This is a genomic window from Salinimicrobium sediminis, from assembly GCF_900215295.1.
Lineage (GTDB): Bacteria > Bacteroidota > Bacteroidia > Flavobacteriales > Flavobacteriaceae > Salinimicrobium > Salinimicrobium sediminis.
The window spans coordinates 57,176-114,846 of record NZ_OCMF01000002.1; the positions used below are offsets into that span (position 1 = coordinate 57,176).

Annotated in this window: 57 protein-coding genes (2 of these 57 running past the window's edge); 38 read left to right on the forward strand and 19 right to left on the reverse strand. The window is 40.9% G+C overall.

Translation table 11 applies throughout. The annotated features are described in order from the left end of the window. From hisD to hisIE, 8 genes are all read left to right on the forward strand, one after another. On the forward strand, positions 1 to 304 hold the 3' portion of the coding sequence (hisD, locus tag CRO16_RS08035) for a histidinol dehydrogenase (protein WP_097055876.1). The gene continues 995 nt to the left of window position 1, outside the view; 304 of the gene's 1,299 nt are visible here — the last part of the coding sequence; its start codon lies beyond the left edge, outside the window; it ends in the stop codon at positions 302 to 304. After that, positions 297 to 1,349: a histidinol-phosphate transaminase gene (hisC, locus tag CRO16_RS08040; protein ID WP_097055877.1), complete on the forward strand. Its 1,053-nt coding sequence runs from the start codon at positions 297 to 299 to the stop codon at positions 1,347 to 1,349. The genes hisD and hisC overlap by 8 nt, the downstream gene beginning before the upstream one ends. Beyond that, positions 1,346 to 2,482, forward strand: coding sequence for a bifunctional histidinol-phosphatase/imidazoleglycerol-phosphate dehydratase HisB (hisB, locus tag CRO16_RS08045; protein WP_097055878.1), 1,137 nt, complete (start codon positions 1,346 to 1,348; stop codon positions 2,480 to 2,482). The genes hisC and hisB overlap by 4 nt, the downstream gene beginning before the upstream one ends. Positions 2,483 to 2,515: 33 nt before the next feature. After that, positions 2,516 to 3,136, forward strand: a complete 621-nt coding sequence (gene hisH / locus CRO16_RS08050; protein ID WP_245858949.1) for an imidazole glycerol phosphate synthase subunit HisH — start codon at positions 2,516 to 2,518, stop codon at positions 3,134 to 3,136. Positions 3,137 to 3,220: 84 nt separating this feature from the next. Continuing rightward, positions 3,221 to 3,424 (forward strand): four helix bundle protein, encoded by a 204-nt coding sequence (locus CRO16_RS16320; protein WP_245858952.1) that lies wholly within the window; start codon positions 3,221 to 3,223, stop codon positions 3,422 to 3,424. 193 nt (positions 3,425 to 3,617) lie between these two features. Further along, the gene (gene hisA, locus CRO16_RS08060) at positions 3,618 to 4,337 is read left to right on the forward strand and encodes a 1-(5-phosphoribosyl)-5-[(5-phosphoribosylamino)methylideneamino]imidazole-4-carboxamide isomerase (RefSeq protein WP_097055879.1); all 720 of its coding nucleotides are present in this window, start codon (positions 3,618 to 3,620) and stop codon (positions 4,335 to 4,337) included. A 124-nt stretch (positions 4,338 to 4,461) separates the two neighbouring features. Continuing rightward, positions 4,462 to 5,217, forward strand: coding sequence for an imidazole glycerol phosphate synthase subunit HisF (gene hisF, locus CRO16_RS08065; RefSeq protein ID WP_097055880.1), 756 nt, complete (start codon positions 4,462 to 4,464; stop codon positions 5,215 to 5,217). A 167-nt stretch (positions 5,218 to 5,384) separates the two neighbouring features. After that, the gene (hisIE, locus tag CRO16_RS08070) at positions 5,385 to 5,990 is read left to right on the forward strand and encodes a bifunctional phosphoribosyl-AMP cyclohydrolase/phosphoribosyl-ATP diphosphatase HisIE (RefSeq protein WP_097055881.1); all 606 of its coding nucleotides are present in this window, start codon (positions 5,385 to 5,387) and stop codon (positions 5,988 to 5,990) included. A gap of 50 nt (positions 5,991 to 6,040) precedes the next feature. Here the strand turns inward: hisIE and CRO16_RS08075 are convergent, their stop codons facing one another. Next, the gene (locus CRO16_RS08075; RefSeq protein ID WP_097055882.1) at positions 6,041 to 8,602 is read right to left on the reverse strand and encodes an ATP-dependent Clp protease ATP-binding subunit; all 2,562 of its coding nucleotides are present in this window, start codon (positions 8,600 to 8,602) and stop codon (positions 6,041 to 6,043) included. Positions 8,603 to 8,860: 258 nt separating this feature from the next. Between CRO16_RS08075 and gyrA the strand changes: the two genes are divergently transcribed. Beyond that, positions 8,861 to 11,416 carry a DNA gyrase subunit A gene (gyrA, locus tag CRO16_RS08080; RefSeq protein WP_097055883.1) on the forward strand — a complete coding sequence of 852 codons (2,556 nt, stop codon included), beginning with the start codon at positions 8,861 to 8,863 and terminating at the stop codon, positions 11,414 to 11,416. A gap of 21 nt (positions 11,417 to 11,437) precedes the next feature. Beyond that, positions 11,438 to 12,715, forward strand: a complete 1,278-nt coding sequence (locus CRO16_RS08085) for a tetratricopeptide repeat protein (protein WP_097055884.1) — start codon at positions 11,438 to 11,440, stop codon at positions 12,713 to 12,715. A 53-nt stretch (positions 12,716 to 12,768) separates the two neighbouring features. Here CRO16_RS08085 and CRO16_RS08090 read toward each other — a convergent pair whose 3' ends face one another. Next, complete coding sequence (locus CRO16_RS08090; RefSeq protein ID WP_097055885.1) at positions 12,769 to 13,515, reverse strand: C40 family peptidase; 747 nt, start codon at positions 13,513 to 13,515, stop codon at positions 12,769 to 12,771. 24 nt (positions 13,516 to 13,539) lie between these two features. Beyond that, complete coding sequence (locus tag CRO16_RS08095) at positions 13,540 to 14,718, reverse strand: acetyl-CoA C-acyltransferase (RefSeq protein WP_097055886.1); 1,179 nt, start codon at positions 14,716 to 14,718, stop codon at positions 13,540 to 13,542. Between the two features lie 111 nt (positions 14,719 to 14,829). On the opposite strand from CRO16_RS08095, the gene CRO16_RS08100 reads away from it, so the two are divergent. Beyond that, positions 14,830 to 16,875, forward strand: a complete 2,046-nt coding sequence (locus tag CRO16_RS08100) for an HD family phosphohydrolase (RefSeq protein WP_097055887.1) — start codon at positions 14,830 to 14,832, stop codon at positions 16,873 to 16,875. Between the two features lie 5 nt (positions 16,876 to 16,880). On the opposite strand, the gene CRO16_RS08105 is transcribed toward CRO16_RS08100, so the two are convergent. Beyond that, a complete protein-coding gene (locus CRO16_RS08105; protein ID WP_097055888.1) occupies positions 16,881 to 17,333 on the reverse strand; it encodes a transcription elongation factor in 453 nt (150 codons plus the stop codon). Positions 17,334 to 17,411: 78 nt separating this feature from the next. Continuing rightward, positions 17,412 to 17,819, reverse strand: coding sequence for a glyoxalase (locus CRO16_RS08110; RefSeq protein WP_097055889.1), 408 nt, complete (start codon positions 17,817 to 17,819; stop codon positions 17,412 to 17,414). 158 nt (positions 17,820 to 17,977) lie between these two features. Between CRO16_RS08110 and CRO16_RS08115 the strand changes: the two genes are divergently transcribed. From CRO16_RS08115 to CRO16_RS08125, 3 genes are read left to right on the forward strand one after another with little or no spacing between them, the layout of a single operon-like run. Further along, positions 17,978 to 19,330 carry an NAD-dependent succinate-semialdehyde dehydrogenase gene (locus tag CRO16_RS08115; protein ID WP_097055890.1) on the forward strand — a complete coding sequence of 451 codons (1,353 nt, stop codon included), beginning with the start codon at positions 17,978 to 17,980 and terminating at the stop codon, positions 19,328 to 19,330. Between the two features lie 6 nt (positions 19,331 to 19,336). After that, on the forward strand, positions 19,337 to 19,765 hold the full coding sequence (locus CRO16_RS08120; protein WP_097055891.1) for an NUDIX domain-containing protein: 429 nt from the start codon (positions 19,337 to 19,339) through the stop codon (positions 19,763 to 19,765). Positions 19,766 to 19,786: 21 nt separating this feature from the next. Then, entirely contained in the window at positions 19,787 to 20,176 is a 390-nt protein-coding gene (locus CRO16_RS08125; protein ID WP_097055892.1) for an acyl-CoA thioesterase, read from the forward strand. On the opposite strand, the gene CRO16_RS08130 is transcribed toward CRO16_RS08125, so the two are convergent. The 3 genes from CRO16_RS08130 to CRO16_RS08140 form a co-directional block, all read right to left on the reverse strand. Continuing rightward, entirely contained in the window at positions 20,177 to 21,274 is a 1,098-nt protein-coding gene (locus CRO16_RS08130; RefSeq protein ID WP_097055893.1) for an endonuclease/exonuclease/phosphatase family protein, read from the reverse strand. It abuts the gene before it with no gap. 87 nt (positions 21,275 to 21,361) lie between these two features. Then, positions 21,362 to 22,648 carry a mechanosensitive ion channel family protein gene (locus CRO16_RS08135; protein ID WP_097055894.1) on the reverse strand — a complete coding sequence of 429 codons (1,287 nt, stop codon included), beginning with the start codon at positions 22,646 to 22,648 and terminating at the stop codon, positions 21,362 to 21,364. 3 nt (positions 22,649 to 22,651) lie between these two features. Then, complete coding sequence (locus CRO16_RS08140; RefSeq protein WP_097055895.1) at positions 22,652 to 22,936, reverse strand: DUF3817 domain-containing protein; 285 nt, start codon at positions 22,934 to 22,936, stop codon at positions 22,652 to 22,654. A gap of 216 nt (positions 22,937 to 23,152) precedes the next feature. On the opposite strand from CRO16_RS08140, the gene galE reads away from it, so the two are divergent. After that, complete coding sequence (gene galE / locus CRO16_RS08145; protein WP_097055896.1) at positions 23,153 to 24,193, forward strand: UDP-glucose 4-epimerase GalE; 1,041 nt, start codon at positions 23,153 to 23,155, stop codon at positions 24,191 to 24,193. 130 nt (positions 24,194 to 24,323) lie between these two features. Here galE and CRO16_RS08150 read toward each other — a convergent pair whose 3' ends face one another. Further along, the gene (locus tag CRO16_RS08150; RefSeq protein WP_093112854.1) at positions 24,324 to 24,467 is read right to left on the reverse strand and encodes a YqaE/Pmp3 family membrane protein; all 144 of its coding nucleotides are present in this window, start codon (positions 24,465 to 24,467) and stop codon (positions 24,324 to 24,326) included. Positions 24,468 to 24,670: 203 nt separating this feature from the next. Here CRO16_RS08150 and CRO16_RS08155 point away from each other — a divergent pair, with 203 nt between their 5' ends. Further along, complete coding sequence (locus tag CRO16_RS08155; RefSeq protein ID WP_097055897.1) at positions 24,671 to 25,783, forward strand: DEAD/DEAH box helicase; 1,113 nt, start codon at positions 24,671 to 24,673, stop codon at positions 25,781 to 25,783. Here the strand turns inward: CRO16_RS08155 and CRO16_RS08160 are convergent, their stop codons facing one another. From CRO16_RS08160 to CRO16_RS08170, 3 genes are all read right to left on the reverse strand, one after another. Continuing rightward, entirely contained in the window at positions 25,784 to 26,665 is an 882-nt protein-coding gene (locus CRO16_RS08160) for a cation diffusion facilitator family transporter (protein WP_097055898.1), read from the reverse strand. 78 nt (positions 26,666 to 26,743) lie between these two features. After that, positions 26,744 to 27,370, reverse strand: coding sequence for a YqaA family protein (locus tag CRO16_RS08165; RefSeq protein ID WP_097055899.1), 627 nt, complete (start codon positions 27,368 to 27,370; stop codon positions 26,744 to 26,746). A 73-nt stretch (positions 27,371 to 27,443) separates the two neighbouring features. After that, positions 27,444 to 27,821: a hypothetical protein gene (locus tag CRO16_RS08170; RefSeq protein ID WP_097055900.1), complete on the reverse strand. Its 378-nt coding sequence runs from the start codon at positions 27,819 to 27,821 to the stop codon at positions 27,444 to 27,446. A 242-nt stretch (positions 27,822 to 28,063) separates the two neighbouring features. Here CRO16_RS08170 and CRO16_RS08175 point away from each other — a divergent pair, with 242 nt between their 5' ends. Continuing rightward, a complete protein-coding gene (locus CRO16_RS08175) occupies positions 28,064 to 28,783 on the forward strand; it encodes an SDR family oxidoreductase (protein WP_097055901.1) in 720 nt (239 codons plus the stop codon). A 28-nt stretch (positions 28,784 to 28,811) separates the two neighbouring features. Here the strand turns inward: CRO16_RS08175 and CRO16_RS08180 are convergent, their stop codons facing one another. Beyond that, on the reverse strand, positions 28,812 to 29,720 hold the full coding sequence (locus CRO16_RS08180) for an alpha/beta fold hydrolase (protein WP_097055902.1): 909 nt from the start codon (positions 29,718 to 29,720) through the stop codon (positions 28,812 to 28,814). An 8-nt stretch (positions 29,721 to 29,728) separates the two neighbouring features. After that, complete coding sequence (locus tag CRO16_RS08185; protein WP_097055903.1) at positions 29,729 to 30,406, reverse strand: type 1 glutamine amidotransferase domain-containing protein; 678 nt, start codon at positions 30,404 to 30,406, stop codon at positions 29,729 to 29,731. Between the two features lie 195 nt (positions 30,407 to 30,601). On the opposite strand from CRO16_RS08185, the gene CRO16_RS08190 reads away from it, so the two are divergent. The 3 genes from CRO16_RS08190 to cysM all read left to right on the forward strand — a co-directional run bounded on the left by CRO16_RS08190 (position 30,602) and on the right by cysM (position 34,826). Continuing rightward, positions 30,602 to 32,821, forward strand: a complete 2,220-nt coding sequence (locus CRO16_RS08190; RefSeq protein ID WP_143544480.1) for an FUSC family membrane protein — start codon at positions 30,602 to 30,604, stop codon at positions 32,819 to 32,821. 330 nt (positions 32,822 to 33,151) lie between these two features. Continuing rightward, entirely contained in the window at positions 33,152 to 33,946 is a 795-nt protein-coding gene (gene epsC, locus CRO16_RS08195) for a serine O-acetyltransferase EpsC (protein ID WP_097055905.1), read from the forward strand. After that, positions 33,939 to 34,826, forward strand: coding sequence for a cysteine synthase CysM (gene cysM, locus CRO16_RS08200; protein WP_097055906.1), 888 nt, complete (start codon positions 33,939 to 33,941; stop codon positions 34,824 to 34,826). The genes epsC and cysM overlap by 8 nt, the downstream gene beginning before the upstream one ends. Before the next feature lie 122 nt (positions 34,827 to 34,948). On the opposite strand, the gene CRO16_RS08205 is transcribed toward cysM, so the two are convergent. Together CRO16_RS08205 and CRO16_RS08210 are read right to left on the reverse strand one after the other, a co-directional pair. Then, entirely contained in the window at positions 34,949 to 35,494 is a 546-nt protein-coding gene (locus CRO16_RS08205) for a hypothetical protein (protein ID WP_097055907.1), read from the reverse strand. Between the two features lie 89 nt (positions 35,495 to 35,583). Further along, complete coding sequence (locus tag CRO16_RS08210) at positions 35,584 to 36,291, reverse strand: Crp/Fnr family transcriptional regulator (RefSeq protein WP_097055908.1); 708 nt, start codon at positions 36,289 to 36,291, stop codon at positions 35,584 to 35,586. Positions 36,292 to 36,476: 185 nt separating this feature from the next. On the opposite strand from CRO16_RS08210, the gene CRO16_RS08215 reads away from it, so the two are divergent. Beyond that, positions 36,477 to 37,994, forward strand: a complete 1,518-nt coding sequence (locus CRO16_RS08215) for a DEAD/DEAH box helicase (protein WP_179670513.1) — start codon at positions 36,477 to 36,479, stop codon at positions 37,992 to 37,994. A gap of 263 nt (positions 37,995 to 38,257) precedes the next feature. On the opposite strand, the gene CRO16_RS08220 is transcribed toward CRO16_RS08215, so the two are convergent. Further along, complete coding sequence (locus CRO16_RS08220) at positions 38,258 to 40,528, reverse strand: transglycosylase domain-containing protein (RefSeq protein WP_317042519.1); 2,271 nt, start codon at positions 40,526 to 40,528, stop codon at positions 38,258 to 38,260. Between the two features lie 186 nt (positions 40,529 to 40,714). Here CRO16_RS08220 and CRO16_RS08225 point away from each other — a divergent pair, with 186 nt between their 5' ends. The 3 genes from CRO16_RS08225 to CRO16_RS08240 all read left to right on the forward strand — a co-directional run bounded on the left by CRO16_RS08225 (position 40,715) and on the right by CRO16_RS08240 (position 42,919). Continuing rightward, complete coding sequence (locus CRO16_RS08225) at positions 40,715 to 41,569, forward strand: SdiA-regulated domain-containing protein (RefSeq protein WP_179670514.1); 855 nt, start codon at positions 40,715 to 40,717, stop codon at positions 41,567 to 41,569. A 4-nt stretch (positions 41,570 to 41,573) separates the two neighbouring features. Beyond that, entirely contained in the window at positions 41,574 to 42,281 is a 708-nt protein-coding gene (locus CRO16_RS08230; RefSeq protein ID WP_097055911.1) for a TVP38/TMEM64 family protein, read from the forward strand. Between the two features lie 224 nt (positions 42,282 to 42,505). Then, a complete protein-coding gene (locus CRO16_RS08240) occupies positions 42,506 to 42,919 on the forward strand; it encodes a hypothetical protein (RefSeq protein ID WP_143544482.1) in 414 nt (137 codons plus the stop codon). A gap of 57 nt (positions 42,920 to 42,976) precedes the next feature. Here CRO16_RS08240 and CRO16_RS08245 read toward each other — a convergent pair whose 3' ends face one another. Then, positions 42,977 to 44,260, reverse strand: a complete 1,284-nt coding sequence (locus tag CRO16_RS08245) for a dipeptidase (protein ID WP_097055914.1) — start codon at positions 44,258 to 44,260, stop codon at positions 42,977 to 42,979. Positions 44,261 to 44,380: 120 nt separating this feature from the next. Between CRO16_RS08245 and CRO16_RS08250 the strand changes: the two genes are divergently transcribed. The 14 genes from CRO16_RS08250 to CRO16_RS08315 all read left to right on the forward strand — a co-directional run bounded on the left by CRO16_RS08250 (position 44,381) and on the right by CRO16_RS08315 (position 56,582). Further along, on the forward strand, positions 44,381 to 44,854 hold the full coding sequence (locus CRO16_RS08250) for a hypothetical protein (RefSeq protein ID WP_097055915.1): 474 nt from the start codon (positions 44,381 to 44,383) through the stop codon (positions 44,852 to 44,854). Positions 44,855 to 44,876: 22 nt separating this feature from the next. Further along, positions 44,877 to 45,140 (forward strand): PLD nuclease N-terminal domain-containing protein, encoded by a 264-nt coding sequence (locus CRO16_RS08255; protein WP_097055916.1) that lies wholly within the window; start codon positions 44,877 to 44,879, stop codon positions 45,138 to 45,140. A gap of 185 nt (positions 45,141 to 45,325) precedes the next feature. Beyond that, positions 45,326 to 45,835 (forward strand): DUF1648 domain-containing protein, encoded by a 510-nt coding sequence (locus CRO16_RS08260; RefSeq protein ID WP_097055917.1) that lies wholly within the window; start codon positions 45,326 to 45,328, stop codon positions 45,833 to 45,835. A gap of 123 nt (positions 45,836 to 45,958) precedes the next feature. Then, the gene (locus CRO16_RS08265; RefSeq protein WP_097055918.1) at positions 45,959 to 47,842 is read left to right on the forward strand and encodes a S9 family peptidase; all 1,884 of its coding nucleotides are present in this window, start codon (positions 45,959 to 45,961) and stop codon (positions 47,840 to 47,842) included. 17 nt (positions 47,843 to 47,859) lie between these two features. Further along, on the forward strand, positions 47,860 to 48,195 hold the full coding sequence (locus CRO16_RS08270) for a hypothetical protein (RefSeq protein ID WP_097055919.1): 336 nt from the start codon (positions 47,860 to 47,862) through the stop codon (positions 48,193 to 48,195). Positions 48,196 to 48,256: 61 nt separating this feature from the next. Beyond that, a complete protein-coding gene (locus CRO16_RS08275) occupies positions 48,257 to 48,733 on the forward strand; it encodes a hypothetical protein (protein WP_097055920.1) in 477 nt (158 codons plus the stop codon). Positions 48,734 to 48,762: 29 nt separating this feature from the next. Further along, a complete protein-coding gene (locus CRO16_RS08280) occupies positions 48,763 to 49,242 on the forward strand; it encodes a CD225/dispanin family protein (protein WP_097055921.1) in 480 nt (159 codons plus the stop codon). Beyond that, complete coding sequence (locus tag CRO16_RS08285) at positions 49,229 to 49,609, forward strand: DUF2752 domain-containing protein (RefSeq protein ID WP_218839729.1); 381 nt, start codon at positions 49,229 to 49,231, stop codon at positions 49,607 to 49,609. Before CRO16_RS08280 ends, CRO16_RS08285 begins: the two co-directional genes overlap by 14 nt. A gap of 2 nt (positions 49,610 to 49,611) precedes the next feature. Then, complete coding sequence (locus CRO16_RS08290; RefSeq protein WP_097055923.1) at positions 49,612 to 50,436, forward strand: alpha/beta hydrolase; 825 nt, start codon at positions 49,612 to 49,614, stop codon at positions 50,434 to 50,436. Between the two features lie 65 nt (positions 50,437 to 50,501). Then, the gene (locus CRO16_RS08295) at positions 50,502 to 52,334 is read left to right on the forward strand and encodes an ABC transporter ATP-binding protein (RefSeq protein WP_097055924.1); all 1,833 of its coding nucleotides are present in this window, start codon (positions 50,502 to 50,504) and stop codon (positions 52,332 to 52,334) included. Positions 52,335 to 52,339: 5 nt separating this feature from the next. After that, positions 52,340 to 53,281, forward strand: coding sequence for an alpha/beta hydrolase (locus tag CRO16_RS08300; RefSeq protein WP_097055925.1), 942 nt, complete (start codon positions 52,340 to 52,342; stop codon positions 53,279 to 53,281). Between the two features lie 61 nt (positions 53,282 to 53,342). Beyond that, entirely contained in the window at positions 53,343 to 53,813 is a 471-nt protein-coding gene (locus CRO16_RS08305; RefSeq protein WP_097055926.1) for a hypothetical protein, read from the forward strand. A gap of 12 nt (positions 53,814 to 53,825) precedes the next feature. Further along, the gene (locus tag CRO16_RS08310) at positions 53,826 to 54,365 is read left to right on the forward strand and encodes a 2'-5' RNA ligase family protein (RefSeq protein WP_097055927.1); all 540 of its coding nucleotides are present in this window, start codon (positions 53,826 to 53,828) and stop codon (positions 54,363 to 54,365) included. Between the two features lie 240 nt (positions 54,366 to 54,605). Next, the gene (locus CRO16_RS08315; protein ID WP_097055928.1) at positions 54,606 to 56,582 is read left to right on the forward strand and encodes a monovalent cation:proton antiporter family protein; all 1,977 of its coding nucleotides are present in this window, start codon (positions 54,606 to 54,608) and stop codon (positions 56,580 to 56,582) included. A 48-nt stretch (positions 56,583 to 56,630) separates the two neighbouring features. On the opposite strand, the gene CRO16_RS08320 is transcribed toward CRO16_RS08315, so the two are convergent. Then, positions 56,631 to 57,671, reverse strand: partial view of a multicopper oxidase domain-containing protein gene (locus CRO16_RS08320; protein ID WP_097055929.1) — the 3' portion only. 1,044 nt of this gene lie beyond the right edge of the window; only the last 1,041 of its 2,085 coding nucleotides appear in the window; the start codon falls outside the window, past its right edge; the stop codon is at positions 56,631 to 56,633.

Here is a 57,671-nt window from a genome sequence, read left to right on the forward strand (position 1 = left end):
CTTTTTTGTGAAAGGAATTAACAATGCGGGGTCTGTGTTCATAGGAAATTATACCCCCGAAAGTGCCGGAGATTATGCCTCGGGGACTAATCACACTTTACCAACCAATGGGTATGCGAAGCAATACAGCGGCGTGAATCTGGACAGTTTCATGAAATCCATCACCTTTCAAAAGATCTCTGCGGAAGGGATCCGGAAAATTGGTCCGGCAATAGAACTTATGGCCGAAGCTGAAGGTTTACAGGCGCACAAAAATGCTGTGACGCTAAGATTGAACAAAATAAAAGCTTCAGGAAATGAATAGAGAATTTAACCTGGAAAATCTGGTGCGACCGAATGTGCACAAGATGAAGCCTTATTCTTCGGCAAGGGATGAGTTTAAAACTGAAGGTGAAAAAATGACATTTTTGGATGCCAATGAAAATCCCTTTGAAAATGGCGTGAACCGTTATCCCGATCCTCAGCAATTAAAACTAAAGCAGGTGCTTGCTTCCCAAAAAAGGGTTTCTGTGAGTAATATTTTATTGGGGAATGGTAGTGATGAAGTTCTGGACCTGATCTTTAGAGCCTTTTGTCGGCCGCAGGTGGACAATGTAATTACGCTGCCGCCAACCTACGGAATGTACAAGGTGCTGGCGGAACTTAATGAGGTCGAAGACCGAAAGGTGCTTCTGAAGAATGATTTTCAACCCAATGTTGAAAAGATTCTTGCTGAAGTTGATGATAAGACCAAACTCATTTTCCTTTGCTCCCCCAACAATCCGACAGGAAACTCCTTTTCGGAAGTATCCGTAGAAAAGATCCTTAGAAATTTTAACGGACTTGTCGTAATAGATGAAGCTTACATAGATTTTTCAGCGGATAAAAGCTGGTTGGAGCGACTAGAGGAATTTCCTAACCTGGTGATCACTCAAACCCTTTCCAAAGCTTATGGTTTGGCCGGAATAAGGCTGGGGATCTGTTATGCTTCCGCAGAGATCATAAGTATTCTCAACAAGATCAAGCCGCCATATAATGTGAATGAGCTAACCCAGCATAAAGCGCTGGAGAGGTTGTCTAAACCGGAGGAGGTAAAACAAGAAATTGTGGTACTTCTGGAAGAAAGAAAGCGACTGGAAAATGACCTGTCAAAAATGGGCTTTGTAAAACAAATTTTTGGATCTGATGCCAATTTTCTTTTGGTAAGAGTGGAGGATGCCGGTAAAAAATATGAGCAGCTAATAAAAGCAGGAGTAGTGGTGCGCAATCGCAGCAATCAGGAGCTTTGTGAGAACACCCTCAGGTTCACCGTGGGTACTCCCGAAGAGAATAACCAACTAATCAAGATCTTAAAACAACTTGAAGCATGAAAAAAGTACTTTTTATAGACCGTGACGGCACTCTTGCTTTAGAACCCGAAGATTATCAACTGGATGACTTCAATAAGCTTGAATTTTATCCCGGGGTTTTTCAATATCTCTCGAAAATTGCAGATGAATTGGATTACGAGTTGGTGATGGTCACCAATCAGGATGGGTTGGGAACAGACTCTTTTCCCGAAGACACTTTCTGGCCGGTACAGAATTTTATTCTAAAGACTTTCGAAAATGAAGGCGTTAAATTTTCCGAAATTGTTATTGATCGCACCTTTCCTGAAGATAACGCTCCTACCAGGAAACCCGGCACCGGTCTATTAACAGCCTATTTTGATACCGAAAAATTCGACCTTCAAAATTCCTTTGTGCTTGGCGACCGGTTAACTGATATGGAACTGGCAAAAAACCTGGGTGCAAAGGGAATTTTCATTACCGGTCATGAAGACCTGGGAGTTAATGAGATCTCAGTTAAAAAAGAGGAGCTTCAGAAGCATATCGGTCTGGAGACGAACAGCTGGAAAGAAATATATGAATTCCTGAAACTGGAGGAGCGCACGGCAACCATCAACAGGAAAACCAATGAAACCGATATCTTCATTTCTCTGAATCTCGATGGCACCGGGAACAGCCGGATCGACACGGGAATAAAGTTCTTCGATCATATGCTCGATCAGATCGCCCGCCACGGACAAATGGACCTGGAGATCACCGTAAAAGGCGATTTGGAGGTAGATGAGCACCACACCATTGAAGATACTGCTATTGCCCTGGGAGAGGTTTTTTCTAAAGCTTTGGGGAACAAGCTGGGAATCGAGCGCTACGGATTTGCACTGCCAATGGATGATTGCCTGGCGCAGGTAGTAATTGACTTTGGCGGAAGAAACTGGCTGGTTTGGGAAGCGGACTTCAAAAGGGAAATGATAGGAGCTATGCCCACAGAAATGTTCTACCATTTCTTCAAATCTTTTACCGATGGCGCTAAAGCTAACCTGAATGTAAAAGCTGAAGGCACTAATGAACACCACAAAATAGAAGCAATTTTTAAGGCTTTTGCCAAGGCAATAAAGGTGGCGGTAAAAAGAGATCCAGATAAAATGATCCTACCATCGACTAAGGGAATGCTTTAGTAGATATGAGATGTGAGATATGAGATTTGAGATATGAGTATTGAGAAAAATATGGCTACTGAGAAAATTATCATCATTGATTACGGAGCGGGGAACATACAAAGTATAAAATTTGCTTTGGAAAGGCTTGGGTACGACGGAGTTTTAAGTCATGATGCTGAAGAAATAAGATCGGCAGATAAGGTGATCTTTCCGGGTGTGGGCGAGGCGAGTTCTGCTATGAAAAAGCTTAATAGTACAGGCCTGGATAAACTTATTCCGCAGCTGACTCAGCCGGTGCTTGGAATATGTCTGGGGATGCAGTTGATGTGCAACCACTCAGAAGAAGGTGATACTGCAGGTCTTGGTATATTTGATGTGGATGTCATTCATTTTGAGAAAACCCTCAAGGTACCGCATATTGGCTGGAACAGAATAAAGGACCTGAAGACGGACCTTTTTCAAGGGATAGTTGAAAATGAATTCGTTTATCTGGTCCACAGTTTTTACGCGCCCCTTTGCGCAGATACTATAGCTAAATGTGACTACGGTGTAAATTATTCTTCTGCTTTGAAAAAGGATAATTTTTACGGAGTTCAGTTTCATCCGGAGAAAAGCAGCAGTGCAGGAGAGAAAATTCTTGAAAATTTTTTGAAGTTAGATTTACGAAGTTAGAAGTACGAAGTGAAGTTAGATTTACGACGTTAGAAGTACTAACTGAAGTTAGATTTACAAAATACGATTATTAATAAGAAGAAAATGAAGGATTTAAAATCGAGAACAAAAAAATTTGCTGTTGATTGCTGGAAGTTTTGTCATAGGATTCCTCATTCGCGAGAGTATAATGCTTATGTGAATCAACTCATCAGAAGTTCAAGTTCTGTAGGAGCAAACTATCGGGGAGCTCAGAGGGCAAAGTCAACAGCTGATTTTATTAATAAACTAAAAATTGTAGAAGAGTAGGCGGATGAAAGTATGTACTTCATTGAACTGTTTCTCGAAATTCTAAATGAAAATTTAGAAGAAGCAAAAGCTCTACAGATAGAGGCAAATGAAATTTTATCTATAGTAGTTGCTTCCATAAATACTGCACGTCGCAACCAAAAATGAAATACAAAATGACTTCTAACTTCGTACTTCTAAATTCTAACTTCAAATGAGAATCATTCCAGCCATAGACATCATCGACGGAAAATGCGTAAGACTTTCCCAGGGTGATTACAATTCAAAGAAAATTTATAATGAGAATCCGCTGGAGGTGGCGAAAGAATTTCAGGATCACGGGATCAAATACCTGCACCTGGTGGATCTCGATGGCGCCAAATCAAAGCATATCGTCAATCATAAGGTTCTTGAGCAGATCGCTACAGGAACCGATCTGAAGATAGACTTTGGCGGCGGATTAAAATCTGATGAAGACCTAAAAATAGCTTTTAATAGCGGGGCTTCCCAGATCACCGGCGGAAGTATAGCGGTAAAGGATCGGGAAATCTTTTTGTTCTGGCTTGAAAAATATGGAAGCGAAAAGATCATTTTAGGGGCAGATGCAAAAGATGAGAAAGTGGCAGTAAGCGGTTGGATGGAGGATTCAAAAGAGGAGCTGATTCCTTTTATTCAGAAATATTCTGAAAATGGAATACAATATGTGATCTGTACAGATATCGCTAAAGACGGAATGCTGGAAGGCCCGTCTTTTGGATTGTACCAAAAAGTACTGAAGGAAATCCCCGGGATAAACCTTATAGCTTCCGGAGGTATTGCTGAATTTGATGATCTGCCAAAACTACAGGAATTAGGTTGTGAAGGAGCGATTTTAGGAAAGGCGATCTATGAGAATAAAATTAGCCTGAAACAACTAGAACAATTTATTTTTTAAGAGCCAGGAGCCAGGAGTAAAATTTGAAGCACCAATTTTCAAGCACCAAATTCCAATAGTAAATTAAGAGAAAGGATTTTCAAAAGAATCTCACGTCTCACATCTCAAATCTAAGATCTAAAAAATGTTAACTAAAAGAATAATCCCTTGCCTCGACATCAAAGACGGAAGAACCGTTAAAGGAGTCAATTTTGTGAGTCTTCGGGATGCCGGGGATCCGGTGGAGCTGGCTGAAATATATTCTAAAGCCGGAGCAGATGAGCTGGTTTTCCTTGACATCACTGCCACAGAAGAAAAAAGGAAAACCCTGGCAGAACTGGTGCGGAAAGTGGCGGCGACAGTAAATATTCCTTTTACCGTAGGTGGCGGAGTATCCTCGGTAGAAGATGTGGATGTGCTGCTCCAAAATGGAGCCGATAAGGTGGCGATCAATTCGGCGGCAGTGAAGAATCCGCAGTTGATCAATGAGCTGGCAGCAAAATTTGGAAAGCAGTGTATTGTTGTTGCAATAGATGCTAAACAAGTTCGGGGTCAATGGCTGGTGCACCTTGTCGGCGGAAAAGTTCCAACAGAAATTGACCTTTTTGACTGGGCAAAAGAGGTAGAGCAAAGAGGGGCCGGAGAAATTCTGTTCACTTCCATGGATCATGACGGCACCAAAAATGGCTTTGCAAATGAAGCTTTGGAAAAGCTTTCAGGAATGGTGAATATTCCGGTAATAGCTTCGGGTGGAGCAGGGGAAATTCAGCATTTTTGCGATACCTTCAAAAATGGAAAAGCCGATGCTGCTTTGGCAGCCAGTGTCTTCCATTTTAAAGAGATCGAAATAAAAGATCTGAAACAGGAGATGAAGGAACAGGGGATTGAAGTTAGATTGTAGAAGTTAGAAGTACGAAAAGAAATAGCGGGTTACCAGTTGCAGGTTACAGGTTGCGTAGTAAAAGGTAAAATTGTTTACTGATCACTGCGCACTGTCTACTAAAAAGTGAGGGAGGTCTCGACTTCGCCCGACCTGACAGCAAAAGAAAAAGATTTAAGATATAAATTATGAAAATAGATTTTTCAAAAGATAAAGATGGTTTAGTGCCTGCAATTATTCAGGATGCGGAGACTAAGAATGTGCTCATGTTGGGATATATGAATGAGGAAGCACTGGAGAAAACTAAAGCTTCAGGAAAGGTAACCTTTTTCAGTAGAAGCAAACAGCGACTCTGGACCAAAGGGGAAGAAAGCGGAAATTATTTGAATCTGGTCGATTTAAAAGTGGATTGTGACAAGGATACTTTGTTGGTTACTGTCAATCCGCAGGGGCCAACCTGCCATAAAGGAACCGATACCTGCTGGGGAGAAAAAAATGTTTCAGAAATGTCATTTTTGAATCAGCTGGAAGAGGTGATCTCCGATAGAAGGTCAAATCCCGAAAATGAAAAAAGTTATGTGGCTTCCCTTTTCAGAAGCGGAATGAATAAGATTGCGCAAAAGGTAGGTGAGGAGGCAGTGGAAGTGGTAATTGAGGCAAAAGATGAGAACGATGAGCTGTTTCTAAACGAAAGTGCCGACCTGCTTTTCCATTACCTTATCCTGCTGCAGGCAAAAGGATTTAAACTCGGGGATGTTATACAAATTCTGGAAAAAAGACATAGCAAAAAATAAAAAAAGCCTGTGGAATTTATCACAGGCTTCTTTCATTCTTTTACTTCTATTTACTTAGAATCTTCAGAATTGGTTTCCTTTTTGGCTTTTTCCACCTTTATGGTCAATTCCTTTTTCTCTTCATCAAGATCCATATAGACCTTATCTCCTTCAGAAATATGGGAGGTAATGATCTCTTCGGCCAATGCATCTTCAATATATTTTTGAATAGCACGGTTCAATGGTCTTGCACCATATTGCTTATCAAAACCTTTTTCGGCAATATAATCCTTGGCTTTTGGACTTAATTCAAGATCGTATCCAAGAGCTCCAATTCTTCCGAAAAGTTTCTCCAATTCAATGTCAATGATCTTATGGATATCTTCCTGTTCAAGAGGATTAAAGATCACAACATCATCAACCCTGTTAAGGAACTCAGGAGCAAAGGCTTTTTTCAAGGCACTTTCGATCACGCTGCGTGCGTTCTCATCCACCTGGGATTTCTTGGCTGCAGTACCAAAACCTACACCCTGGCCAAAATCTTTAAGTTTTCGGGCTCCAATGTTGGATGTCATGATGATGATTGTATTTCTAAAGTCGATCTTACGACCTAAACTGTCAGTCAAATATCCGTCATCAAGTACCTGTAACAACATATTGAATACATCGGGGTGAGCTTTTTCCACCTCATCCAATAAAATTACCGCGTAAGGTTTACGACGTACTTTTTCAGTAAGCTGTCCACCCTCTTCATATCCTACGTATCCCGGAGGTGCACCGATCAATCTGCTCACCGCGAATTTTTCCATGTATTCACTCATGTCGATACGGATCAAAGCATCCTCGTTGTCAAACAGCTCGCGCGAAAGTATCTTTGCCAACTGAGTTTTACCAACCCCGGTTTGTCCAAGGAAAATAAAGGAACCAATGGGTTTGTTAGGATCTTTAAGCCCCGCGCGGTTACGCTGAATGGCTTTTACAACTTTACCTACAGCTTCGTCCTGTCCAATAACTTTTCCTTTGATCAATTCAGGTAACTGGTAAAGTTTGTTGATCTCTGTTTGGGCAATCCTGTTGACCGGAACTCCGGTCATCATGGAAACTACATCAGCCACGTTATCTTCGGTCACCGTTTCACGATGCATCTTAGATTCTTCTTCCCACTTAGCCTGAGCTTTTGCAAGATCTTTTTCTATGTTCTTCTCATCGTCACGCAGTTTGGCAGCTTCTTCATACTTCTGTTTTTTAACAACAGTATTCTTAAGCTCTCTCACTTCTTCCAGCTTACGCTCCAGCTCCAGGATCTGCTTTGGCACATCAATATTTGTGATGTGAACGCGGGATCCGGCCTCATCAAGGGCATCAATAGCCTTATCCGGAAGGAATCTATCTGTCATGTATCTGCTGGTAAGCTTCACACATGCTTCAATAGCTTCGTCTGTATATGTAACGTTGTGATGTTCTTCGTACTTGTCTTTAATATTATTAAGGATCTCGATAGTCTCTTCAATGGTAGTAGGTTCTACGATCACCTTTTGGAAACGTCGTTCGAGTGCTCCATCTTTTTCAATATACTGCCTGTATTCGTCGAGAGTAGTAGCACCAATACATTGGATTTCTCCTCTTGCAAGGGCCGGCTTGAACATGTTGCTGGCATCCAGACTTCCTGTGGCACCACCGGCACCTACAATCGTATGGATCTCATCAATGAAAAGAATAATGTCGTCATTCTTTTCCAACTCATTCATTACCGCTTTCATACGCTCCTCGAATTGTCCACGGTATTTTGTCCCTGCAACCAAACTCGCCAGGTCAAGAGTTACAACGCGTTTATCAAAAAGGATTCTAGAAACCTTCCTTTTTACAATACGCAGTGCAAGACCTTCAGCGATTGCCGATTTACCAACCCCGGGTTCTCCAATAAGTAAAGGGTTGTTCTTTTTTCTTCGGCTCAAGATCTGCGATACGCGCTCGATTTCTTTTTCACGACCTACTACCGGATCTAGTTTATCCAGCTCTGCCAGAGCAGTAAGATCCCTTCCGAAGTTATCAAGAACCGGAGTTTTAGATTTCTTAGTGGTTTTCCCTGAAGTTCCGGCAAAAGGATTGCTTTTTCCGGCATCATCTGCAGTTGCATCTTCATCAGAAAATGATTCTGAAGTAGGGGAATCGATATAATCGTCTTCGTTGGTGATCATATATTTAAACTGGTCTTTGACTCCGTCATAATCAACCTTAAGCTTATTCAGAAGCTTTGTTGTAGGGTCGTTTTCATTTCTTAATATGCACAACAGGAGGTGAGCAGTATTAATGGAAGTGCTTTGGAAAAGCTTGGCTTCCAAAAATGTGGTTTTAAGGGCTCTTTCTGCCTGTCGTGTAAGGTGAAGATTTCTCTTCTCGTTAGATTCTACTGCCGCGTTAGGATTTGCAGGGCTAAGGATCTCGACTTTTCTTCTCAAATGAGTCAGGTCTACATCAAGGGCGTTCAAAATATTGATGGCCTTACCATCACCGTCCCTAAGCAGGCCCAGCATCAAATGTTCTGTACCTATAAAGTCGTGACCAAGCCGCAGGGCTTCTTCTTTACTGTAGGCAATTACATCTTTTACTCTTGGTGAAAAATTATCATCCATGTTAATTCCTTTCTCTCTAATTATTTTTATTCAGGTTTCAAAAACCATACCCGATTGTGAATAATTCGGGTTGATTGCCTTTAAGCTAATTGACAAAAATGCTTCTTTATTACAAAGCAGAATGTAATGAACTTATTAACCAAGCACAACTAAAAATTTGTTAATAAAATACAAGAAAACCTCAACGAATAGTGCCTTCGGGTGGGGTAAAATGCGTAAATTGGCACGTTAGATTTTTGAACCAAAATATAGATATTTATGGCTGAGGGAGAAAAGTTAATTCCTATCAATATTGAAGATGAAATGAAGTCGGCTTACATTGATTATTCAATGTCGGTCATTGTGTCACGTGCACTGCCAGACGTACGTGACGGCTTAAAACCGGTTCACCGCCGGGTTTTATACGGAATGTATGAACTAGGAGTTCTTTCCAACAGGGCTCACAAGAAATCGGCCAGGATCGTAGGGGAAGTATTGGGTAAGTTTCACCCTCACGGGGATTCTTCAGTATATGACACTATGGTGCGTATGGCTCAGGAATGGAGTTTACGATATATGCTCGTTGACGGGCAGGGTAACTTTGGAAGTATTGACGGCGACAGTCCGGCAGCGATGCGATATACTGAAGCCAGAATGCGCAAGATCAGCGAAGACATGCTTGCCGATATCGATAAGGAAACTGTAGATACCCAGTTAAACTTCGATGATACGCTACATGAACCGGTAGTACTGCCTACCCGAATTCCTAATCTTTTAGTCAATGGTGCCAGCGGTATTGCGGTTGGTATGGCTACAAACATGCCGCCTCACAACCTTTCTGAAGTTGTTGACGGGGTAGTGGCTTATATCGACAATCACGATGTGACTATAGATGAATTGATAGAGCACGTGAAAGCGCCCGATTTTCCAACAGGAGGAACCATCTATGGTTATGACGGGGTTAGGGAAGCTTTTAAAACCGGTCGCGGTAGAGTAGTGTTGAGAGCAAAAGCTCACACCGAAGAAGTGGCAGGGAAAGAAGCGATCATAGTTACTGAAATTCCTTACCAGGTCAACAAAGCCGAAATGATCAAGAAAACGGCCGACCTTGTAAACGAGAAGAAGATAGAAGGTATTTCTTTGATAAGGGATGAGTCTGACCGTAACGGGATGAGAATCGTTTATATCCTTAAAAGGGATGCTATTCCAAACATTGTATTAAACACCCTTTATAAGCATACCGCTTTACAAAGCTCCTTTAGTGTAAACAACATTGCACTGGTTAAAGGACGCCCGCAGATGCTTAACCTTAAAGACATGATCCAGTATTTTGTGGAGCATCGTCATGAGGTAGTTGTACGTCGTACTGAGTATGAACTTCGTAAAGCTGAAGAAAGAGCACATATCCTGGAAGGATTGATCATTGCTTCAGATAATATTGATGAAGTAATTGCATTAATAAGGTCCTCCAGCAATGCTGATGAAGCACGTGCAAAATTAGTTGAGCGTTTTGAACTTTCCGAATTGCAGGCGAAGGCGATCGTAGAGATGCGATTGAGACAACTTACCGGCCTGGAGCAGGACAAGTTGAGAGCAGAATATGATGAATTAATGTTGACCATCGAAGATCTTAAGGATATTCTAGCCCGTAAAGAGCGAAGAATGGAAGTGATCAAAGATGAAATGCTTGAGGTGAAAGAGAAGTATGGGGATGAAAGACGTTCCAATATTGAATATGCCGGTGGAGATCTAAGCATGGAAGATATGATCCCTGATGAGCAGGTAGTGATCACCATTTCTCATGCAGGATATATCAAAAGAACTTCCCTTACAGAATACAAAACCCAAAACCGTGGCGGGGTAGGACAAAAAGGTTCTACTACGCGTAATGAAGACTTCCTTGAAAACCTTTTCATTGGAACCAATCACCAGTACATGTTATTTTTTACTGAAAAAGGTAAATGCTTCTGGATGAGAGTCTTTGAGATCCCTGAAGGAAGTAAAACTTCAAAAGGTAGAGCCATTCAGAATCTTATCAATCTTGAGCCGGATGATAAGCTGAAAGCCTTTATTTGTACCAAAGATCTTAAAGATGAGGAGTACATTAACAGTCACTATGTGATTATGGCCACTAAGAAAGGACAGGTGAAGAAGACTTCTCTTGAACAATATTCCCGTCCAAGAACCAATGGTATCAATGCGATTACCATTAGAGAAGGAGATGAGCTTCTGGAGGCAAGGTTGACCACAGGTGAAAGCCAGGTCATGTTGGCTCTTAAGAGTGGTAAAGCTATTCGCTTCGACGAGAGCAAGACAAGACCAATGGGAAGGAATGCGTCAGGAGTAAGAGGTATAACTCTTGCCGATGATAATGATGAAGTAGTTGGAATGATCGCGATCCAAAATCCGCAGGAAGAAACCGTATTGGTGGTTTCAGAAAACGGCTATGGAAAACGAACTTATATTGATGACCCCGAAGATGGGGAACCAATCTACAGAATTACCAACCGTGGAGGAAAAGGAGTAAAAACCATTTCCATCACGCCAAAAACAGGTAATTTGGTTGCAATTAAGAATGTGACCGATCTTGATGATCTTATGATCATCAATAAATCTGGACTGGCCATACGTACATCAGTGTCAAATTTAAGAGTAATGGGAAGAGCAACTCAGGGAGTACGTCTCATTAATCTTAAGAATAACGATTCTATTGCTGCTGTTGCGAAAGTCATCAACGAAGAGGAAGATGTGGAGGATGTTGCAGATGATGCAACACCCGAAAACAATGGACTCAACGAGGATGGCACAACTCTTGCAAACGATAGTGAAGAATAACTTTAAACAAACCCAAAAAAGATGAAAACTAGAATTTTAACGGCGGTACTAGCTTTGTTTACTGTCGTATCATTTGCGCAGAAAAAGGAAATTAAACGTGCCGGAAAAGCTGTTGAAAAAGGTGAATATCAGGAGGCTAAAGATTATTTAAATCAGGCGGAAGCTCAATTGGCTAATGCAGATGAGGATGAAAAAGCAGAATTTTACCTTTATAAAGGCTATGCCTTAATTGGAAACGGAGAAAATGTACCTGCGGCTGATTTGATGGCAGCATCTGAAGCTATGCAAAAAGCAAAGGAATTGGGACATGCTGAAGCACAACAGGGAGCAACTGCAGTAAGTAACGCTCTTGTAAATTCTGCAATTGCCGATCAAAATGCTGAAAAGTATGGGCAGGCTGCAGAAAAGCTTAACTCTGCTTATAGAATGAATACCCAGGATACTCTTTATTTGTATTATGCTGCTTCCAATGCTGTAAATGGACAGGATTATGACTCAGCGCTTAAATACTATGAGGAGCTACAAGATCTTGGTTTTACAGGTGAAGAAGTGATCTACACTGCTGTAAATAAAGAAACCGGAGAAGAGGAAAGAATGGCTTCAAAGGAGCAAAGAGATCTTTTCGTAAAAGCCGGAACTTATATTAATCCGCAGGAGAAAAAATCTGAATCCAGAAAAGGAGAAATAGCTAAGAACATTGCTTTGATCTATATTGAAAAAGGAGAGAAGGATAAAGCTATTGCAGCAATGGAAACTGCCAAGAAAGAAAATCCAAATGATGCAGGTCTAATGCAGGCAGAAGCAGATATGTACTATAAGATGGGCGATATGAAAAAGTATCGTGAGACTATTGAAAAAGTAGTTGAGCAAAACCCAAATGATGCTATCTTGTATTATAATCTTGGAGTGAGCTCTGCAGAACTAGGAGAGCATGAGCGTGCGATCGAATATTATAAGAGAGCTATCGAGCTTGATCCTGAAATGAGCAATGCCCGTATCAATATTGCCTTCGTGATCTTGTCTAAAGAGCAGCCTCTTGTTGAAGAAATGAATAAACTTGGAATGAGTAAGGCAGATCAAAAGAAATATGATGAGCTGGCTAAAGAACGTCAGGAAATCTACAAGGAAGCTCTTCCACACCTTCAGAAGGTAATTGCTAAAGATCCTACGAACATCGAAGCTGCAAGAACTATAATGAATATCCATTATCAGTTAAACCAGAATGAAGAGGCAGAAGCCATGAAAGCTAAAATTGCTGAAATGGAAGCTTCTACTGCTGCACCGACCAACGGACAGTAATATTATCTTTAAAAAGATGTCAGTAAAAAACCCGCTCGATTGAGCGGGTTTTTTTATATGATCTTTTTTATAACTCTTAATTGATGGGTATGCCGTTTTACTTCGGCATTATAAATGCCCGAATGATCGATTCGGTCCAGTCGTACCTTCCCGTCGACATGAATGATGTAATTGTCACTCATCATAATTCCTACATGATTGATGATCCCTTCGGCATTATCAAAGAAAGCCAGATCCCCGGGTTCGCTTTCCTCTATAAAACTAAGTGACTCCCCCTGGTGTGCCTGTTGAGCAGCATTTCTTAAAAGTTTATGACCATTAAGTTTATAAACCATCTGAGTGAAACCGCTGGCATCTATCCCAAAAGGAGATTTTCCTCCCCAGAGGTAGGGTGCATTGAGGTACAAAAATGCCGTTTCAAGCAGTTTATCTTTTGGCTTACTTCCGGAAGCTATGCTGCCACTATGCTGGTGTTGCATAAGACCAACGCCGTTCAAAACGGCCCCCATGGGTATGGATATTAACTGTTCTCCTTTTGAAACGAATTCGACGAGATCTGCACAAAGCAGAGGAGTTTCAGCATTAATCCCCTCAAATTCTTCTGCGGAAATTTTTTGAAACTGTTTGTTCTCGACCCAGGCTTCCAAATTATCATAAGCAGATTTTATCCTCGACCATTGAGCACGTTCTTCAAGAATCTGAAACACCTCCCCGTACAATAACTGGCTAAGCATTTGAGAAGTATGTGCAGGTTCAATCCTAAGAGGAACAATGCCTAAATTGCAAATGGCATATTGCATCAAAAACAGGTTTTGAAATAAGAATTATTGACGCTCAAGGATCATTGCCGAAGCACCGCCCCCGCCATTACAAACAGCTGCAGCACCTATTTTACCATCATTCTGTTTCAGGACATTCAATAGTGTCACAAGGATTCTCGCTCCGGAACAACCCAGTGGGTGACCAAGAGAAACTGCACCTCCATTAACATTCACGTTTTTGTCTTCTAATCCAAGGATCTTCATATTTACCAGACCTACTACAGAGAAGGCCTCATTAAATTCAAAGTAATCCACTTTATCAATAGAAATTCCTGCCTTGTCAAGGGCTTTAGGAAGCGCCTTGGCCGGTGCTGTAGTAAACCAGATTGGATCTGTTGCTGCATCTGCAAATCCTTTTATGCTTGCTAATATTTCCAATCCCAGCTCTTCTGCTTTCTCACGGCTCATAAGAACCAGAGCGGCGGCACCATCATTTATTGTGGAAGCATTTGCAGCCGTAACTGTTCCTTCTTTTCCAAAAGCAGGGCGTAAAGAAGCAATTTTATCCATCTTTACATTCTTGTATTCTTCGTCCTCCTTAACGATAACAGGATCTCCTTTACGTTGAGGGACTTCTACCGGAACAACTTCTTCATTAAATTTTCCATCTTCCCAGGCTTTGCGGGAACGTTCATATGACTGAATGGCGAATTTATCCTGCTCTTCCCTGGTATAATTATGTTCTTTAGCACAATGATCTGCAGCTACTCCCATAGCATTGTGATCATAGGCATCAACCAAACCATCTTTTTGCATGCCGTCTTCCATTTGAGCCGGTCCAAATTTGTGACCATTTCTAAGGTGTAGGTAATGAGGAATTAAACTCATATTTTCCATACCCCCGGCTACAACTATACTGGCATCTCCAAGGCTAATAGCCTGTGCAGCCTGCATCACGGCTTTCATCCCGCTGGCACAAACCTTGTTGACAGTAGTACATGGTACGCTGGTAGGAATACCCGCGCCAAGAGCAGCTTGTCTTGCCGGAGCCTGGCCATTCCCGGCCTGTACTACGTTACCCATAAGTACCTCTTCCACCATTTCTGGCTTAAGATTGATCTTTGCCAAAGCTCCTTTTATTGCAATAGATCCCAGCTTTGTTGCGGGAACAGTGGATAGGCTTCCTAAAAAACTTCCTATAGGAGTTCTTGCGGCGCTCACTATGACTACTTCCTTATTCATGTTTTTGGATTTTAGATTTACTCTCGCGAATTTAATGATTTTATAAGGAACAAACCAGCTGCTTCTCTACAGCCGGCTTTTTTTACTACATTTGATGTGAGAAATACCTGTATGAAAAACTTTATAAATAATCTTTATAAAAATCAGGACCTGTTTTACAAGGTTTTTCTATTTCTTCTTACCACTTTTCTGATTGTCTACATTTTTCCCAAAGGAGGTAAATTCAAATATGAAATTCCAAAAGGAAAACCCTGGCAGTATGAAAATTTATATGCTCCCTTCGATTTTGCCATTTTAAAGGCTCCTGAAGAAATCGCTGCCGAAGAAGGTGAAATTAGGGAAAATCATACCCCGTATTACGACCTGGATCCCGAAGTGGCCGGGGATGTACGTGCCAATCTGGAAGAGAGGTTTAGCCGAATTTTTCCCGATACTTTAAGGAGATCTGAAAATCGCAGACTCCGTAGTTTTATTGAAAAGATTTCAGCAGAGATATTTGACAGAGGTTTGCTTCAGGAAATTGTGCCCCGCGAACCACAACAGCTTATTTATTTAAGGGAGGGCAATGAGGTTACCGAGATCACTTACGAAAACATTCTGAAACTTAACCAAGTAAGAGACTTTCTTAACCGGAAGATAGATCAGGCGCAGCTTCAAAATTTCAGGGAAGAATTAATAGGGCTTTTCTTTGATTCCATTAAGCCCAATGTCAGCTTTAATGAATCCCTTACCCAGAGCGAACTAAAAAGTAAACTTAACCAGATCTCCTACACCCGTGGAAGTGTAGAGCGGGGAACTATTATTGTGGCCAAAGGAGAGATCGTGGAAGGGGATAAACTGCAAACCCTAAACTCTTTAAAGGCTGAGTATGAGTCCCAGGTTTGGAGTGAAGCCAATTATAATTGGGTGATCGTAGGATATACCTTGCTGGTGTTTCTTGCTCTGTTGATGTTGATGCTTTTTATTAGGAAATACCGATATGATATTTTTCAGAATAATATTAAAGTAACCTTTATATACTTTAATGTTGCACTAATGGTGCTGCTTACCGTGCTTGTGATCAACTTCAATGTAGAATATGTTTATGTAGTACCCCTATGTATTCTTCCCCTTACTATTAAAGGTTTCTTTGATTCCCGGCTTGGTTTGTTTACCCACGTTATAACCGTATTGCTGCTTGGTTTCATCGTGCCCGACAGCTATGAATATATGTTTCTGCAAATTATTGCAGGAATTGTCACTATACTCACTGTTTCAGAATTATACAAAAGAGCAAACCTGTTTATCACAGTGGGACAAATAACCCTGGTGTACATAGTTTCCTATTTTGCCTTCACTGTAATACAGGAAGGTTCTATATATGAAGTGGAGACTGAAACATTTTTAATGTTTCTTCTTGGTGGCCTGGCAACTCTTTTTGTGCAGCCATTGATCTATGCTTATGAAAAGCTCTTTGGTTTGATCTCAGACATGTCTCTGCTGGAACTTTCCGATACCAATACCAAATTGCTTAAGGAGCTTTCAGACAAAGCTCCGGGGACTTTCCATCATTCCCTTAATGTAGCCAACTTGGCTGAAGCTGCAGCGAATGAGATCAATGCAAATTCTATGTTGGTTAGGGTAGGGGCGCTTTACCATGATATTGGAAAAATGCAGAATCCCACCTATTTTACCGAAAATCAAACCACTTCTGTTAATTCTCATGATGAATTAGCACCCAGGGAAAGTGCACAGATCATTATAGAGCACGTGATCAACGGGATCGAAACAGCTAAAAGGAGAAATCTGCCAGACAGGGTGATAGATTTTATTCGCACCCATCATGGAACCACAACAGTTTACTACTTCCTGCAAAAGGCTAAAGATGAAGACGGGGAAGTAAATGAAGAAGATTTCAGGTATCCGGGACCATTACCTTTTAGTAAGGAAACTGCAATTCTAATGATGTGTGACAGCGTGGAAGCAGCAAGTAGAAGTATTAAAGAACCTACTTCTAAAGTTATCGATGATTTTGTCGAAAAGATCATAAATAAGCAGATGAAAGAAGGACAGTTCCTAAATTCTGATATCACATTTATGGAAATTCAGCAGGTGAAAAAGGTCCTAAAGCGAAAACTGAAGAATATCTACCACCTGCGAATTGAATATCCCGAATAGATTGGCTACCAAATGTTGACAATCTCAACTTCCCCATCCCTGAAGTGAAATTTATCACCCACCTTTTTCTCCTCCAGTTCTTTGTAGATAGGAGCTTCGGTTGAAATAGCGTAAACACTGCTGCCGCTGCTTAGTTGAACTTCTCCAAGAGGGACAGAAACAAAATAATACTGATTTTTTGTTTCTACCACACTTCCCGGTCTTACTACTTCACTGCGATGATCAATGTCAAGGTTGGCCAGGGTTTCTTTCATATTGCGTACCCTGTCCAGATAAGCCGAATTTTTCTCGTACTCGGTAAGCATTTCTCCCTTATTACCATATTCATCGAAATCTGGGTGAAATTTATTCTGCTCATTCTGGCCAGATATTGAATCTAATTTTTCGTTATACTGGTCAATTCGCTCATTGACTAAATCAATGCATTTATTGTATAATTCCTGTTTATTAATACTCATTACTATGGGTTTTCTTTAAAATTAGCCAACAGCTATTTCAAAAAAGAACAATTAGCAAAAGTTTAATAATTGCATGGGTTAAACAGCAAACTGAGCGTCCAGGAGCTGGATGTTGCTCTGTATTCCTTCCCTTACCAGGTTCATCATTCTCTTGTTAAGAGCAGAAGAATTGGTAATGTAGAATCGATATTCGTCAATGGTGAACTGGCCTATGATCATTCCTTTCAGACTATTCCGGAATTTAATGTCCTTCTGCACTGCATTTTCAATGTAATTGAGTCTTTTCTCCACGTTCATTTCGTAGAACACATTCTTGTGCTTCTGAACATAATTGCGAAAAGCCTCCAAAAGCAGGTCGTTCTGCAAAAGGATCACCGGGCGTAAAGTTTTATTCTGAAAACTTTCATGGGGTAGCGTAGTGGGAGTAATCACAGCCGATTCTATTACCGGTCTTGAGTCAAGTAGGTTTTTATCTCGCGGTTCCATAACAGGGTTTTTACTAAAGATAGGAAAAGAAGGGCCCTGCAAGAGCTTCTTCCTATAACTTTTATAAACGGGTTGTGAACAATCGGGCTTCCGTTAAATTCCTATAAATAGTTTCCATTCCTTAAGGCTTCTTTTTACCTTTAAAAAAAGCCACATTTATGATCATTTCTCAAAATCCATATACCGGTGAAACCCTTAAAGAACATCGGGAATTTTCTTCTGAAGATATATCTAATGCTCTCGAAAAGGCCGATTCCCAATTTAAGGAATGGAAAGGCACCAGTTTTTCTCATCGCTCTAAACTTATGCTGAAGGCTGCTGAAGAGCTGAAGAAAAACAAACAGGAGTATGCCGAAACCATTACACGGGAAATGGGGAAACCTATTACACAATCTATAGCTGAAGTCGAAAAATGTGCCTGGGTGTGTGAATATTATGCCGAAAGAGCTGAAAAGCAGCTTGCTGCTGAAAAGATCGATACTGATGCGAAAGAGAGCTATGTGAATTATTCTCCCCTGGGAGTAGTACTCGCCATCATGCCATGGAATTACCCTTTTTGGCAGGTTTTCAGGTTTGCAGCGCCGGCGCTCATGGCCGGAAATGTGGGAGTGCTTAAACATGCCAGTAACACAATGATGTGCGGCGAAAAAATAGAACAAGTATTCTTACGGGCAGGTTTTCCCGAAGGCTGCTTTCAAAATCTCCTTATTGGCAGTAAAAAAGTTGAAGAAGTTTTAGTAGACGAACGCGTGAAGGCGGTAACTCTTACTGGCAGCGGTGGTGCAGGTGGTGCCGTAGCCTCTACAGCGGGGAAGCATATAAAGAAATCTGTATTGGAACTTGGTGGTAGTAATGCGCTGGTAGTCTTCGAGGATGCCGATCTAAAGGAGGCACTGGAAACTGCTGTGCAGGCACGATTCCAAAATACCGGGCAAAGCTGTATCGCAGGGAAAAGACTTTTGCTGCATAAGAACATTGCCGGGGAATTCACTTCCCGATTTGTGGAAAAGGTGAAAGCATTAAAAGCAGGAGACCCTATGGAGGAGGAAACCTATATTGGAGTTCAGGCCAGAGAGGATCTTGCGAAGGATGTCGAGAAGCAGGTAAACGAATCGGTTAAAATGGGAGCAAAGATCTTAACGGGAGGGGTACGAAAAAAGGCATTTTTCGCACCTACTGTTTTAGATAAGGTCACCACAGAAATGCCGATGTTTAACGAAGAAACCTTTGGGCCTGCCATTGGAATTACAACTTTTGAAACCGAAGAAGAGGCTTTGAAACTTATCAACAAGACTCAGTTTGGTCTTGGGGTATCTTTATTTACTCAGGATCATGAGCGGGTTAAGAGATTGATCCCGCAAATAGAAGATGGAGCCGTCTTTGTGAATGAGCTCGTAAAAAGTGATCCCCGTTTGCCTTTTGGAGGAACTAAAAAGTCTGGTTATGGACGGGAATTATCTCAGTTTGGGATTAGGGAATTTGTAAATATTCAGACGGTTTATATTAAATAGAGAACCATGCCAAAGCAGAACATTGCGGTCACAACAGACTGTGTAATATTTTTAAACGAAGGGGAGGGATTTAAGGTGCTTCTGGTTCAAAGGAATTCAGATCCCTATAGAGGAAAGTGGGCTTTACCCGGAGGCTTCCTGGAAGAGGAAGAAACCCTGGAAGCCGGCGCAAAAAGGGAGCTTCAGGAAGAAACGGGGTTAAAGATTAAAAATCTGAGACAATTAAGAGCCTTTGGAAAACCGGGGCGGGATCCCAGGGGAAGAACCATAAGTATTCCCTTTTTTGGAGAGGTAACTTCAGAAGAAAAAGTAAAGGGAGCTGATGATGCTGCAGATGCTCAATGGTTTTACCTGAAGGAACTGCCCGATTTGGCTTTTGATCATGCAGAGATTCTGCAGGAAGCCAGGAACAAGTATTTTTCAGTAAAAGAATAATTAATCCCAGAATAATAAAAAATGAGATTCCACACCCGTAAATGGATCAAACCCCAGGACCTAAATCCAAATGGAACTTTGTTTGGGGGTCGACTTCTCGAATGGATCGATGAGGAAGCAGCTTTATACGCGATAATTCAGCTGGAAAATCCAAGGACGGTAACTAAATTTATGAGCGAAATTGACTTCAGGAGTTCGGCCACGGAAGGTGACATTATTGAAATTGGAATGGATGTGGTTAAATTTGGTACCGCTTCTATCACCCTTCGCAGCGAGGTGCGGAACAAAATGACCCGGGAAGTGATCATCAGCATTGACAGGATCGTCATGGTTGCTCTTGATGATAATGGAAAAGCCAAACCGCACGGAAAAACCCAGGTTGAATTCGTAAAAGACCGGCTTAAGGAATAGTTATTCTTTACCTTCAGCCTTTTCTTTCTGGTCCTTTTCTACTTCTTTTTCAATTTGCTTTTCCGCTTCCTTTAATTCATCTTTTGTTGGCGGAGATGCCTTTTGGACGGCACCTTTAGAAGGTTCTAAGCTCAGTTTGGCGTAAAATGGAAAATGATCTGAGCCTACATGGTTACCAACTTTGATCTTTACCAGACGAAAATCTTCAGAAACAAATAGATGGTCAAGCGGCCAACGCATTATCCAACTATCGGCGTTGAAAGTGTTATAAAATCCTCTGCCAATTCGTGGATCCAAAAGCCTGCTTACACTTTTAAACAGCTGAGTTGTTTCTGACCAGGCAACATCATTAAAATCTCCTGCCACTATTACCGGAAGCTCTGCATTTTTTGACCTTTTGGCCACCATCATCATTTGCGCATCCCGATCGGTTGAAGAGCCGTCATGTGGAGGCATGGGTGGGGTAGGATGAATGACATGAAGTTGAACCAGTTCCCTGGAAGGTAAAACTATGCGCGCATGCATAGAGGGGATGCTGTCTTCCAATAAGAATTCAATTTTTTGATCCTGAAGTTCCAGTCTTGAATATACAAGCATTCCGTAGGTATTGTCCAGCGGCATCTCCATTCTATATTCATAACCAAAGCCTTGGAGGCCTTTGCGCAATTCATTTTGCCATTTTTCATTGGTTTCAGTAAAGATGAGGACATCGGGTTTCCAGATGAAAACTTCATTGATTACCTTCCCATACTCCTCGTTTTTTTGTAACACATTGATGGAAAGTAAATCAATACTCCGGGCCGGCACAGTGGCCGTGTTCTCTTTTAATTCTTCTTCGGCAAAAGGAGTATAGGGATAAATTTTTAACAGTTGCAGCAAAAAACATCCCCCCAGGACAAAAATGAAGGTATAGTCTCTCCAGCTTCGCAGATCAAATCTAAAGAAGTACACCAGTAGTGCTACCAGGGTAAGAATGGTCAGTTGTACATGTGGATAGTCGAACATCCTTATCCACCAGTAATCTGCAGCAACAAAAGGAAACAGGGAAAGTATAACTGCCAGGATCCCAAAACCCTGGAGAAATGGTTTTAATTGCATTTTCTAATAAAATTGTAGGTGAAGGTAAGTACTTCCCGTAAAAGATGGTGGAATTTTAAGAATTTGCTTGGTAAATTATTTCGAAAATCAGATACTTTCCCTGGACATTTCCCTAACCGCCTTAATAATATCATCCCCGGAAGGCGATTCGAAAAGCTGCAGGTCGAAATAGGGTACAGCAGCAATGAGGTGGTCAAAAATATCTGCTGTTATTGCTTCATAAAATTCCCAGCGTTTATCTTTACTAAAACAGTAAATCTCGATTGGTATTCCCTGAGTAGTGGGAGCAAGATGTCTTACCATCATTGTCATTTCCTGATTTAACTGCGGATGGGCTTTTAAATAGGATAAGGCATATTGACGAAAGACTCCGAGATTGGTTTGATGTCTTCCGTTCAGGAGGTGTTTTTTATTTACCCCCATCTGGAGATTATAGTTGTTGATCTCTTCCTGCCGTTCTTTTATGTAAGGCGCAATCAATCCAAATTCTTTAAATTTTTCGATATCATTTTCATTTACAAACCTAATAGAACTCTGTTTGATATTGATAGCTCTTTTAATGCGCCTCCCCGGAGAGTCCTGCATTCCGCGCCAGTTATGGAAGGAATCAGCAATTAGATTGTATGTTGGAATGGTGGTATAGGTGTTATCCCAGTTCTGGACCCGGACGGTAGCCAGATTGATCTCTGTTACAAATCCATCTGCTCCATATTTACTGAAGGTGATCCAGTCCCCAATACGCACAATATCATTCACCGAAACCTGGATCGAAGCAATAAAACCCAGAATTGTATCTTTAAAAATAAAAAGGATGATTGCTGAAGCGGCTCCCAGGGAAAGTAAAAATCCGAGTACAGATCTACCTGTGAGCTCAGAAAAAATAAAAATAAAGCCTATTGACCAGAAGACGATCATTAATACCTGGGTATAACTTTCTATAGGTTTATCCCGGTATTTTTCATGCCGCTTTAAATAATTGGTGGTGGTACGCAACAAACTGCGGCAGATCAAAACGATCAAAATGATAATATAAATATCCACCAGGGTTTCAAAAACCTTGAGCAGTTGAGGATATTCCTCAAAAGTGATCGGTACTGCCACTATAAGCAAAAGCAGCGGAAAAATATTACTTATATACCTCGGGAAATTACTTTTAACCAGGAAGTCATCAAAAGTGGTTTTGGTCTTATCTGTAAATCTTTTAAAAGCTGTGAGGAGAATGGTCTTTGTGATATAATGGATTAAATACCATAAGACAAAAACAATGGCTATGTTGATCAACATGTTCAGGAATTGAGCTATATCCTCATCCATTCCCTGTTCAATAAATCTTTTGGCTAAGAAATCGCTGAAATATTTTAATTTCTCGCGCATTAATTACAAATATTTTTTTTCTACATAAAAAGGCCCCAGGGGAAGAACAGAACTTGCGCAAATAATAGCCAGCGTTTTTAAGTTCCATTCCATTGGCTTGTACAACAGCAAGGCACCAAATATATAGGCGACAAAAAGAATTCCGTGAGCCATACCTACTGATTGAACCATTTGAGGAGCATCCCAAATGTATTTAAGCGGCATGGCGATCAATAGCAGAACCAAAAAAGATATTCCTTCTAAAATACTTATCCATTTAAAGATCTTTACCTGAGATTCCAGTGACATAATTATCAATTTTTATGGTTGCAAATATACTTCAAACCAGTGTAAATCTTACACTTAAAAGCATGTCTTTTATAGCATTTTTAACCGGTTAAATAAGACACTTTCAGAATTAACCTTAAGGGTATAGTTGAGGAAAAAATAATAGTATTTTCTTCTTAAAGTGCCTGTACAAAAGCAGGTGTTTTCTTAATTTGCGGCATATTCAGAAAAATAGAAATGAGCAAAAGAATTTTAGTGACAGGCGGTCTGGGATATATTGGATCCCATACCGTGGTTGCACTACAGGAAAAAGGATTTGAAGTAGTTATTATAGATAACCTTTCTAATTCCTCGTTGGAGGTATTGGGCGGAATTACCCGTATTACCAAGATCTCGCCCCAATTTGAAAAAATTGATCTTCGTGAAAGACATGACGTAAGTAACTTTTTTGACAAGTATCAGGATATAGACGGAGTTATTCACTTTGCAGCTTCCAAAGCAGTAGGGGAAAGTGTGGAAAATCCTTTGCTATACTATGAGAACAACCTGAATACTCTAATCTATTTATTGCAGCAGCTTAAGGAAAAGGAGACTCCAAAAATTATTTTTAGCTCCTCATGTACCGTCTATGGACAGGCTGACGAATTGCCTATTACTGAAAACGCACCTGTTAAAAAAGCAGAATCACCTTATGGGAATACAAAACAAATAGGGGAGGAGATCATTGCCGATACCTGTAAAGTAACTTCACATTTAAAAGCGATCTCTCTCAGGTATTTTAATCCCATAGGCGCTCATCCATCTGCCCATATTGGAGAATTGCCTATTGGTACTCCTCAAAATCTTGTGCCTTTTATCACTCAAACCGCTGCCGGTATAAGGGAAAAATTATCTGTTTTTGGACAAGATTATCCAACACCGGACGGAACCTGCATAAGAGATTACATCCACGTAATGGACCTGGCCAGAGCACATGTGGTTGCCCTTGAAAGAATTATACATGGCGAGCAGTCTGAAAATTATGAAGTTTTCAATCTGGGTACCGGAAAAGGAAATTCGGTGCTGGAGGCCATTCAGGCTTTTGAAAAAGTATCGGGACAAAAATTACCATATGATTTTGCTCCAAGAAGAGAAGGTGATATTACTGCAGCATATGCCGATACCACCAAAGCCAATGAAGTGCTTAAATGGAAAGCAGAGTATGGTATAGAAGAAGCAATGCAGAGTGCCTGGAAATGGCAGCAAGAACTTCAAAAGAAACAAAAAGAGGAGATATAAAAAAGAAACTGTCTAAAATATAAGCTTAAAGGCTAATTCAAACTTTTGGAAATCTTCTTAAGAAGATTGTAAGACCTATTTTCATATGGTCGCAGAGGGGATTTACATTTTAGACAGTTTTTAAGTTTTTCTAATTCACAATGAACGCATGGATCACTCCGGGTAACCAACCAATTAAAGTCAGGATAATGCTAATTAAGAGTGTGGTTCCTACTCCATGGTTCAGGTATACAGCAAGAGGTGGTAATAGGATGTTCAAAATTATAGTTAGCATATTTCTTTTTTTATATGGTTATACTACCAAATTAGTGATAAATTCTTAAAAAAAATTCGGATATTATTGGTTTAGCTTGATTTTAACATGCAGATTTTTAATCTATTAAGAGGGATCATTGATGAAGTCAGGGCTGACGTGGGTTCAGCATTCAGCAGTTAATTGGATTGTGCATTTTCCCTATCTTCGCAAAAAATTGTGCTATGACATTTAAGGAACTGGGAGTTTCAGAAGATATTATTAAAGGATTAGAGGAAATGGGTATCCATACCCCTACCGGAATCCAGGAAGCTGCCATTCCGGTACTTACAGAAGGGGCGGTTGACTTTGTGGGACAGGCACAAACGGGAACAGGAAAGACTGCGGCCTTTGGGCTGCCGTTACTTGCTCAAATTGACCCTTCTAAAGAAGAAGTACAGGCGCTTATTCTTGCTCCCACCCGGGAACTCGGTCAGCAAATTGCACGACAATTATTCAAATTCACAAAGTACAGCGATAAGATCTTTACTGAAGCGGTTTATGGGGGAGAAAAGATCGACATTCAAATCGCCCGATTAAACCGTCCTACCCAGATTGTAGTCGCCACTCCGGGCCGGTTAATTGACCTTATGAAAAGAAAGGCAGTCGATATTCGAAAGATCAAAACTCTAATTCTTGACGAGGCAGATGAAATGCTAAGTATGGGTTTTAAAAATGACCTCACGACTATTCTTGAAGCCACGGCTTCAAAGGAGCGAAATGTGTGGTTATTTTCCGCAACTATTCCCCAGGACCTCAATGAGATCATCAACAAGTATGTCAACAAAGGAGCCCGCAGAGTACATATAGATAAGCAGGATGCGGTGAATACCGGTATCCAACATCAGTTTGTCTCTGGTGACGATAACAGTAAACTTGATACTCTTTCTTACTTCCTTAAATCTATGGGTAAAAAAAGAGGGATCATCTTTACTAAAACCAAAACTGCCGCGCGAACACTTTCCAAACAACTGGCAGCCAAAAATTATGAGGTAGGTTTATTGGAGGGAGACATGCTGCAGAAAGACCGTGACAAGGTGATGAGGGCTTTTAAAAACAAGAATTTGAGGCTGTTGGTATCAACAGATGTTGCTGCCCGGGGCATTGATGTAGAAAATCTGGCTTTTGTTGTACATTATCAAATGCCAGATCAAACCGATTACTATACCCACCGCAGCGGTCGTACTGCAAGAGCCGGTAAAACAGGTGTTTCTCTTGCTCTTGTAAATCAATATGAGCTTAAGAAAATACGGCAAATGGAAAGGGAATTGGGAATAAGGTTTACCCAGATAAGGTAGTTACAAAAGATCACAGGATTCCTTATCCAGCTCCGTCTCTATAGTGTAATGATCAAATTTGTATTCCTGCAGCACATTTTTGACATCCCGCTTCACATCGAGCAACTGCTGAAAATGGCTGATGTTTTTTAGTTTTATATGAGTTGTGAAAACGTGATCTGTTCCTTCCAGTGACCACACATGCATATGATGAAGAGAGGCAATATTTGGTAGGGCCTCCAGCTTTTGTTCGATCTCCTGTAGATCGATCTCTTTTGGCACCCCCTGAAGAAAAATAAATAAGGTTTCCTTTAATCTCTTAAAGACATTCCATAAAATATATAAAGTAATAAGCAGAGAAAGTGCAGGGTCGAGGTACGGCGTTTCATAAAAGTGAAGAATAATCGCTACGATAAGAACAGCTATCCACCCCAGCACATCTTCGATAAGATGCCATGAAACTACTTTCTCATTCACGGAAGTTCCTTTAGAAAGCTTCCAGGCTGCAAAGCCGTTTACCGCAACACCTACGATCGCAAAGATCAACATTCCGCCCGCATCAGAATATTCAGGTTCTACAAGTCGGGAAATAGCTTCAGTAATTACATAAATGGAACCGGCAATAAGCACAAGGCTGTTTATGAGGGCACCTAAAAGAGAAAATCGTTTGTAACCAAAACTGAATTTTGCATCTCGTTTCTGTTGGGATTTATTCTGAAGATACCAGGAAGTGCCAAGGGAAATAGTATCCCCCAGGTCATGTATAGCATCCGAAATTATGGCGACGCTATTTACATAAAATCCGCCTATAAGTTCAAAGACAGTAAAAGCGGCATTAAGAAAAAATGCCAGTTTAAGATTCCTGCCCGAAGAATGATCGTGGTGGTGGTGGCCATTACCCATAAAAAATCCCGTATTTATTGGAATTCCAAAAATACGGGATTTGTAAAGGATTTAGAGGAAGTGATCCTCACAAATATTTTATACGATCTTAAAGATCACCAATGCGTAGCCATAGAATCTTATGAACCTGAGCAGGCCAAACAAAAGATAATACCTGAATTTATAATTGATTATACCTGCCGCCACACTGGTTATAGCAAAAGGAATAGGTAAAAGGGCACCAACTACAATTAAAAAACCACCCCACTTTTCGGTGTTCTTAATGTGTTTGGACATTTTGGTTTCCATGGTGCGGTGTACCGCAGGTATCCTTGTAATTGCTTTACCAATCCAATAGGAAATGATACCACCAACATAAGAAGCTAACGCCAGGAAACTAAGGAAAAGTACAGGCATGGCAGATTTTCCCGCCCACGCTATAAAAAGTTCGGGAGGAACCAGACCCAATCCTATAGATTCTGAAGCCAGGAAAACAGAGATGATTCCCAGGGGAGAAAAAGTTTCGGTAACGGTGACCAGAACACTGTTGATGTTGATCACATACTCATTAATGGCAAATAAGGCAGCTAAAAAAAGAATGACCGGTAAGATCGCTTTTTTTAAACTTGTACCTACAAATCTGTAAAATCCTGTGTAACTATAATATTGGTGTAGTAATTTCCAACGTGGTTTCTTATTCAATACAACTTCATTTTTCTTCTTCATTTTCAATCGGTAATTAAAAAGCTTCTTTTCTCAAAGCTATTCAATTATTAAGCCACATCCACCAAACGAAAGGTTAATTCTCTTCTGCGTAGGCGATTAAGTTATCACGGTATTCCTTAAGATCGATTTCGTTAAGCTTATTATTGGATTCCGCAATTAAAGAAAGCAGGTAATCCAGGCTTTCTTTGGGATCAACGTCATTCGCTTCAGGATTGTCGGCTTCAAAATCTTCAAGAGGCTCATCTTCAGGAATAGGAATATCAAAAGTCTGGTAGGTTTCGATATGCTCATAAGTAAGCCTGATCACCTTTGCCAGGAGAGGATTCTTTTCTTCAATGGCATAAGGACGCAATTCCTTAAGATCGTCAACAATTGTGTTGATTATAATGCCATTGCGCATAAGGTCGCGCTGTATTTTATTCAGAAGTTTTTGTGCCTTTTGATTTTCCAACGTAAAGAATTTTGATAAAACAATTAATCATCCCTCAAAAAAGCACATTTTCAGGAGCTTTTCAGGAGGTTGCAAAGATAATTGATTCTCCCTGTAATTTGTATTACTTCCTTCAAAGATTTTTGCTTCTGAAGTTAAAATTTTTAAAATCCTCTGCCTTCTGAAGAATTAACAAAGGCTTACGAGACTCTCTTTGAAAATGGAGCAGAGTTGTGGTAATTTTATGGTGAAAAATAAAAATCATGGAGAATTTAAATAATAAAGTAGCTTTTGTCACCGGCGGAAGCAAGGGAATAGGATATGGGGTTGCCGCAGCGCTTTCAGCAATGGGAGTTCGTGTGGGAATCACCAGCCGTAATAAAGCTGAAGCCGAAAAAGCAGCTAAAGAGATCACCGCTTCTGGAAAAGGTGAGGTGATAGGCATTGAAGCCGATGTAAGGGATTTCGAAAGTCAGAAAAGAGCTATTCAGCAGGTAACCGATAAATGGGGACAACTGGATGTGCTCGTTGCAAATGCCGGAGTGGGACATTTTGGTTCTATTGAAGAACTAACTCCCGAGCAATGGCAGCAAACCATTGATACCAACCTTACCGGAGTCTTCTACAGTTTAAAAGCAGCTATCCCGGAACTAAAAAAGAGCAAAGGTTACATCTTTACGATCTCCAGCCTGGCTGGGACAAATTTCTTTGCGGGAGGTACAGCATACAATGCCAGTAAATTTGGAGTTACCGGTTTCACCCAGGCCGCTATGCTCGATCTAAGGAACTATGATATTAAAGTTACTACCATAATGCCGGGTTCTGTTGCGACTCATTTCAACGATCACAATCCTTCAGAGGAAGATGCGTGGAAGATCCAAAAAGAAGATATTGGAGAATTAGTGGTTGATCTTTTAAAGATGAATCAACGGGCGTTGCCGAGTAAGATCGAAATAAGGCCAACAAAACCGCCGCAAAAGTAATTCTACAGAGGTTTCAAAAAGGAGGTTTTTAAGCCTCCTTTTTTGATGTCTTTAGGTGAACAGCTTGTGCCAGTTCCACAATTTTATCGGCTATGGAGAGCCAGGCTTCTTCCTGCAGGAGATGTTTAGATCGCAGCAAATGAATTTCTCTTAAACCTGCTGCTTTTTTGATCTCCTCTCCATAGGTTTCAAGCGTAAGAGCAGGATCTTTACTACCCCAAACCGCCTGTACAGGATAATTCACATTTTGAACTGCTTTTAAACACAGCTCCCTGAATTCGGGAGACTTATCAAAGTTGCGCATGATCTTCAAAAACGCCTTTCCCTGATCGTCTTTTTTCAGAAGGTCTATATAGGCGTTTATTTCTGAGCTTGATATCCTGGAGGTATTTATTACGCCCACACTTTTGAACATTACCGGCCAGGTGAGGTGCGTCATCATTTTTAATTCTGCTTCTCCCAAAACCCTTTTTTCAAAAGGTTTCATAAAAACAGGTTTATGGAAATTGACCACATCTATCCAGGTGTTGAGAATGGTGAGGGACATGATCCTGTTAGCATGACGGGCAGCCAGGGCGAATCCTATTGGTCCTCCCACATCGTGCACCACCAGGTGAAATTTCTTTAACTTAAGAGCCTTGGCGGCTTTATAGATAAAATCTGCCAGGTTGGAGAAGGAGTAATCGAAATCCTTTGGGCGGTCTGTAAGGCCCAGCCCGGGGAGATCAATACTCACTCCTTTATATCCTTTTTTTTCAAGGGATCGCAGTACTTTTCTGTAAAGAAATGAAGAGGTGGGGACGCCGTGAATACACAAAACGGTTTCTCCACGGCCATATTTTAAGGCGAATGTTCTAATACCATCTACATCAAAATAAGTTCCCGAAGCTTCATGCTCCTTAATCACCTCTGCTACAGATCTTTCCTTTTTTGCCATAGATGCTCCTATTTTTGAAGCAGTCTTAGCAGTTCTCTCGCAGCTTTTTCTGAAGATGCAGGATTCTGGCCGGTGACAAGTTTTCCATCTACCATTACATAAGAGCTCCAGTCATCGCCTTTGCTGTAATTGGCTCCCATCTGATTCATTTTGTCCTCCACAAGAAATGGAACTACATTGGTAAGACCTACAGCTTCTTCTTCAGAATTTGCAAAGCCGGTAACATTTTTACCTCTAACAAAAGGTTCTTTATGCTCCTCTACATTTCCTAAAACTCCCGGTGCATGACATACAAAAGCCATAGGCTTCATCTGCCGGTTAAATTCCTCAATGAGAGCAATAGATTTCAAATCATTGGCAAGGTCCCAAAGCGGGCCGTGCCCCCCGGGATAAAAAACTCCGTCAAATTCTGATGCGTCTACATCTTCCAGTTTTTTGGTCATAGAAAGCTTCTTTTGCAGCTCCTCATCTTTATCAAAACGTTTGGTGGCTTCGGTTTGAGCATCTTCTGTAGTACTTGCAGGATCGATTGGAGGCTGTCCGCCTTTAGGTGAGGCGAGAACAACTTCTGCACCTGCATCGGCTAATACATAATAGGGAGCCGCAAATTCTTCTACCCAGAAACCTGTTTTTTTTCCTGTATCTCCCAGTTTGTCATGGGAAGTTAGTACCATTAAAATTTTCATAGTTTGTTTTTTTGTTCAGAAATAGCTGAATTTTATCTTTTTTTCAGCTTTGCTTAAAATTACAATGCTCCCTGCCCATAGCCAAGGCTGCTTTACTAATTAAAGGTTAAAAGTGTGATGAAGAACCTATTTTTAAAGAGTTGAAAGGGGCACTATTTTTAAAAGGGTTTAGCTTTGTATAAAATTTCCCGGGGCTTGAACCTTATTCAATATTTAAAAGACTTCTTTAACCTACTTCGTACTGCCGAATTCTCAAAAGGGATCCGTTTTGCCGTGGCAGCAATTGTACCGCTGCTGGTTACGGGTTACTTTGATGTCCTGGAAATTGGAATGGCTATGGCAATCGGGGTTTTGCTCACTTCCCCCAGTGATGTCCCCGGCAGCCTTAGAAGACGGGTAATTGGGATATCCCTGTCTGTTGTTATCGCAGTTTTTGCAACCATAGTTATTGGATTTTCACTTACCCATCCCGTGATCTTCATTCCGGTCCTGGTGCTGCTCACTTTCCATTTTTCCATGATCTCCGTTTTTGGTTTCAGGGCTTCTTTGATAGCATTTTCAGGGTTGTTTGCGGTGGTGTTAAGTATGGCACAGGTAGCTTCTCAAGGTGGAATTGTTCTCCATTCTTTATGGATTGGTGCCGGCGGAATCTGGTACCTGCTTTTTTCATTGGCACTTCATTATTTTTTACGCCGAAGAGAAACAGATCAGCTCCTGGCCGAAGCTTTTGAATTAACAGCAGATTACCTTGATATTCGCGCCCGACTCATGGATGAAAAAGGGGAGAACAATCATCAATTTCAGAAAGAGCTTTTCGATCTTCAAACCTCCATTAATGAAAAACATGAGCTAATAAGAGAAATGCTCATTACCCGGCGCAGAAATTTTGGAAGATCGGGGATGGTGCGAAAGCGGCTTCTAATTTTTATGGAGCTGGTAGATATCCTCGAGCTTAGTATGGCTAACCCGGTGAATTATCAAAGAATGGAGGAACTTTTTAAAGAGCATCCGGAAAAAATAGGCCTTGTAAAAGACTGGAGTTTTATTATGGCAGAAAACCTGCGAATGATAGCAGGTGTGATGTTAGGCAAAAAGAATTCCGGGGATAATGAATCCCTACACCTTAAAAAAGCAGAAATATGGCAGAATTTTGAAGCCTTTGCCACAAACGCAAAATCTTCTGAAGATAATGAGGTGCTGCTGGTTTATAAAAACCTGTTGAACTTTAAAGAAAAGCAATACCAAAAGATCCTTTCCATAGAACGTCTACTTAAGGAGTGGGGAGAGAATAAGGAATTTCGGATCAAAAGAAAGGATGCCGCTAAATTCCTTACCACCCCTGATTATAACCCGAAGACACTTCAAGATCATCTGGATCTAAAGTCTCCCATCTTCAGACATTCCTTAAGACTCACAGTGACTTTGGTTATTGGTTATGCGATAGGAAATTTTTTTGAAGTGCAGAATGCCTACTGGATCCTGCTTACTATTTTGGTGATCATGAGGCCCGGTTATGCCTTAACCCGGGACCGCTTCAAACAGCGGCTGTATGGAACTATTATTGGCGGGGCTATAGCCGTGTCCCTCGTGCTGCTTATTAGAAACCAGGTGATGTACGGTGTTTTCGCAGTAATTTCTCTTATCCTGGCGCACTCCATGATCCAGCGGAATTATAAAACTGCTGCAGCATTTATCACCCTCAACGTTGTTTTTGTATATAGCTTATTAAGACCCGATGTACTGCAGGTGATCCAGTACAGGGTGCTCGACACAGCAGTTGGGGCTTTATTGGCATTTTTGGCTGCCAAGTTTCTGTGGCCAACCTGGGAGTATTCTATGATCCAAAACTTCATCAATGAAAGTATTAAAGCCAATTGCAGTTTTATAAAAGAGATTGAAGCCTATTACCAGAATAAAAACAGGTTGCCCGCTTCATATCGTTTGGCACGTAAACAGGCTTTTTTAGCAATGGGAGATCTCAACGCAGCATTTCAACGCATGGCGCAGGAACCCGGCACCGAAAAAGACCATTTGGAAGCAACTTTTAAGCTTGTTTCCCTTAATCAGGAATTTCTTTCGGGTGCCGCATCTTTAGGAACTTTTATGAGGTCCCATCCTACGACCGAAGCTTCAGAACATTTCAAAAATTACATGACTGCAATTCAGCAGAATTTGGCAGCTTCAGGAGGAAAAAAGGAAGGAGTACACCTTCAGTTTTCCGAAGAGATAAGGAACGCAGAGAGGTTTTATGAAGAGCTTTACAAAAAGCTACTTCAAATGAATAAAGTGAATGAGGAGCGCGAAAAAAAAGGCGTACGCGAAAGGCTGGAGGAGGTACAGATCCTAATGGACCGGTTAAAGTGGCTTTTGGAAATAAGTGAGAATACGAAAAACCTGCAGCTTAAAGAAGCATAAAGCCACCCTTTTGAGGTGGCCTAAAAACATGCTACTAAGAATATTAGAACAGAACTACTTTTTAGTGCTCTGCTTTCCAGATTTGTTATCCGATTTGTGATCGCTCTTTTTTGCAGCGTCTTGTTTTTGTCCGGATTTCTTTTGGTCTTGTGCCATGGTTATAAGTTTTTGATTAATAATATTAAAGTTACAATACCCTGTAAAACAATGTTTTGAAGCACTGTTTTTTTAACCTTTCTTTTATAGTTAAAATTTTTAGCATAGAAGGAAGACCAAAACAGAAGCCGGCATTGGTTTGCATTTAGTAAATTTGAGAATCAACCCAACTTTATGGAATACCAGGAGATAATAAGAAGAATAACCGAACAAAAGCAATTGCCTAATTTAAGATTCAGCATCAAAGAAAAAGCTGAGGCCTTTACCAATCATCTGTTCTATACATTGTTCGACAGGGATACAGCCGTAGAAGAAAATCTGGAACAGCTGGCAAGGGAATTTCAGGAATTGGGAGACCTGGTTTGTTGGGAGCCGGGCAAACCTTGTTCTGAGCTTTGGGATGAGTACTGTCAAAAATTGCCATACCTGCTGGAGAAGATTAATCTTGATGCCGTGGCCATTGCCAATAACGATCCTGCGGCAAACTCGGTGGAGGAGGTTTATCTATCTTATCCAGGGTTTTTTGCTATCGCAGTTTACAGGTTGAGCCATGAGTTCTACAAAATGGGTTTACCTTTAGTGCCGAGGTTAATGACAGAATGCGCCCATAAATTAACCGGAACGGATATCAATCCCGGGGCTCAAATAGGAGATTCTTTTTTTATTGATCATGCTACGGGAGTGGTAATAGGAGAAACCACAGTGATAAAAAACAATGTAAAACTGTATCAGGGAGTAACTCTGGGGGCCCTATATGTGGAGAGAGAGCTGCGAAATATCAAAAGACATCCTACCATAGAAAATAATGTAACTATTTACGCAAATGCCACAATCCTGGGAGGTGATACTATTATTGGAGAAAATAGTATTATAGGAGGAAACGCCTGGCTCACGGGTTCAGTGCCTCCAAATTCATTTGTAACACATAATCCTACTATCAAAATTAAAAACCGGCAAAGAAATGAGTAATACCGTATTAGATCTAATTGGGAATACACCTTTAGTTAAAGCACAGAATCTTGTTTCCAATCCGCGGGTGGAGTTGTACTTCAAGCTGGAAGGACAAAATCCGGGAGGAAGTGTAAAAGATCGTCCGGCTTATAATATGATCAAAAAAGCAATGGAACGTGGGGATATCACTAAGGACACAAAGCTTATTGAAGCCACCAGCGGAAATACCGGAATAGCGCTGGCTATGGTTGCCAGGTTGTTAAACTTGGATATAGAACTTGTAATGCCCGAAAATTCCACAGTGGAAAGGGTTCAAACCATGCGGGCTTATGGCGCTAAGGTGATCTTAACCGATGCCGATGTGGGAATAGAAGGAGCAAGGGATTATGCCGAAGAACGCATGAAGAACGGCAACTATTTTATGCTCAATCAATTTGGAAATGATGATAACTGGCAGGCGCATTATCATTCTACGGGACCCGAGATATGGAATGATACCCACCAGAAAATAACGCATTTTGTATCTTCTATGGGAACTACAGGAACAATTATGGGTACTTCAACTTTTTTAAAAGAAAAAAATAAAGGTATAAAAATAGTTGGAGTGCAACCGGCAGATGAGGCACGAATACCCGGAATTAGAAAATGGCCCGAAGCCTATTTGCCCCGAATTTTTGATCCTAAAAAGGTAGATCGTATCATGGAAGTGACCGAGGAGGAAGCAAGAGCTATGACGATGCGTCTGGCCGAAGAGGAGGCCATCTTTGCGGGAATGAGTAGTGGGGGAGCAGCTGCGGCCGCTGTTAGGTTATGTGAAGAATTGGAGGACGGGGTGGTGGTAAGTATAGTATGCGATAGAGGGGATCGATATTTATCTTCTAACTTATTTGAAAAATAAAGGCTGCTAAAAAGACTCGTTAATTTTTTCTTTTGCTTCATAGGGTTCAGATTTACAATTGTTCTAAATCTGAGGAAGCTTCCTGAAATTATTAGATTCTTTTTGCAGCCTCTTCTTCCGGCTTACAATCCTACAAGGGTAATTGCACCTTGTTCTTTATTTATTTTTACTCTTCGGGTTTTATCACCATCTCTTAGTTTCACTTTATAGAATTCTTTATGGATGTCCCATCCTTTAGAAACGGCTATGTGTTTATTCCCCACAACAACAGCATCTCGGTATTGTTGAAGTATTTTCATGCGTGCATCTTCAGGTAGTCTTACATTTTTGAATTTTTGGAAGGAAGAAACCAATTCTCCATCCTTGTCAAAATTTGCAAGTAAATGACCTTTAGTACTCTTGAAGCTAACCTGATAGGAATCATAGTCTTCTTTTTCATTATCCTTTAATACTCTTTGAATGTCAAATCCGTTTTTCACAAAAGCAAGTGGATTTTTTTCAAATTCTCCATAGTTTTTTTCCGCAATTTTTATTGTCAGAGTATTTGAAACCGGGTCAAGTTTCATGGATTCTGGTCGGTATTCTAGTTTTGTCTCCTTTAGGAGGATTTGTGAATGTCCTGTTCCAATAAACCCAAACAGGAGCAATACAAGAATTAAATTTTTCATAGCACTGTGTATTAGAGATTAATATGGTATAAAGGTATGGAGAGGAATTTCCCCGGAAAACTACTTAAGTAGCATATCACGTTAAATATTTAATTTGAAAAACGCCCTTGAGCCTTGTCCAGCAGCAGTTTCAGGTCTTTTATCTCCACTTTTTGCCGGCCAATATTGATAATGCCGTCGTTTTTAAATTGCTGTAAATGTCGGTTTACAACTGCACGGGTCGACCCAATTAAATTTGCAATTTCATCATTGGAAAGATCGTTGATCAATTCCAGTTCTTGAGATTCTGAATTAATATGATTTAAGATTAATCGGGCGAGACGTGTTGCAATTGGTATTAGTGTCACATTCGAAGCACATTCTTCAAGGATCCTTACTTGCTTACTTAAATAGGGAAGTAGATTTTTATTGATGCCCGGGTTTTTTATTATCCAATTTTTCATTTTAAACATTGGAATAGTCAATAAAACGACCCTGTCCAGAGATTCATAATAAATTCGATGTTCACCTCCATCCAGTAAACATAGTATATCCAGAACATCTCCCTTTTTCAGGAGGAAATAAGTGAGTTCCCGGTCATTGTTCTTTTCTACATGGTAAGCTTTAAGTCGGCCGGAAATAACGAAGTAAAATGTTTGAAGGGTCCTTAAGTTGCTAATACTGCAGGTATTTTTTGGCATGATCTCCTCCTCCAGATCATCCAGGATTAGAAGCAGGTCTTCGTCTTTAAGGCCTTTTAAAAGCTCATTCTGTTGAAGGGCCTGGAAGTATTTAAACCGTTTTTTTTCACTCTTCATAAGCCTTTATAATTTGTAGGGGAAGAGGCTGGGGAAGGATTATATCGTATTCTTCAAAGATAACTTTTTTAAAATCAGTTTTTTATATGCCTTTAAAATTTATTTTTTCAGGTTTTTGGGATGATAATTTTGGCTGAAGCTTAATTTCAGTTATTTTTGCAAAATTGCAATTGAAAGAAAAATTAATGACGCAGGACACATTCGGAATTGAAGAAAAGACGGTTGATAAAGAACTATATGCCTATCAACAGGAGGATATACATAAAATATTTAAAGTTCTTGAAGCTCACCCCGAACGTTATAACCTGCTTTATCAATTACCTACCGGGGGCGGAAAAACCGTTATTTTCTCCCAAATCGTAAGAGAGTATATCCAGAGAACCGGAAAAAAAGTCCTTATCCTTACGCATCGAATTGAATTATGTAAGCAAACCTCCCGCATGCTTACAGGTTTTGGGGTAAGGAACAAGATCATTAATTCAAGCATTAAAGAACTCCCGGACCAGAACGAATACATGTGCTTTGTAGCCATGGTAGAAACCCTTAACAACCGTCTCAATGATGAAAAAGTAGAGCTGGAGAATCTTGGTATGGTGATCATCGATGAAGCCCATTACAATTCCTTTAGGAAATTGTTCAAGTTCTTTAATAGAAGCTTCATTCTTGGAGTTACTGCCACGCCTCTAAGTTCCAACATAAAGCTGCCCATGAAGGATAACTACAGGGAGTTGATCGTTGGAGATTCCATAAGTTCTCTTATTTCAAAAGGTTTTCTGGCAAAGGCGAATACGTACAGCTATGATGTGGGGTTATCTACCTTAAAGGTTGGAATCAACGGGGACTATACCGTTAAATCTTCAGAAGAACTGTATTCCAATTTAAATATGCAGGAGAAATTACTGGATGCCTATATGGAAAAGTCCCAGGGGAAGAAAACCCTGATTTTTAACAACGGGATCAATACTTCCAAGGAAGTGTATGAAACTTTTAGAAATGCTGGTTATGACATAAGGCATCTTGACAATACCACCAGCAAACAAGACCGGAAAGACATTTTAAAATGGTTTAAGAAAAAACCTGATGCCATTCTTACTTCCGTTAGTATTCTTACCACAGGTTTTGATGAACCCACAGTTGAATCTATTATCCTTAACAGGGCCACTAAATCATTAACCCTGTACTACCAAATGATTGGCCGTGGGTCTCGTGTCCTGCCGGGAAAAGATGAATTTACAGTTATTGATCTTGGAAATAATGCTGCCCGCTTTGGATTATGGAGTGCACCTGTAGATTGGAAACAAATTTTCAGGTCCCCCGATTACTTCCTGGAGAACCTGGTAAGTGATGAGGAGATAGAGCAGAATTTCAGATATGAAATGCCGGAGGAACTTCGAAAGAAATTTTCCAAGTCCAAAGATGTTTCCTTTGATGTGGATGAAGAGTATGACAATGTGATCAAGAGGGGCTTAAAATCCAAAACCGTACTGGAGCGCTCCATGGAACAACATTGCCAGATGTGTGTAGAAAACAGTGAAGATGTTTTTGATGCACGCCTTCTGGCTAAGGAGCTGGAGGAAGATATCGCCTACCGCATTCGCAAATATTCCTACTGTATTAGTAACAGCACCAAGAATTACAGAGACTGGCTTAAGGAGGATTATATGCGTAAGCTTAGGATGAAGATCAATCAGGCCGACTTTTAAAATTAAAGGTCTTCTAAAAACCTTTTTTACCACCTCTTTTATTCCTGAAGTTTTCTTTTAGATTTTTTCTGAAGTTTTACTGCTGAAAGTTATTTATTGCTGAAGCTTTATAATTTCTGCTTCACATTCAAAAAGAATTTTAGTACCCTTTCTTTAGTTATTTATTGCTGAAGATTTGGATAGAGGATTGATCAAGCCTCCAAATTAACTTCTAAATCCTGAAATAGCCCCTTCAAACTTCTAGCTTCGTAGCCCGTCCTTCCTTAGTTTTTCTTTTTAAAGATTCCTTTGATCTTGCTGAAAAGACCATCTTTTTTTTCTTTTTTTTCCTTCTTAGGCTTGTCAGATTTTGAGAAGAGCCGGTCCAGAAAATTATCCCGCTTTTCGGGCTCACAGTTAAGCATCATTTGCACAGTAGAGGAGGGAGCAGGGAAATTGGCCTGGGTGATTTCCTTAAAATGAGGATTTGCATTCATCTTTTGCATAAACAAGGCGAATGCCGGTAATGCAGAATTTGCCCCCTGCCCAATATAAGTCGAAGGAAACCCAATACGGGGATCGTCGGTTCCCGCCCAGGTTACAGAAATAAGATGGGGAGTGATCCCCACAAACCATCCGTCTTTATTGTCCTGAGTAGTTCCGGTTTTTCCGGCAATATCGTTGGGCAATTGATACTTAAACCTCAGCCTTGCAGCAGTACCGCTATTTACTGTTTCCTTCATCATTTCGATCATCACCTGCCCGGTTGTGCTTGAAAAAGCCGGTGTTTTAGCTACCTGCGGCTTAAATTCGGCAATGGTATTCCCATACTTGTCTTCGATACGGGTAAGGTAATACGGTTTTGCTGCTTTACCCCGGTTTGCGAAGCTGGCGTAAGACCCGGCAAGATCTGCCGCACTCATTTGGGCAGTTCCAAGGGCGATTGACGGGTACTTTGGAATGTCTTCAGGAAACATCATTTTTTTGGCCTGGTCGATCACATTTTGCAAACCAACATCATACAGTACTTTTACAGCAATAGTATTAATGGATTGAGCCAGGGCAGTGGACATAGGATAATTCATATATGGATCCTCTTCCTCATTACCCGAATTCTTTGGAGTCCAGCCACCGCCATAGGTAACCTCCCTTACCGAATAATAGGTGCAGGGATCAATGCCGGCTTCTACTGCAGCTGTGTACACTACCGGTTTAAAAGTAGAACCAATCTGCCTGCGGCTTTGCATCACATGGTCATATTTAAAATACCTGTGATTGATCCCGCCTACCCATGATTTCACAGCCCCGTTAGCAGGATCGAGATTTACCATTCCCATATTCAGGAATTTCATATAATGTTGAAGGCTGTCTGCAATACTGGCTTTTATAAGTTTCTTTTTACCCCAGTCAAAGAATTCCATATCGGTTTTACGATGCAGAGAATCTAAAATCTTTTCCTTTTTCCACCCGGCGGCAGCCAAAGATCTATACTGCTCACTTTCCTCCAATGCCTCCTGCAGGAGATCATCTCTCATCCATGGGGGATTGTTGCCGTAGGCTTTCTCAAATTGTTTTTGAAGGGCAGCCATATGTTCTTCCATAGCTTCTTCGGCCATTATCTGCATTTCATAATCTATGGTAGTATGTACCTGCAGGCCGTCGCGATAGATGTTATATGGTTCACCATCCTTAGTTTTCAGAGTATCAAGGATCCTGGCCAACTCCTTTTTTAGCTGGGAACGAAAATATGGCGCAACTCCTCCATTATTGTTGAAATACTGATAGTTCAGGTCAATGGGCTTTGCCCTGGCTTCAACATAAGCTTCAGAAGGTAAAAAGCCATACTTGTTCATTTGATGCAGAACTACATTACGCCGTTCCAGGCTTCTTTGAGGAAAAAGCCGGGGGTTGTAATAATGGGAAGCCTTGAGTGTTCCTACAAGGGTGGCAGCCTGGATAAGATTAAGATCTTTTGTAGTGGTGCTAAAAAATTTCCTGGCGGCGCTTTCAATTCCGTAAGTATTATCACTAAAAGGGACTGTATTAAAATACAAGCCTATGATCTCTTCCTTAGTATAAATGTCTTCCAGTCTGCGGGCAATGATCGATTCCCTGAGCTTATTCACCACAATGCTCAATTTCCCGTAATCATTCCTTCCAAAGAGATTCTTTGCGAGCTGCAGAGTAATGGTGCTTCCCCCGCCGGAGGATTCGTCGCCCATAAGTATGGTCTTAATAAAGACCCGTAGTAAACTCCTGTTGTCGATCCCAGAATGTTCATAGAACCTAACATCTTCTGTAGCTATTAAAGCATCAATAAGGTGTTGAGGAAGTTCTTCGTAAAGGACAGGCTGCCTGTCAAAAATGTAATATTTTCCAATGAGTTTTCCTTCCGCAGAAAAAACTTCTGTGGCTTCATTTTGTTTAAGATCCCGTAGTTCTGCGGTATCGGGTATTTCTCCCCACCAACCCCAGTAAATACTCAGGTAGAAAAAACCGAATATGAGAAAAATCCCAAGTAAGGATCCTAACACCCATTTCTTTAGGGGTGTCAACTTCAAATTTTTGAACATCATAGGCTAAGTGTCTGCCAAAGAAACAAAGACTTACAGAAATATTTCTGAAAGTTTATAAAACTTTAGGATTCAGTAGTTGCTAAAACCGTGCTAATCTTTATCAAGAAAATGTAAACTTCATCTTTAATGCCTTCCGAATTCTCTATTTTTAGGAAAAATGAATCCATGAGCGAAAAGAAGATAGTGATCCTCATTACAGCGGGCTTGATATTTTTAACTGCTGTTTTCTTCTATACGGTGAGGGATGAAGCCGAAGAATATCGCTCCTCCATTTCAAAGGAAGTGGTGGTCGAACAAACATGGAAGCTACCTAAAGAACTAAAGGAAGTATCGGCGATCGCATTTTTAAAAGAAGATTTACTGGCCTGTATTCAGGATGAAGATGGAATCATATTTCTTTTCGACCTGCATACCTCAAAGGTTGTAAAGAAAATTCCTTTTGGGAAAGGCGGGGATTATGAAGGAATTGCTGTACATCAAAACATTATTTTTGTGCTACAGGCTAACGGGACAATATACAGGATCAACAACATAGACGGGAAGCCTAAGGTGGAAAGTTTTGAAACTCCGTTTAGCTCCAAAAATGATATGGAAGGAATGTTTTTCGATGTTTCAAGAAACAGATTGCTTGTTTCGGTCAAGGAGCGGGATCTGCATTCCAAAGATTTTAAGGGTATTTATGCTATAGATCCTGAAACTATGGAATTAGAGGAAGCTGCAGTTTATAAGATGTCCTTTAAGGAAGAAATGTTCAGGCCTAAAAATAAGAAAAACGAAGGATCATTTTTTCCTTCAGAAATTAACAGGAACTCTAAAACAAGTGAGATTCTGGTTCTGGAGGCAAGGGAGCCCAAGTTACTTATCCTTGACCCCAATGGAAAACCTAAAGCCCTGCATCGTCTGGATCGCAAATTCTTTCCGCAGCCGGAAGGTCTGGCTTTTGATAATAACGGCAACCTTTATATCTCCACAGAAGGAGAGCCCGGAATGATCCATCGGGTTAATTTAAACACCAAATAGTTTTATGCCCCAGGAAGTAGAAACTACCTCTATAAAGAAGAGCAAAGCCCCTCTGTACATTTCTCTCGCTATTATTGCAGCAGTTATTCTAAGCTATTTTTTTATTCCGGAGGTGAAAGATTTCCTCTCCAATGCCTGGAGTGTGCTTACCAGTGGAGATGAGCAACGAACCCGGGCATGGGTGGCTCAATTCGGTTGGTTTGGTCCTATTATCATTATCTTAACCATGATCCTGCAAATGTTCCTCATTGTTATTCCCACCCCTTTGCTCATGGTTGTGACGGTACTGGCTTACGGGCCCTGGATTGGTGCTATAATCCTGTTCCTTGCGATCTTTTTAGCTTCAAGCTTCGGGTATTTTATAGGCCGGTACTTTGGTCCTGTGATCGTGGAGAAATTAATTGGCTATAAAACTGAAAGGAAGATTTCAGATTTTATTGAAGAGTATGGTTTCTGGACTGTAATAGTCATAAGACTTAGTCCTTTTCTTTCTAATGATGCCATCAGTTTTGTGGGAGGTGTTTTAAAAATGGGGTATTGGAAATTTATTGGTGCTACTATGATAGGGATCTCCCCTTTAATCATTTTCATAGCCTATTTAGGGGGAGATTATGAGAGGCTTAAAACGGGTCTCATTTGGACATCTGTGATAAGCCTGGTCCTTTTTATCGCTTTTGTATGGTGGGATAAAAAGAGAAGAAACAGAAAATAATCTCTTAGGGTTTGCTTTGATGATACTGTACTTTTATTGTAAAATTTAATCATTTAAATACAAAATTTAACTCAATTGCTTATTTGTTGTTTAAAAATAAGTAGGTTTATTCCGATTAATTCACTTTTTTTAAAGAATAAACTTTTACCTTTAAAAATAATTCCGGCCGAACGCAGGTGAATCCCCTTCTGCGATTTTAATATGTAACTTTTAAATTTTATGCTATGAGAAGAATTATTCTTAAAGCCGGGATTCTTTTGCTTTTTTGCGGAATGACCGGATGCAGTGTTTATCATCCCGAGTCGGTGAGCATTGACGATGGGGTAAACTCCCAAAACAGGATCAAAGTAACAACTATGGACAATCATGTAATCGAATTAAAAGAACTTGTTCGTGAAGATGGTCAGTTGTACGGCATTACCGGGAAAAAATCTGAAACAGCCAAGCTGTTGTTGGACAGGCCACATATTCCCCATGGGAATAATGTAATGATCCCGTTTAGTGATGATGAAATAAAGGCAGTACATCTTAAGAACAAAAAGATGTCCAACATTGTTAATGTAGGTGTTCCTATAGTTGGCGCTGCCGGCCTTTTAGGTATAGCTAATAAAGATTTTAGACCAGATGTAGGGAACTAAAAAAGAAAAATCCCCTGTTTAAAAGAACAGGGGATTCTAACTTCAACACGCCTGTTTTTATTTTGTTTGCATATTTTGGGCTACAGCCTGGACCTCATCCAGCACGCGCAATAGGTTTTCTCCCCAAAGCTTTGCGATTTCTGCTTCGGTATATCCTCTTTTTACCAGCTCCAGGGTAATATTGAAAGTTTCTGACGCATCACTCCAGCCTTCAATTCCACCGCCACCGTCAAAATCTGAACTTATTCCTACATGATCAACACCCATTTTTTCTACCAGGTAGTCTACATGGTCAACGAAGTCTGAAACATCTACGGGATGCACTTTTTCCTTTAACTTTTGAATTTTAGGTTGAGACAATTTTCTCACTCTCTCAAATTTTTCCCGGTAAGTTTTTCTTTGTTCCGGCTCCATGGTTTTTATCTCGTCCCAACTCAAAACCTTAAAGTCAATTTTTTCTCCTACCTCTTCATAGATTTTTTTTACAGCCGCATCATATGCGTTATGTTTTTTGGTATTTAGGTAAGAATTAAAAGCAACAGTTTGCACCACTCCATTACTTTCTTTGATCCATTCTAATTGCTCGTCATCAAGATTCCTGCTATGATCACATAAACCTCTTGCTGAGGAATGAGAAGCAATGAGCGGGGCCTTCGAGAGTTCGAACATGTCTTTAATAGCCTCTTTTGAAGGATGAGAAACATCAATCATAATTCCCAGACGGTTCATTTCCTTAACTACTTCCTTTCCTAACTCGCTCAATCCACCATGAAGCCATTGATCATCTTCTTCCCCTGTATTGGAGTCGCTCAACTGGCTATGCCCATTATGTGATAAGGACATGTACCGGGCTCCCAGATCATAGAATTTTTTTACATTTTTAATGTCTGTACCAATGGGATAACCATTTTCAACTCCTATCATAGCAACCTTTTTTCCCTGTGATACGAGATCCCGTACTTCAGCAGAAGTAGTTGCCAAACCAATCTGGGAAGGTGCAATTTCTTCAACAAGACGATGAATTGCCTCAAACTTGGTCATTGCTTCTTTATGAGCTGCTTTATAACCGGCATCATTAAGTTCTTCCTGTCCGGTGTAAACAATTAACCAGGTTACATCAACCTTTCCTCTCTCCATTTTAGGTAGGTTTACCTGTGTTTCAAGGTCCTGTGTGTAATTTTTTGCAGCAGTAAAATTGTCTACGTTTATATCATTATGAGTGTCAATTGTAATCACCTTCTCGTGAATTTTTCTCGCCTTCTCAATTAAGGCTTCATCTGTCTGTGCATTGGCAGCAAAAGTAAACAGGAGAAGAAGCAGGGGTGTCTTTAGAAATTTCATGGGTCTTATTTGGATTTGAAGGCCTCAAAATAGGAAATATTTTTTAGAACACCTTTTTACCCGTTCTTCCATTATTTTTCTCATTTCAATAGGATTTCATACCTTGTTAAAAATTTAACAATGGGCAGGAAACTTCGGAAGAGGAAAGCTGCAGAACTTAAATTTATTTTTATGGAAACTTCAGGAAGCATTCAGGAGAATTTTAGAAGAACAAAGATCTGCTATCCAAAGAGTCGGTTACAAAATCAATTCGGTTATGGAATTATTATGATTGGTGTTGGGTTCTTTGCTGTTTATATCAATAGTTCCTCGATTTTTAGCTATCTGTGGATCCTGTTAGGGGCATTGCAAACCGGAACTTCAATGTATCAAAAAAAGCATCAATATATCACTATTGAGAATGACAGGTTGATTAAACATTCTCTCATTCCTAAGAGCATTGAATTATCAAAGATCAGAAAAGTTCGAAAATATGTGAACAGCTATAAAATTGAAGGAGAGGATAAATCCATTCGAATAGAAAAGAAAATGATTGAAGATGATTCTCTGTATAGGCTCAATCATTTTCTCGACAACCTTGAATTAAGCAGGTAATTAGAACATCTAATGTGGTTGAATGAGTAAATACTTTATAATTGCAGTTGTTCTCACCTTTGTCTTGTTTTGGATATGGGCGCTCCTGGATTTGAGTGCTTCTACCTTCAGGAAAACTAAATGGAAGTTGGCCTGGCTATTGATCATTATATTTTTTCCGATTTTAGGTTCCATTCTGTATTTGCTGCTCAGGAGTGAGTTTAAAGCAAAAAAGAAACGGGAATTTAACCCGGGATTTATGCCACAACGTTTTTCAGGTAATCAACAAAATCATGATATTTCCTGATTGCCTCTATAGAATAGCTTAACGGATTTTTTGATCGACCTTCAAAGTTCCCGAATAGAGATTTGACAATTGCGCGTTTTATAAAGATCAGTAACCACTTAATTTTTCCACCGGATTCCCCAACAAAATGATAACTTTGTTATTAGCAATAATAATCTGTAAAAAATGATTTTTATCCTCCTTCTATGAAACGGCCAAAAATCCAGGTCAGGAAAACGATTTTTGACCGGTTGGTGGAACTGCTCACTTTCCTTGCTGTAATAGCTTCTCTTGTTATACCTGTTTATTATTACCAGGACCTTCCCGGGGAGATTCCAATGCATTTCAATACTTCGGGAACTCCTGATAGAGTAGGGCCCCGAAGCTCCATCTGGTTTCTTCCCATACTGGGTGCAGTTTTATGTATAGGCATTAACCGACTTATTAAATTTCCACACCTCTTTAATTATCCCGGAAAAATTACTGATAAAAATGCAAGGGTAAGTTACCAGATGGCCCAAAGGTCTCTAAGGATGATCAACTTAATCGTCGCCGGTTCCATTGCCTACCTCACCCTTGAAATGATATATACCGCTCTGGGAAGATCACAGGGTTTTAGCAGGGAATTCCTGATTCTTTTTTCAATTTTAATTCTTGGAACTCCGCTGTTCTTTCTGTTGAAAATGAGGCGCATGATCAGAAAGGAAAAGAGGTGAAAAAGCCGGATTAAATGGAGGAAATTTCCGATTAGACAAATAGCCACATTATATTATCTTTAACAGGTTCAAATCCCGGAATTTTTTTTAACGAGAATATTTAATCCGGTTAAAATTACTTTTATGAGAAATTTTCTCCTAGTTCTGCTTATGGCAGGTGTTTATTCTGTTTCAGCGCAAACTCTCACTCCCGAAAAGCTTTGGGAATTGGAAAGGGTTTCTGCGGTTGGTCTTTCTGATGATGGTCAAAAAGTGATCTTTACAACCAGGTCTTACGATCTGGAATCAAACTCCGGTTCATCTAAAACTTTTATGATCCCGGTAAGAGGAGGAGCAGCTGTAGAGATTAAAAGTGCCGATAGTTTAATTAAAGATGCAAAAATCTCGGCCTCAGGAAAATGGAAAATTCTCCCTAAAGATGTAGAAGTAATCCCGGTTAAAGGGGAGGATTTCTATCCGGAACTGGAAAAGTCTGAAGTTTATATTTATGATGATCTCAATTACCGGCACTGGGATACCTGGGAGGATGGGCACTATAGTCATTTGTTCCTGCAGGATCTTTCAACCGGGGAGGAAATGGACATCATGAAAGGGGAGCCACATGATACACCCCTTCAACCTTTTGGAGGCCCGGAAGATTATATCTGGAACAACGAGGGCACCAAAGTCTATTATGTTTCAAAAAAGCTCCATGGCAGTGAATATGCAGTAAGTACCAACACAGATATTTATGTGTATGACCTGGCTGCAAAAACGACTTCCAACCTTACTGAAGAAAATAAAGGTTACGATACTCAACCTGCATTTTCCAAAAAAGGCATTCTTGCCTGGTTACAAATGGATGAACCGGGATATGAAGCCGACAAGAATGACATCATCATCCTTACAGACGGGAAAAAAAATAACATCACAGAAGCCTGGGACGGTACTGTAGATAGTTTCCGCTGGAGCAATAATGCGAAGACTATTTATTTTGTAGCACCTGTATTGGGAACAAAACAAATGTTTTCCGTTGATCCTTTTAAAAAGGGAGCGCCACAGATCAAACAGATCACCGAAGGCCAGTTTGATATTACCGGCCTTGTTGGAGAATCCGGAAATACCATGGTCGTGACGCGGACAGACATGAACCATGCAGCAGAGATCTATACCGTTGATCTTAAGTCTGGGAAGATGACTCAGCTTACCCATATCAATGATGAATTCTATGATTCAATAGAGCTGAGTAAGGTTGAAAAACGCATGATCCCTACAACAGACGGTAAAGAGATGCTTGCATGGGTGATTTATCCACCCGATTTTGATCCTGCTAAAAAGTATCCTACGCTTCTTTATTTGCAGGGAGGTCCTCAATCTCCATTGTCCCAGTTCTATTCCTTTAGATGGAATTTTCAGTTAATGGCAGCAAATGGATATATTGTAGTGGCTCCCAATCGTCGCGGGATGCCGGGACATGGGGTGGAATGGAACGAGCAGATAAGCGGCGACTGGGGCGGACAAAATATCCGGGATTATCTTTCAGCTATAGATGCAGTAAGTGCAGAACCTTTTGTTGATAAAGACAGAATTGGAGCTGTTGGAGCCAGCTATGGGGGATATTCGGTCTTCTTCCTGGCCGGAATGCATAATGACCGATTCAAAACCTTTATCGCTCACGACGGAATATTCAATACCCGCAGTATGTATGGAACCACTGAAGAGCTGTTCTTTGTGAACAAAGATTTGGGAGGACCATACTGGCAAAATCCAACCCCAAAGGCCTATACCGATTTTAATCCCATCAATTTTGTGGATAAATGGAATACCCCTATCATGATCGTACAGGGAGGTATGGATTTTAGAGTGCCAATAGGGCAGGGGCTGGAGGCTTTTCAGGCTGCTCAACTCCGCGGAATCAAGAGTAAATTGTTATATTTTCCTTCCGAAAATCATTGGATCCTAACGGCGCAGAATTCTATTGTATGGCAGAGAGAATTCTTTAAATGGCTGGAAGAAACACTTAAATAAATTTTAATTGAATAGATATGAAAGCCAGAACATGTCCAAAGTGTGGTTATAAATATTCCTTTAGTCTGCACCTGAAAAAGCATTTTTTACAAAATGTTTATTCCACCTGGGAGTGCGACAACTGCGGAACCAAGTTAACTGTAGATGCTAAAAGAAGGATCCTTTTGCTTGTCATAGGAACCATACCCATAGCTGCTCTTCCTATTTTAGCAGATTTTTTTATGGGTTACTATCTGGGAGGAACCTTTAGCTGGACTTTTTCGGTGGTACTTGTACTCATCTGGGCAACTTTTATTTTTACCCTGGACCATTTTTGTCTGGCAGAAGGGGAGGATATTGTTAATAATGAATAAATGAATATTGATTATTAATTACCGGAACTGAATTTTAAACCTTAGACCTTAAACCTTTAAAATGGATTATCTCACCCTGGCCCGTGTGCTACACGTCTTAGCTGTGGTGCTCTGGATTGGAGGCGTTGCCATGGTGACTACGGTGATCATTCCGGCAGTGAAAAGAATGAGCTCAAAAGAGGAGCAAATGGAAACCTTTGAAAGGATCGAGGGACGTTTCTCACTTCAGGCTAAAATCACTACTGTTCTTACTGCAGTGACCGGATTCTACATGCTGCATCTTTACGGCTGGGACAGGTTGTTATACCTTCGGTTCTGGTGGATACATGCGATGATCCTCATCTGGTTGCTGTTCACTGTGATCCTTTTCATCCTGGAACCCTTCTTTTTACACAAGCTGTTCAGAAAATATGCTACTAAAGATGCGGGAAAGGCTTTTAAGATCATTCATCGTGCACATTGGGTCCTCCTTGTTTTAAGTCTCCTCACAATATTTGGTGCAGTTGCAGGAGGGCATGGCTGGTATTTTATCAAATAAAGTGTTAAATTGGATCATAATATTTGCTGATGATACAATACTACTATTCCGACGGACTTGAGAAGCATGGGCCATTTTCTCTGGAAGAATTACGAGCTAAGAAACTAAAGCGGAAGACCCTCGTATGGCACCATCCGCGGGAGATCTGGATCCCTGCTGAAGAATATGCAGAATTGCAGGGTTACCTTAGCGAAGAACCGCCTCCGGTCGCATCTTCGGCCAACCACCGAAACACCTTTTCCGGAAGTTATGAAGATCGAACCCTTCCACGTACCTGGTTGGTGGAATCTATACTGGTAACACTGCTATGTTGTATGCCGTTTGGAATTGCGGGCATTGTTAATGCAGCCAGGGTAGAGACCCGCTACAGCTGCGGGGACTATGAAGGTGCAGTGAGAAGTTCTAAAGAAGCTGCAAAGTGGACCCAGATCGGTTTTTGGATAGCAATAGCAGGCATTGTGATATACGGTGCTTTCATGGTTTTTGCAATTGCTCTTGGTCACGATTAACTCCATAAAGCAAGGGATAATAGCACTGGGATTTCTCCTGCTGTTAGTGCTTTATGCCTACTTTGATCCTGCACAGGCAGATTTCTTTCCCGCCTGTCCCTTTCATTCACTTACAGGCTTTCTTTGCCCCGGCTGTGGCTCTCAACGCGCTTTACATCACCTGCTCAACCTGCAGGTTAGTACTGCCTATAGCTATAATCCTTTGTTGATCATATCTCTGCCTTACATTTTAACCGCTACCGTCGTTGATCATATTCCAAAACCTTCTCCTGCCTTGCTAAAATGGCGAAAGATCTTCTTTGGAAGAAATGCTATTATTATTGTCCTGCTCATTATCATATCTTTCTGGATCTTTAGAAATCTCTGAACATGCCTCTCAAAACTGTAATTTTTGTACTTCTTTTTTTAGCATCATCCCCCCTGAGTTTTGGGCAAAGCAGCGCCTCATCCCGGGTGAAAATTTTTGACATTGCAGCTCCCCAGCTGGATACGGTAAGGACCATCAGGATGTATCTTCCCCTGGGATATGAAAATACAGATGAAAAATACCCTGTCCTGTATATGCATGATGCCCAAAACGTTTTTGATACTGCCACTGCTTTTTCCGGCGAGTGGGAGGTCGATGAATTTTTGGACAGTCAAAAAGGGCAAAAAGTGATAGTGGTTGGAATCGATCATGGCAATGAAAAAAGAATTGCTGAACTCACTCCGTTTCCCCATGAAAAATATGGTGGGGGAGAGGCAGCTGCATATGTGGATTTCATTAGAGAAACTCTTAAGCCTCACGTAGATGCCACCTACAGAACCCTTACTGCTGCTGAAAATACGGCTGTTATAGGGTCTTCTCTTGGAGGACTCGTTTCTTTCTATGCTGCTTTGAAATATCCGGAAGTGTTTGGGATGGCAGGTGTGTTTTCTCCTTCCTTCTGGTTCAGTGAAGAGATCTATGGTTTTGCTGAAGCTTCCGAGATCAGCAAAGGGGTCCGATTCTATTTTTTAGGCGGAACTTCCGAAGATGAAACCCTGGTCTCCAACATTCAAAAGATGGAGGAATTGTTGCTGAAAAAAGGCCTTTCCGAAGAAAATATTTTTGTGAAGATCGTGGAAGGCGGAGATCATAATGAAGCTTTTTGGCGCTCAGAATTTCCGGAAGCCTTTCAATGGCTTTTTTCAGAAAAAGCTACGGGAAAATAATCTCTTTCAAAAATGCTATTTTTGAGGATGCATTTTTTTGCAGCGTAACCTAATTCCAAAAGATTTTGCCACGACCTCAACGATCCCTGGAACCTAACAGATATAAATTTAAGGAGAGTTTTGTCTCGCTCAAATATGTTCCTCGTTTCTTCAGGGAGATCAAAAAGGTGAATCCGGGATTATTTTATATCAACGTGCTCTGCCGCCTTATAAATGCAATTTTACCTGTACTAATGCTGTGGGTTGGGAAACTCATCATTGATGAAGTAGTCCTGCAAATAGCTGCAGATGTAAAAGATCTCGACAGACTCTGGACACTGGTTGCGTCGGAATTTGCTCTCGCAGTACTTTCCGATCTCCTTAGCCGGGGAATAAGCCTTAGCGATGCTCTTTTAGGGGATCAATATTCGATCGATACTTCGGTGAAGATCATCAGGAAAACATCCGAAGTTAATCTTGATGAACTGGAGGATTCAGAATTCTATGATAAGCTGGAAAGAGCGCGGCAGCAAACCACAGGAAGAGTTGGTTTAATGTCCAATGTGCTCACCCAGGCAGAGGATATCATTGTGATCGTTTCCCTGCTGGCGGGAGTGGTGGCATTTGAACCCTGGCTAATCATTCTCCTGGTTGTTTCTATTATTCCCACCATGATCAATGAGGTGAAATTTAGTGGGACCAGCTATTCTCTTGCCCGAAGCTGGACCCAGGAAAGACGTGAGCTGGATTATTTGAGATACGCAGGGGCAAGTGATGTGACTGCAAAAGAGGTTAAGCTCTTCGGACTTTCAGATTATCTTGCCTACCGGTTCAAAGGATTGTCAGATCAATATTACCACCAGAGTAAAAAGCTTGCAAAACAGCGTGCGGGATGGGGCTCCTTTTTCAACGTTATTGGGACCTCGGCATATTACGGGGCTTACGTTCTCGTCATTTTTAGAACTGTGCTGGGGGCTTTTACCCTTGGGGATCTTACCTTTCTCTCGGGATCTTTCAATCGCCTAAGGCAAAAGCTTCAGGGATTCTTTACCCGTTTCACTATGATCACTGAAACTGCTCTTTATCTTCAGGATTATTTTGAGTTTCTCGACCTTTCCTATCATGCTCCAGAATCAGAAGGGGCTAAACCCCTTCCGAAGGAGATTAAAGCAGGTTTTGAATTCAGAAATGTTGGTTTTAAATATCCAAAGTCCGATAAGTGGGTGGTGAGAAACATCAACTTTAAACTTAGAGCGGGGGAAAAATTAGCTTTTGTGGGGGAAAATGGTGCGGGAAAGACCACTTTGATAAAGCTGCTCCTTCAGTTCTATGAGCCTACAGAAGGAGAGATCCTGCTGGATGGAGTTCCCATTAAACAATATAACAGAACGGCTTATCAAAAGTACTTTGGGGTGATCTTCCAGGACTTTGTGAAGTTTGAACTCACCCTTCGCGAGAACATTGCCATGGGAGAGATCACCGGGATCGCAGACCAGGACAGGATCGAAGGTGCAGCCCAAAAAAGTCTGGCAGACCAGGTGGTGAAAGATCTTCCTTTTGGTTACGATCAGCAATTGGGCAAGAGGTTTAAACAGGGTAAAGATCTTTCTGGCGGTCAGTGGCAAAAGATAGCTATTGCAAGGGCCTATATGAAAGATGCAGAAGTGCTCATTCTCGACGAGCCCACTTCGGCCCTCGATGCCCGGGCAGAAACTGAGGCTTTTGACAGGTTTATAAAACTTACCGAAGGAAAGACTGCGGTGATCATTTCTCATCGTTTTAGCACGGTGAGAATTGCCGACAGGATCATGGTCCTTAAGGATGGAGCAGTACTGGAAATTGGAACTCATGAAGAGCTTATGCAAAACAATAAATTATACTCCGAATTATTTAATCTGCAGGCCGCAGGATATAAGTAATACCTATGGAAAGGATCCTTTCTCTTAGCATAATTCTTTTTTGTCTTAGTTGTAAATCACCCGTTGAGAAAATTGAACCGGCTCGCTCCGGTCTTGAGGTTTCCAAAGGGACTGTTGAGCGAATTTCTAACTTTCCCTCTGAACTGGTTCCTGCGAGAAACATTGATGTATGGCTTCCGCCAGGTTATTCGAAGACGAAAAATCACAAGGTGCTTTACATGCATGACGGCCAAATGCTTTATGATGCCACGACCACCTGGAACAATCAGGAGTGGGGGGTAGACGAAATTATGGGACAGCTTATAGAGGAAAAAGCTATTGCAGAAACAATTGTGGTCGGTATTTGGAATTCGGGCGAAAACAGGCACGCCGAATACTTTCCGCAGAAGCCCTATGAAAAGCTTTCAGCAGAAATTAGAGCCAGGTATGAAAGAGAGAACGAGAAGAAAAAGGACCTTTTTTCGAACAGTGTGTTTTCAGATGCCTACCTGCAGTTCCTGGTAACCGAGCTTAAGCCTTATATTGATCAAAAATATGGGACAGATCCTGCTAAAGAGGCTACTTTTATTGCCGGTTCCAGTATGGGTGCACTCATCTCCTGGTATGCGGTGACAGAATATCCTGATGTCTTTGCCGGGGCGGCTGCGCTTTCAACTCACTGGCCGGGAAGTTTCGCCACAGAAGATAATCCTATTCCTGCGGAATTTTTGGCTTATCTGGACCAATATTTGCCTGCTCCGGGAGAACATAAATTTTATTTTGACTATGGAACAGAAACTTTAGACGCTGTTTATGAACCATACCAGTTACAGGTTGATTCCCTCATGAGATCAAAAGGTTATACTGCTGAGGACTGGCAAACCCTCAGGTTTGAAGGGGCAGATCATTCTGAAAGATCGTGGAAAGCCCGTCTGGAAGTACCTTTGAAATTTCTTTTAAAAAAATGACATTTTTGAGTAACATCTAATAAAAGAATGCGTCCAACAACAGGGGCAAATTCTTTTTAAGATGAAGTTAGAGGAAGCCATTCAAAAACTGGATCTTTCTGCCGGCATTTCAGGTACCAGACAAGCAGTAAAGGTTAAGCAGAGATTTAGTAATATCCTGCAGGAGGTGAAATATAAAGATCTTCCTTCGGAGCAGTTGGCTCTTGTAGAACATGAGCTTGATTCCATATTTGACGGTTTGGATCTGGAAGAAGAAAAAGCCGCCGAATATCTAAAGGCCTGCCTGCATGATTTTCTGAAATTTCTGAGAGTGAACTTCGCTTTTTTACCCGAAGGTTATTGTGCATGGTACGGGATGAGGCTGGGACTGGTTCTTGGAACTATTTTGTTACTCGTCCTGATCATTTATACCGAATCCAATTTGAAATATTATAGTCCCCTGGGAGGGCTTCTTCTTGGAGTGATGGTGGGTTCTGTTTGTGACAGGAGAAAGAAGGCCCGGGGTAGAGCACTTCTTACCCGTATGGTGTAATTTGATTAAAAAATGGCATTTTCAAAGGCACTTTACTTTGCAGCTCTGGTTCCCTCGCAGGCGGTAAAAGAGGAAGTAAGAAATTTGAAACTGGAGATCAGGGAGAGAGTCGGTGCGGCTCATGCCCTTAAGCTTCCTGCACATATTACTTTGATTCCACCTGTTTGGATTCAAAACGAAAAGGAACCATCACTTGTTGATGCTATAAGAGGAGTGACTGAAAAACAGCTGTGTTTCCCGGTTAAGCTCCAGGGTTTTGGGCGATTTGACCAACGGGTGATCTTTCTTAATGTTGTAGATCCTGAACCGGTGAAAGTACTGCATCACCAAATAATAGAAGCTTTAAAAGGAATTCTTGTTCTGAACGAAGGAAAAGAATTACACCCGCACATGACTCTTGCAACCCGGGATCTTCCCCGGGAACGATTCATGGAGACCTGGGAAATTTTCAAGGAAAGGAAGACTCACCTTAGTTTTGAAGCTAAAGCCATCACTATATTTAAACATAATGGAAAGACCTGGGATGTACTGGAGGAGTTAAACTTTCGGTAAACCCGGCATTCATCTTTTTAAACTGAGGTTTCAGTGCCTAAGGAATTTATGCCCTATAAGTTTCAATTGTCCGCTGATCATACAAAAATTATTGTGTTGTTGACTTTGCAACAGAAACTGACTCCCTCTTCTATAGCTTTAGTTGTAATAGTTTGATTTTTATCTTCGAAACATGGCGTTTAAGCCGTTCAATCTGGGAGAATTTAATAAATTAGGGAAGCAAAAATTCAATAATAAAGCATGCATTTTCCCTTACTCCAGGACATCGTGGTATTGCTGGTTTTTTCGGTAGCGGTTGTACTTCTATTACAACGGCTGCGGCTGCCTTCGGTTCTTGGTTTCCTGCTTACAGGAATTATTATTGGTCCTTTCGGACTCAGCTTTATAGAAAATCCTCAACAGATCGAGATACTTTCAGAAATAGGAGTTATCCTGCTCATGTTCGTAATTGGAATGGAACTTTCAATAAAGCAACTGGCCTCCATGAAAAAAACAGTTTTTCTCGGAGGTTTTATGCAGGTTGGATTAAGTATTGTAGTTACGGCCATTATTTTTTATGTGTTCGGATTTCCCTGGAACGAAGCTGTATTCATAGGTTTTCTTTTCTCCCTGTCCAGTACAGCAATTGTCCTCAAAATTCTTTATGATCGCAATGAACTTACCGCTCCACAGGGAAGAATGGCGTTGGGAATTCTAATTTTTCAGGATCTTATTGTGGTTCCCATGATGTTGGTCACTCCCATAATGGCAGGAAATTCAGCAAATGTCTTTAATGAGGTGTTGTTCTTAATTTTGAAGAGTGCCCTTGTCCTGGTACTCACTTATATAGGTGCAAAATACATCGTTCCGCGGGTGATGTATCTTATTGCAAAAACCAAGAGCAAAGAATTATTTCTACTGGCTACTATCACGCTTTGTTTTACGGTGGCCCTTTTAACTGCCTCTGCAGGACTTTCACTTGCTTTTGGAGCTTTTCTTGCGGGACTCATCATTTCTGAATCAGACTTTAGCCACCAGGCCACCAGTACGATTTTACCTTTTAGGGAGTTATTTATCAGTTTCTTTTTTATCTCTATCGGGATGCTCCTGGATCTGGACTTTTTCCTGAAAAATACCTGGGTAATAATTTTCATGGTGCTAATTGTTTTTATTTTAAAAGGAGGCCTGGTCTCTTTAACTGCCCTAGCTTTGAATTATCCTATGAGGACTGTGCTGTTAACAGGAATGGCCTTGTTTCAGGTGGGGGAATTTGCATTTATCCTATCCCGTATTGGAATTGAGAATGGACTTTTATCACCTCAAATGAATCAGTACTTTCTTTCGGTTTCTGTATTCACGATGTTGCTTACTCCGTTTGTTTTTATGTTATCTGGCAGGACAACCAATTACATCTTAAGAAAGGTAGCGCCGGGATCTGCAGATTTAAGAACAGACAGGGATGTCAAACTGGCCTATGGACAAGATGGTCCCCAGGATCACCTGCTTATCATTGGTTATGGTATCAATGGAGCCAATCTTGCAAAAGCTGCAAAATATGCCGACATTCCTTACATGATCCTGGAACTCAACCCACAGATCGTTAGGGAACAAAAGGCCAGAGGAGAACCTATTATTTATGGGGATGCGGTACAGGAGCACATGCTGGAGTCGTTGAATGTGAAGAAGGCAAGGGTGGTTGTAATTGCTATTTCAGATCCTCGTGCAACAAAGACCATAGTGTCAAATATTCGCCATATTTCTCCCTCTGTGCATATCGTGGTAAGAACCAGGTATGTAAAGGAAATCGAAATGCTGCTGGCACTGGGAGCCGATGAAGTGATCCCGGAAGAATTCGAGACCTCTATTGAAATATTTTCAAGGGTACTAACAAATTTTTTGGTGCCCATTGATGAACTTGAAAATTTAATAGACTCGGTGAGAGCCGATAATTACCAGGTCTTCCAGTCTCATAAGCGCCTGCAAACCTTTAATTCCTCAACGATTCCCGATTTCAAGATCAGCTGTGTGAGAGTAATGGCAGAAACCGGACCCGTCGTGGGAAAAACTATTGAGGAAGTAGATGTAAGAAAGAATTATGGAGTCAATGTCCTTGCTGTTTCACGCAAGGGAGAAATGATCAAGACAGTTTTTCCCAGTGTGAAACTTCTTAGAAACGATTTGGTATTTGTTAGCGGAGATCAGGAGCATATTGATTCCTTTTATAAAGCAGTGACATAAAAAAAGGCCCTCAATTTCCCGAGAGCCCTTTTTCAAAATCTCTAAACACTATTTTGCCATGATGATCTTTTCAAAAGATTGACCATCCTGGGTAGTAAGCCTGCAAACATATGGACCGGCAGGTAGCCCGCTTCTATTAAATGTCAAATTATAATCTGTATTAGCTGCTGCAAATCCGCTATGAAGAACAGAAACTGTCCTTCCGGAAAAATCATGTACCTGTACCTGTACAGCTGCATCTGTTTTCATTCTGAATTTTACCTGAGCCACATCCATTACCGGGTTGGGCGCTATTTCGAGGATTTCCAAAAGCTCCATAGGTTTCATCTCAGAATGGGCTATGAGATCTTCGGCAATGTAATCACCAACATAAAAAGGCCTCATCATATCGTGGTCTTCATGAGAAAGTATATGACAATGCCATACGTATTCTCCTTCCTTGTCAAAAATGGCCTTTACTCGTGCTACCTCCCCGGGATAAACAATGAAGGTGTCTTTAGGCCCAGAATTTTCGGGTGCAGGAGGGGAAGGCATTCCGATTAGTTGCGCCTTCGACTTTCCATTTTCTCCAAAGACAGATTTTTTTACATTGAATTTCTGTGTATTGATCACTTGAAAATGAACCAAATGAAGATGTATTGGGTGAGCATCTTCTGTGGTATTGTAGATCTCCCAGGTTTCGGTTGAATTTAGAGCCGGATTTTCTGTGAGGATTTCTGTAAAAGGAAGAGCTCCTTTTTCAAGAGTGCCGAGAGAGGGAAGCAGCCTGCCATATTCATCCATTTCCTCGAAAAGCACTAATTGCCGTGTTTCTGCGCTTTCTCCCTGCACGGTAAATGACTCTGGCCTCAACACCGTCGGAATTTCGCTGGTATCGGGATTACTCAGAGGGGTTACCACCTTGAAAGCCATAATTTGTCCTGTGGTTAGTGGATTGGGAGTAGTACCAAATGGAAATGGTGAACGGGCGGTATTCCGCATTATCAAAGTTTGTCCCCATAACCCGGGTGCAGAAAAATCTACGATCACATCAATTCTTTCTCCCGGACCAATGGTGATAATACTTCTTTTTACCGGCGCCTTTAGTAA

Bases quoted from the DNA above. Each gene is read 5' to 3' on its own strand.
- hisC (WP_097055877.1), top strand. From the start codon at position 297: ATGAATAGAGAATTTAACCTGGAAAATCTGGTGCGACCGAATGTGCAC.
- hisB (WP_097055878.1), top strand. From the start codon at position 1,346: ATGAAAAAAGTACTTTTTATAGACCGTGACGGCACTCTTGCTTTAGAA.
- hisH (WP_245858949.1), top strand. From the start codon at position 2,516: ATGAGTATTGAGAAAAATATGGCTACTGAGAAAATTATCATCATTGAT.
- CRO16_RS16320 (WP_245858952.1), top strand. From the start codon at position 3,221: ATGAAGGATTTAAAATCGAGAACAAAAAAATTTGCTGTTGATTGCTGG.
- hisA (WP_097055879.1), top strand. From the start codon at position 3,618: ATGAGAATCATTCCAGCCATAGACATCATCGACGGAAAATGCGTAAGA.
- hisF (WP_097055880.1), top strand. From the start codon at position 4,462: ATGTTAACTAAAAGAATAATCCCTTGCCTCGACATCAAAGACGGAAGA.
- hisIE (WP_097055881.1), top strand. From the start codon at position 5,385: ATGAAAATAGATTTTTCAAAAGATAAAGATGGTTTAGTGCCTGCAATT.
- CRO16_RS08075 (WP_097055882.1), bottom strand. From the start codon at position 8,602: ATGGATGATAATTTTTCACCAAGAGTAAAAGATGTAATTGCCTACAGT.
- gyrA (WP_097055883.1), top strand. From the start codon at position 8,861: ATGGCTGAGGGAGAAAAGTTAATTCCTATCAATATTGAAGATGAAATG.
- CRO16_RS08085 (WP_097055884.1), top strand. From the start codon at position 11,438: ATGAAAACTAGAATTTTAACGGCGGTACTAGCTTTGTTTACTGTCGTA.
- CRO16_RS08090 (WP_097055885.1), bottom strand. From the start codon at position 13,515: ATGCAATATGCCATTTGCAATTTAGGCATTGTTCCTCTTAGGATTGAA.
- CRO16_RS08095 (WP_097055886.1), bottom strand. From the start codon at position 14,718: ATGAATAAGGAAGTAGTCATAGTGAGCGCCGCAAGAACTCCTATAGGA.
- CRO16_RS08100 (WP_097055887.1), top strand. From the start codon at position 14,830: ATGAAAAACTTTATAAATAATCTTTATAAAAATCAGGACCTGTTTTAC.
- CRO16_RS08105 (WP_097055888.1), bottom strand. From the start codon at position 17,333: ATGAGTATTAATAAACAGGAATTATACAATAAATGCATTGATTTAGTC.
- CRO16_RS08110 (WP_097055889.1), bottom strand. From the start codon at position 17,819: ATGGAACCGCGAGATAAAAACCTACTTGACTCAAGACCGGTAATAGAA.
- CRO16_RS08115 (WP_097055890.1), top strand. From the start codon at position 17,978: ATGATCATTTCTCAAAATCCATATACCGGTGAAACCCTTAAAGAACAT.
- CRO16_RS08120 (WP_097055891.1), top strand. From the start codon at position 19,337: ATGCCAAAGCAGAACATTGCGGTCACAACAGACTGTGTAATATTTTTA.
- CRO16_RS08125 (WP_097055892.1), top strand. From the start codon at position 19,787: ATGAGATTCCACACCCGTAAATGGATCAAACCCCAGGACCTAAATCCA.
- CRO16_RS08130 (WP_097055893.1), bottom strand. From the start codon at position 21,274: ATGCAATTAAAACCATTTCTCCAGGGTTTTGGGATCCTGGCAGTTATA.
- CRO16_RS08135 (WP_097055894.1), bottom strand. From the start codon at position 22,648: ATGCGCGAGAAATTAAAATATTTCAGCGATTTCTTAGCCAAAAGATTT.
- CRO16_RS08140 (WP_097055895.1), bottom strand. From the start codon at position 22,936: ATGTCACTGGAATCTCAGGTAAAGATCTTTAAATGGATAAGTATTTTA.
- galE (WP_097055896.1), top strand. From the start codon at position 23,153: ATGAGCAAAAGAATTTTAGTGACAGGCGGTCTGGGATATATTGGATCC.
- CRO16_RS08150 (WP_093112854.1), bottom strand. From the start codon at position 24,467: ATGCTAACTATAATTTTGAACATCCTATTACCACCTCTTGCTGTATAC.
- CRO16_RS08155 (WP_097055897.1), top strand. From the start codon at position 24,671: ATGACATTTAAGGAACTGGGAGTTTCAGAAGATATTATTAAAGGATTA.
- CRO16_RS08160 (WP_097055898.1), bottom strand. From the start codon at position 26,665: ATGGGTAATGGCCACCACCACCACGATCATTCTTCGGGCAGGAATCTT.
- CRO16_RS08165 (WP_097055899.1), bottom strand. From the start codon at position 27,370: ATGAAGAAGAAAAATGAAGTTGTATTGAATAAGAAACCACGTTGGAAA.
- CRO16_RS08175 (WP_097055901.1), top strand. From the start codon at position 28,064: ATGGAGAATTTAAATAATAAAGTAGCTTTTGTCACCGGCGGAAGCAAG.
- CRO16_RS08180 (WP_097055902.1), bottom strand. From the start codon at position 29,720: ATGGCAAAAAAGGAAAGATCTGTAGCAGAGGTGATTAAGGAGCATGAA.
- CRO16_RS08185 (WP_097055903.1), bottom strand. From the start codon at position 30,406: ATGAAAATTTTAATGGTACTAACTTCCCATGACAAACTGGGAGATACA.
- epsC (WP_097055905.1), top strand. From the start codon at position 33,152: ATGGAATACCAGGAGATAATAAGAAGAATAACCGAACAAAAGCAATTG.
- cysM (WP_097055906.1), top strand. From the start codon at position 33,939: ATGAGTAATACCGTATTAGATCTAATTGGGAATACACCTTTAGTTAAA.
- CRO16_RS08205 (WP_097055907.1), bottom strand. From the start codon at position 35,494: ATGAAAAATTTAATTCTTGTATTGCTCCTGTTTGGGTTTATTGGAACA.
- CRO16_RS08210 (WP_097055908.1), bottom strand. From the start codon at position 36,291: ATGAAGAGTGAAAAAAAACGGTTTAAATACTTCCAGGCCCTTCAACAG.
- CRO16_RS08215 (WP_179670513.1), top strand. From the start codon at position 36,477: ATGACGCAGGACACATTCGGAATTGAAGAAAAGACGGTTGATAAAGAA.
- CRO16_RS08225 (WP_179670514.1), top strand. From the start codon at position 40,715: ATGAGCGAAAAGAAGATAGTGATCCTCATTACAGCGGGCTTGATATTT.
- CRO16_RS08230 (WP_097055911.1), top strand. From the start codon at position 41,574: ATGCCCCAGGAAGTAGAAACTACCTCTATAAAGAAGAGCAAAGCCCCT.
- CRO16_RS08240 (WP_143544482.1), top strand. From the start codon at position 42,506: ATGAGAAGAATTATTCTTAAAGCCGGGATTCTTTTGCTTTTTTGCGGA.
- CRO16_RS08245 (WP_097055914.1), bottom strand. From the start codon at position 44,260: ATGAAATTTCTAAAGACACCCCTGCTTCTTCTCCTGTTTACTTTTGCT.
- CRO16_RS08250 (WP_097055915.1), top strand. From the start codon at position 44,381: ATGGGCAGGAAACTTCGGAAGAGGAAAGCTGCAGAACTTAAATTTATT.
- CRO16_RS08255 (WP_097055916.1), top strand. From the start codon at position 44,877: ATGAGTAAATACTTTATAATTGCAGTTGTTCTCACCTTTGTCTTGTTT.
- CRO16_RS08260 (WP_097055917.1), top strand. From the start codon at position 45,326: ATGAAACGGCCAAAAATCCAGGTCAGGAAAACGATTTTTGACCGGTTG.
- CRO16_RS08265 (WP_097055918.1), top strand. From the start codon at position 45,959: ATGAGAAATTTTCTCCTAGTTCTGCTTATGGCAGGTGTTTATTCTGTT.
- CRO16_RS08270 (WP_097055919.1), top strand. From the start codon at position 47,860: ATGAAAGCCAGAACATGTCCAAAGTGTGGTTATAAATATTCCTTTAGT.
- CRO16_RS08275 (WP_097055920.1), top strand. From the start codon at position 48,257: ATGGATTATCTCACCCTGGCCCGTGTGCTACACGTCTTAGCTGTGGTG.
- CRO16_RS08280 (WP_097055921.1), top strand. From the start codon at position 48,763: ATGATACAATACTACTATTCCGACGGACTTGAGAAGCATGGGCCATTT.
- CRO16_RS08290 (WP_097055923.1), top strand. From the start codon at position 49,612: ATGCCTCTCAAAACTGTAATTTTTGTACTTCTTTTTTTAGCATCATCC.
- CRO16_RS08300 (WP_097055925.1), top strand. From the start codon at position 52,340: ATGGAAAGGATCCTTTCTCTTAGCATAATTCTTTTTTGTCTTAGTTGT.
- CRO16_RS08305 (WP_097055926.1), top strand. From the start codon at position 53,343: ATGAAGTTAGAGGAAGCCATTCAAAAACTGGATCTTTCTGCCGGCATT.
- CRO16_RS08310 (WP_097055927.1), top strand. From the start codon at position 53,826: ATGGCATTTTCAAAGGCACTTTACTTTGCAGCTCTGGTTCCCTCGCAG.
- CRO16_RS08315 (WP_097055928.1), top strand. From the start codon at position 54,606: ATGCATTTTCCCTTACTCCAGGACATCGTGGTATTGCTGGTTTTTTCG.